50 protein-coding genes (1 of these 50 running past the window's edge) are annotated in these 57,671 nt (G+C 72.9%); 33 read left to right on the top strand and 17 right to left on the bottom strand.

Annotated features, from left to right (window positions below; genetic code table 11):
- Positions 1 to 143, bottom strand: partial view of a TetR/AcrR family transcriptional regulator gene (locus SM418_RS33065; protein ID WP_371945401.1) — the 5' portion only. The gene continues 466 nt to the left of window position 1, outside the view; only the first 143 of its 609 coding nucleotides appear in the window; its start codon is at positions 141 to 143; its stop codon lies beyond the left edge, outside the window.
- Positions 144 to 259: 116 nt separating this feature from the next.
- Here SM418_RS33065 and SM418_RS33060 point away from each other — a divergent pair, with 116 nt between their 5' ends.
- The 4 genes from SM418_RS33060 to atzF are packed head-to-tail and all read left to right on the top strand — an operon-like array spanning position 260 to position 7,314.
- Positions 260 to 1,096, top strand: coding sequence for an urea amidolyase associated protein UAAP1 (locus SM418_RS33060; RefSeq protein ID WP_371945402.1), 837 nt, complete (start codon positions 260 to 262; stop codon positions 1,094 to 1,096).
- On the top strand, positions 1,093 to 1,872 hold the full coding sequence (locus SM418_RS33055; protein WP_371945403.1) for an urea amidolyase associated protein UAAP2: 780 nt from the start codon (positions 1,093 to 1,095) through the stop codon (positions 1,870 to 1,872). Before SM418_RS33060 ends, SM418_RS33055 begins: the two co-directional genes overlap by 4 nt.
- Positions 1,865 to 5,488, top strand: coding sequence for an urea carboxylase (gene uca, locus SM418_RS33050; RefSeq protein WP_371945404.1), 3,624 nt, complete (start codon positions 1,865 to 1,867; stop codon positions 5,486 to 5,488). The genes SM418_RS33055 and uca overlap by 8 nt, the downstream gene beginning before the upstream one ends.
- Complete coding sequence (atzF, locus tag SM418_RS33045; protein WP_371945405.1) at positions 5,485 to 7,314, top strand: allophanate hydrolase; 1,830 nt, start codon at positions 5,485 to 5,487, stop codon at positions 7,312 to 7,314. Before uca ends, atzF begins: the two co-directional genes overlap by 4 nt.
- Before the next feature lie 7 nt (positions 7,315 to 7,321).
- On the opposite strand, the gene SM418_RS33040 is transcribed toward atzF, so the two are convergent.
- The 4 genes from SM418_RS33040 to SM418_RS33025 form a co-directional block, all read right to left on the bottom strand.
- A complete protein-coding gene (locus SM418_RS33040) occupies positions 7,322 to 8,302 on the bottom strand; it encodes a HAMP domain-containing sensor histidine kinase (protein ID WP_371945406.1) in 981 nt (326 codons plus the stop codon).
- 48 nt (positions 8,303 to 8,350) lie between these two features.
- Positions 8,351 to 9,790, bottom strand: coding sequence for a hypothetical protein (locus SM418_RS33035; RefSeq protein WP_371945407.1), 1,440 nt, complete (start codon positions 9,788 to 9,790; stop codon positions 8,351 to 8,353).
- A 168-nt stretch (positions 9,791 to 9,958) separates the two neighbouring features.
- Positions 9,959 to 11,185: a PI-PLC domain-containing protein gene (locus SM418_RS33030; RefSeq protein ID WP_371945408.1), complete on the bottom strand. Its 1,227-nt coding sequence runs from the start codon at positions 11,183 to 11,185 to the stop codon at positions 9,959 to 9,961.
- 199 nt (positions 11,186 to 11,384) lie between these two features.
- On the bottom strand, positions 11,385 to 13,151 hold the full coding sequence (locus SM418_RS33025) for an acetyl/propionyl/methylcrotonyl-CoA carboxylase subunit alpha (protein ID WP_371945409.1): 1,767 nt from the start codon (positions 13,149 to 13,151) through the stop codon (positions 11,385 to 11,387).
- Positions 13,152 to 13,353: 202 nt separating this feature from the next.
- Here SM418_RS33025 and SM418_RS33020 point away from each other — a divergent pair, with 202 nt between their 5' ends.
- The 7 genes from SM418_RS33020 (at position 13,354) to SM418_RS32990 (ending at position 17,067) form a co-directional block, all read left to right on the top strand.
- A complete protein-coding gene (locus tag SM418_RS33020; protein WP_371945410.1) occupies positions 13,354 to 14,394 on the top strand; it encodes an SPFH domain-containing protein in 1,041 nt (346 codons plus the stop codon).
- 15 nt (positions 14,395 to 14,409) lie between these two features.
- Positions 14,410 to 14,739 carry a hypothetical protein gene (locus SM418_RS33015; RefSeq protein ID WP_371945411.1) on the top strand — a complete coding sequence of 110 codons (330 nt, stop codon included), beginning with the start codon at positions 14,410 to 14,412 and terminating at the stop codon, positions 14,737 to 14,739.
- A 134-nt stretch (positions 14,740 to 14,873) separates the two neighbouring features.
- The gene (locus SM418_RS33010) at positions 14,874 to 15,416 is read left to right on the top strand and encodes a hypothetical protein (RefSeq protein ID WP_371945412.1); all 543 of its coding nucleotides are present in this window, start codon (positions 14,874 to 14,876) and stop codon (positions 15,414 to 15,416) included.
- Between the two features lie 234 nt (positions 15,417 to 15,650).
- Complete coding sequence (locus SM418_RS33005) at positions 15,651 to 15,920, top strand: WXG100 family type VII secretion target (RefSeq protein WP_067629811.1); 270 nt, start codon at positions 15,651 to 15,653, stop codon at positions 15,918 to 15,920.
- 101 nt (positions 15,921 to 16,021) lie between these two features.
- A complete protein-coding gene (locus SM418_RS33000; protein ID WP_371945413.1) occupies positions 16,022 to 16,255 on the top strand; it encodes a hypothetical protein in 234 nt (77 codons plus the stop codon).
- 1 nt (position 16,256) lies between these two features.
- On the top strand, positions 16,257 to 16,922 hold the full coding sequence (locus SM418_RS32995; RefSeq protein ID WP_371945414.1) for a Scr1 family TA system antitoxin-like transcriptional regulator: 666 nt from the start codon (positions 16,257 to 16,259) through the stop codon (positions 16,920 to 16,922).
- A complete protein-coding gene (locus SM418_RS32990) occupies positions 16,873 to 17,067 on the top strand; it encodes a DUF397 domain-containing protein (RefSeq protein ID WP_371966131.1) in 195 nt (64 codons plus the stop codon). The genes SM418_RS32995 and SM418_RS32990 overlap by 50 nt, the downstream gene beginning before the upstream one ends.
- 123 nt (positions 17,068 to 17,190) lie before the next feature.
- Here the strand turns inward: SM418_RS32990 and SM418_RS32985 are convergent, their stop codons facing one another.
- On the bottom strand, positions 17,191 to 21,654 hold the full coding sequence (locus SM418_RS32985; RefSeq protein WP_371945416.1) for a type VII secretion EssC family protein: 4,464 nt from the start codon (positions 21,652 to 21,654) through the stop codon (positions 17,191 to 17,193).
- A 37-nt stretch (positions 21,655 to 21,691) separates the two neighbouring features.
- Complete coding sequence (locus tag SM418_RS32980; protein ID WP_371945417.1) at positions 21,692 to 22,633, bottom strand: NAD-dependent epimerase/dehydratase family protein; 942 nt, start codon at positions 22,631 to 22,633, stop codon at positions 21,692 to 21,694.
- A 226-nt stretch (positions 22,634 to 22,859) separates the two neighbouring features.
- On the opposite strand from SM418_RS32980, the gene SM418_RS32975 reads away from it, so the two are divergent.
- From SM418_RS32975 to SM418_RS32925, 11 genes are all read left to right on the top strand, one after another.
- A complete protein-coding gene (locus tag SM418_RS32975; protein WP_371945418.1) occupies positions 22,860 to 23,552 on the top strand; it encodes a TetR/AcrR family transcriptional regulator in 693 nt (230 codons plus the stop codon).
- Between the two features lie 227 nt (positions 23,553 to 23,779).
- Entirely contained in the window at positions 23,780 to 24,637 is an 858-nt protein-coding gene (locus tag SM418_RS32970) for a hypothetical protein (protein ID WP_371945419.1), read from the top strand.
- A 2-nt stretch (positions 24,638 to 24,639) separates the two neighbouring features.
- Positions 24,640 to 25,524: a hypothetical protein gene (locus SM418_RS32965; RefSeq protein ID WP_371945420.1), complete on the top strand. Its 885-nt coding sequence runs from the start codon at positions 24,640 to 24,642 to the stop codon at positions 25,522 to 25,524.
- On the top strand, positions 25,525 to 26,826 hold the full coding sequence (locus SM418_RS32960) for a TadA family conjugal transfer-associated ATPase (protein WP_371945421.1): 1,302 nt from the start codon (positions 25,525 to 25,527) through the stop codon (positions 26,824 to 26,826).
- Positions 26,826 to 27,803, top strand: coding sequence for a type II secretion system F family protein (locus SM418_RS32955; RefSeq protein WP_371945445.1), 978 nt, complete (start codon positions 26,826 to 26,828; stop codon positions 27,801 to 27,803). Before SM418_RS32960 ends, SM418_RS32955 begins: the two co-directional genes overlap by 1 nt.
- Positions 27,800 to 28,717, top strand: coding sequence for a type II secretion system F family protein (locus tag SM418_RS32950; protein ID WP_371945422.1), 918 nt, complete (start codon positions 27,800 to 27,802; stop codon positions 28,715 to 28,717). The genes SM418_RS32955 and SM418_RS32950 overlap by 4 nt, the downstream gene beginning before the upstream one ends.
- Before the next feature lie 37 nt (positions 28,718 to 28,754).
- Positions 28,755 to 28,976, top strand: a complete 222-nt coding sequence (locus SM418_RS32945; protein WP_371945423.1) for a Flp family type IVb pilin — start codon at positions 28,755 to 28,757, stop codon at positions 28,974 to 28,976.
- A 6-nt stretch (positions 28,977 to 28,982) separates the two neighbouring features.
- A complete protein-coding gene (locus tag SM418_RS32940; protein WP_371945424.1) occupies positions 28,983 to 29,420 on the top strand; it encodes a TadE/TadG family type IV pilus assembly protein in 438 nt (145 codons plus the stop codon).
- Positions 29,417 to 29,878, top strand: a complete 462-nt coding sequence (locus SM418_RS32935) for a TadE family protein (RefSeq protein WP_371945425.1) — start codon at positions 29,417 to 29,419, stop codon at positions 29,876 to 29,878. The genes SM418_RS32940 and SM418_RS32935 overlap by 4 nt, the downstream gene beginning before the upstream one ends.
- On the top strand, positions 29,875 to 30,300 hold the full coding sequence (locus tag SM418_RS32930) for a TadE/TadG family type IV pilus assembly protein (RefSeq protein ID WP_371945426.1): 426 nt from the start codon (positions 29,875 to 29,877) through the stop codon (positions 30,298 to 30,300). The genes SM418_RS32935 and SM418_RS32930 overlap by 4 nt, the downstream gene beginning before the upstream one ends.
- A gap of 58 nt (positions 30,301 to 30,358) precedes the next feature.
- Positions 30,359 to 33,445 (top strand): BTAD domain-containing putative transcriptional regulator, encoded by a 3,087-nt coding sequence (locus SM418_RS32925; protein ID WP_371945427.1) that lies wholly within the window; start codon positions 30,359 to 30,361, stop codon positions 33,443 to 33,445.
- Here SM418_RS32925 and SM418_RS32920 read toward each other — a convergent pair.
- From SM418_RS32920 to SM418_RS32905, 4 genes are all read right to left on the bottom strand, one after another.
- On the bottom strand, positions 33,442 to 34,626 hold the full coding sequence (locus tag SM418_RS32920) for a YncE family protein (protein ID WP_371945428.1): 1,185 nt from the start codon (positions 34,624 to 34,626) through the stop codon (positions 33,442 to 33,444). The genes SM418_RS32925 and SM418_RS32920 overlap by 4 nt on opposite strands.
- 65 nt (positions 34,627 to 34,691) lie before the next feature.
- On the bottom strand, positions 34,692 to 35,747 hold the full coding sequence (locus SM418_RS32915) for an NYN domain-containing protein (RefSeq protein ID WP_371945429.1): 1,056 nt from the start codon (positions 35,745 to 35,747) through the stop codon (positions 34,692 to 34,694).
- Positions 35,748 to 35,840: 93 nt separating this feature from the next.
- A complete protein-coding gene (locus tag SM418_RS32910) occupies positions 35,841 to 36,083 on the bottom strand; it encodes an acyl-CoA carboxylase subunit epsilon (RefSeq protein WP_371945430.1) in 243 nt (80 codons plus the stop codon).
- A gap of 78 nt (positions 36,084 to 36,161) precedes the next feature.
- Positions 36,162 to 37,754 (bottom strand): acyl-CoA carboxylase subunit beta, encoded by a 1,593-nt coding sequence (locus SM418_RS32905; RefSeq protein WP_371945431.1) that lies wholly within the window; start codon positions 37,752 to 37,754, stop codon positions 36,162 to 36,164.
- Positions 37,755 to 37,887: 133 nt separating this feature from the next.
- On the opposite strand from SM418_RS32905, the gene SM418_RS32900 reads away from it, so the two are divergent.
- The gene (locus SM418_RS32900) at positions 37,888 to 40,482 is read left to right on the top strand and encodes a phosphoenolpyruvate carboxylase (RefSeq protein WP_371945446.1); all 2,595 of its coding nucleotides are present in this window, start codon (positions 37,888 to 37,890) and stop codon (positions 40,480 to 40,482) included.
- 3 nt (positions 40,483 to 40,485) lie between these two features.
- On the opposite strand, the gene SM418_RS32895 is transcribed toward SM418_RS32900, so the two are convergent.
- Complete coding sequence (locus tag SM418_RS32895) at positions 40,486 to 41,256, bottom strand: enoyl-CoA hydratase/isomerase family protein (protein ID WP_371945432.1); 771 nt, start codon at positions 41,254 to 41,256, stop codon at positions 40,486 to 40,488.
- A gap of 24 nt (positions 41,257 to 41,280) precedes the next feature.
- On the opposite strand from SM418_RS32895, the gene SM418_RS32890 reads away from it, so the two are divergent.
- Both SM418_RS32890 and SM418_RS32885 read left to right on the top strand, forming a co-directional pair.
- The gene (locus SM418_RS32890; protein ID WP_371945433.1) at positions 41,281 to 42,195 is read left to right on the top strand and encodes a biotin--[acetyl-CoA-carboxylase] ligase; all 915 of its coding nucleotides are present in this window, start codon (positions 41,281 to 41,283) and stop codon (positions 42,193 to 42,195) included.
- Between the two features lie 123 nt (positions 42,196 to 42,318).
- Complete coding sequence (locus tag SM418_RS32885) at positions 42,319 to 43,347, top strand: adenylate/guanylate cyclase domain-containing protein (RefSeq protein WP_371945434.1); 1,029 nt, start codon at positions 42,319 to 42,321, stop codon at positions 43,345 to 43,347.
- Here the strand turns inward: SM418_RS32885 and bfr are convergent.
- A complete protein-coding gene (gene bfr / locus SM418_RS32880; RefSeq protein ID WP_371945435.1) occupies positions 43,344 to 43,841 on the bottom strand; it encodes a bacterioferritin in 498 nt (165 codons plus the stop codon). The genes SM418_RS32885 and bfr overlap by 4 nt on opposite strands.
- A gap of 105 nt (positions 43,842 to 43,946) precedes the next feature.
- Positions 43,947 to 44,291: a (2Fe-2S)-binding protein gene (locus SM418_RS32875; RefSeq protein WP_371945436.1), complete on the bottom strand. Its 345-nt coding sequence runs from the start codon at positions 44,289 to 44,291 to the stop codon at positions 43,947 to 43,949.
- Positions 44,292 to 44,530: 239 nt separating this feature from the next.
- Between SM418_RS32875 and glgX the strand changes: the two genes are divergently transcribed.
- From glgX to SM418_RS32850, 5 genes are all read left to right on the top strand, one after another.
- A complete protein-coding gene (gene glgX, locus SM418_RS32870) occupies positions 44,531 to 46,717 on the top strand; it encodes a glycogen debranching protein GlgX (protein ID WP_371945437.1) in 2,187 nt (728 codons plus the stop codon).
- Positions 46,718 to 46,805: 88 nt separating this feature from the next.
- On the top strand, positions 46,806 to 49,097 hold the full coding sequence (treY, locus tag SM418_RS32865) for a malto-oligosyltrehalose synthase (protein WP_371945438.1): 2,292 nt from the start codon (positions 46,806 to 46,808) through the stop codon (positions 49,095 to 49,097).
- Positions 49,094 to 50,866 carry a malto-oligosyltrehalose trehalohydrolase gene (gene treZ, locus SM418_RS32860; RefSeq protein WP_371945439.1) on the top strand — a complete coding sequence of 591 codons (1,773 nt, stop codon included), beginning with the start codon at positions 49,094 to 49,096 and terminating at the stop codon, positions 50,864 to 50,866. The genes treY and treZ overlap by 4 nt, the downstream gene beginning before the upstream one ends.
- Before the next feature lie 140 nt (positions 50,867 to 51,006).
- A complete protein-coding gene (locus SM418_RS32855; protein WP_026402549.1) occupies positions 51,007 to 51,678 on the top strand; it encodes a response regulator transcription factor in 672 nt (223 codons plus the stop codon).
- A gap of 98 nt (positions 51,679 to 51,776) precedes the next feature.
- Positions 51,777 to 53,048 carry an ATP-binding protein gene (locus tag SM418_RS32850; protein WP_371945440.1) on the top strand — a complete coding sequence of 424 codons (1,272 nt, stop codon included), beginning with the start codon at positions 51,777 to 51,779 and terminating at the stop codon, positions 53,046 to 53,048.
- A 34-nt stretch (positions 53,049 to 53,082) separates the two neighbouring features.
- Here SM418_RS32850 and SM418_RS32845 read toward each other — a convergent pair whose 3' ends face one another.
- On the bottom strand, positions 53,083 to 53,658 hold the full coding sequence (locus tag SM418_RS32845; RefSeq protein WP_371945441.1) for a GtrA family protein: 576 nt from the start codon (positions 53,656 to 53,658) through the stop codon (positions 53,083 to 53,085).
- 221 nt (positions 53,659 to 53,879) lie between these two features.
- Between SM418_RS32845 and SM418_RS32840 the strand changes: the two genes are divergently transcribed.
- Positions 53,880 to 55,115 carry a 5-(carboxyamino)imidazole ribonucleotide synthase gene (locus SM418_RS32840; protein ID WP_371945442.1) on the top strand — a complete coding sequence of 412 codons (1,236 nt, stop codon included), beginning with the start codon at positions 53,880 to 53,882 and terminating at the stop codon, positions 55,113 to 55,115.
- 23 nt (positions 55,116 to 55,138) lie between these two features.
- Complete coding sequence (gene purE / locus SM418_RS32835) at positions 55,139 to 55,606, top strand: 5-(carboxyamino)imidazole ribonucleotide mutase (RefSeq protein ID WP_371945447.1); 468 nt, start codon at positions 55,139 to 55,141, stop codon at positions 55,604 to 55,606.
- A gap of 7 nt (positions 55,607 to 55,613) precedes the next feature.
- On the opposite strand, the gene SM418_RS32830 is transcribed toward purE, so the two are convergent.
- Both SM418_RS32830 and SM418_RS32825 read right to left on the bottom strand, forming a co-directional pair.
- On the bottom strand, positions 55,614 to 56,027 hold the full coding sequence (locus tag SM418_RS32830; RefSeq protein ID WP_371945443.1) for a CoA-binding protein: 414 nt from the start codon (positions 56,025 to 56,027) through the stop codon (positions 55,614 to 55,616).
- A gap of 62 nt (positions 56,028 to 56,089) precedes the next feature.
- Positions 56,090 to 57,424 (bottom strand): UDP-glucose dehydrogenase family protein, encoded by a 1,335-nt coding sequence (locus SM418_RS32825; protein WP_371945444.1) that lies wholly within the window; start codon positions 57,422 to 57,424, stop codon positions 56,090 to 56,092.
- Positions 57,425 to 57,529: 105 nt separating this feature from the next.
- Between SM418_RS32825 and SM418_RS32820 the strand changes: the two genes are divergently transcribed.
- On the top strand, positions 57,530 to 57,671 hold a 142-nt coding region (locus SM418_RS32820; protein WP_371945448.1), incomplete at its 3' end, for an acyl-CoA dehydrogenase family protein.

Genomic DNA, 57,671 nt, shown 5'->3' with positions numbered 1-57,671 from the left:
CCCGCGGCCTGGGCCAGCTTGTAGGTGCTCACCGAGCCGAACCCCACCGTGCAGAAGAGATCCGCCCCGGCGTTCAGGATGTCCTGTTCCGTACTGCCCGAGATGGAAGGGCCTTTGGTTCGGGGGCGTCCGCGTCCTGCCATGCGTGGAACGTAGCAGCCGCGCCAATTTACACGTCGTTCACGTGACCGAGATCCGGCGCGCGACGACGGTCGATTCAATTTCTGTTGTTCGACAGAAAAAGTTGCAGGAGGTAGCCGTGCCCGCAGCAACCGCCACGACCGCAGGGGCCAGGGACCATGCCCGCGCCCAGGAGGGGACCGTGGTCCACGCCGCGCCCACCGTCCCGGCCTCGTCCCAGACCAGCACTCCGGAAGGTGTCGCGCCGCAGGACGTCGTGTGGAGCGACCGCCTGCCCGGGGGCGGCTACGCCCACCGCGTGCTGGCCCCCGGCATGCGCGTGCGCCTCACGGACGTCACCGGCGACGCCTGCGCGCAGGTCGTGCTGTACCACGCGGACATGCCGTGGGAGCGGCTGAACACCGCGGACACCGCGAAGATCCAGTGGCAGGTGTACCCGCACGAGGGTTACCTGCTGCTCAGCGACCAGGCCCGGGTGCTCGCGACGATCGTCGAGGACACCTCGGGCCACCACGACACGATCTACGGCGCCTCCACCAAGGCCCGCAACGAGCGCCGCTACGGGGACGGCTCCGTGCACGGCCCCAGCCCCGCCGGCCGTGAACTCCTGGTCAACGGCGCCCTCAAGAACGGCCTGGGCCGCCGGGACGTCCCTCCGACGGTCTCCTTCTTCCAGGGCGTGCGCATCGACGACGGTGGCCGTCCTGTCTGGCAGGGTGCCGCAGGTTCGGGCGCGTACGTCACCCTCCGCACCGAGCTGCCCGTCGTCATGCTCGTGGCCAACGCCGCCCACCCTCTGGACCCGCGCGAGCGGTACACGTGCGGCGAGCTGGAGATCCTGGCCTGGCGCGACCGCGTCACCACCCCCGAAGACCCCGAGTGGGCCGCGACCCCCGAGGGACGCCGCGCCTTCGAGAACACCGCAGACCACCGTGCAGGACGGAGCCTTCGATGACCACCGCCGCGCCCGCCGTCGCCCAGGCCGTGTCCGGTACCGCTCCGGCCACCGACACCACGACGCTCACCGCTCCCGTCCTCGACAGGCCGGCCACCTACCTCGGCACCAAGACCCCGGGCGACCCGGCCGCCGCCGAGGCCTCCATCGCCACGGCCGTCGAGCGCTTCGGTGAGATCGCTCACCGCGAGACCGTGGGGCCTCGGGGCCCATGGTCCCGCGTCCTGAAGGCCGGGGAGGTCCTCACCATCGTGGACCTGGACGGCAACCAGGCCGTCGACTTCCTCGCCTATGACGCCCACGACCACTCGCGCGCGTACAGCGTGCAGGCCACTCTTCAAGAGCAGGACTCCGTCTTCCTGACCACCGGCTCCATCCTGCGCGACAACGAGGGCGAGGCCCTCCTGCACGTCGTCGCCGACGCCGTTGGCCGCCATGACACCCTCGGCGGCGCCTGCTCGCGGGAGTCCAACACGCTGCGCTACGGCCACCACACCTACGCGCAGCACGCCTGCGCGGACAACTTCGTCAACGAGCTGTCCAGGCACGGCATGGGCAAGCGCGACCAGGTCTCCAACATCAACTGGTTCATGAACGTCCCGGTCGACCCGGACGGTGCTCTCGGCATCGTCGACGGCATCTCCGCGCCCGGCCTGTCCCTGTCGCTGCGCGCCGAGAAGGACACCCTCGTGGTGGTGTCGAACTGCCCGCAGATCAACAACCCGTGCAACGGCTTCGACCCGTCCCGCGCGGAGATGGTGGTGCACCGTGGCTGACCTCCCTCCCGGAGGACTCGGTGTCTCCGCCGTCCTGGTCGCCAACCGCGGCGAGATCGCCTGCCGTGTCATCCGCTCCGCCAAGGCCCTCGGCCTGCGCACCGTCGCCGTCTTCTCCGAGGGCGACCGCGGCGCGGCCCACGTCCTGGCCGCGGACGAGGCCGTCCTGATCGGCCCCACGCCCCCGGGGCAGTCCTATCTGAACGCCGAGGCCGTTCTGCGCGCGGCCAAGGAGACCGGCGCCGACGCCGTCCACCCCGGATACGGCTTCCTGTCCGAGGACGCCGACTTCGCCGAGGCGGTCGAAGGGGCCGGGATGGCGTTCGTCGGGCCCACCCCCGAGCAGTTGCGCACGTTCGGTGACAAGCACACCGCGCGCGCCGCCGCGGTGGCCGCGGGCGTGCCCGTCTTCCCCAGCACCGGCCTGCTCGTGGACGCCGAGCACGCGGTGGCCGAGGTCGAGCGCATCGGGTATCCGGTGATGCTCAAGGCCACGAACGGCGGCGGCGGCATCGGCATGAGCGTGTGCCGGGACGCCGGCGAACTGCGCGAGGCCTACGCCCGCGTCACGTCCCTGGCCGAGCGATCCTTCGGCTCCGGCGGCGTGTTCGCCGAGCGGTACGTCTCCGGCGCCCGCCACGTCGAGGTCCAGGTCTTCGGCGACGGCGAGGGCAACGTCGTCACCCTCGGAGACCGCGACTGCTCCCTGCAGCGCCGCAACCAGAAGGTGGTCGAGGAGGCCCCCGCCCCGGCCCTCCCCGCCGAGGTGAGACGGAGGCTGCACGACTCGTCCCGGGCCCTGGCCGCCGGCCTCGGTTACCGGTCGGCGGGGACCGTCGAGTTCGTCTACGACCCCGAGCGGCAGGACGCCTCGTTCCTGGAGGTCAATGCCCGACTCCAGGTCGAGCACCCGGTGACCGAGCAGGTCACGGGCACCGACCTCGTCGCCTGGATGCTGCGCCTGGCCGGGGGCGACGCCGCCTTCCTGTCCCCGTACGCGGAGACGGGCGCCGTCCCCCTCCGCGGCCACGCCGTCGAGGCGCGTGTCTACGCCGAGGACCCGGCCGCTGGCTTCCGTCCGTCCGCGGGCCCTCTCACCCGCGTGGAGCTGCCCGAGGGCGACGGCGTCCGCGTCGACGCATGGGTCACCACCGGTACCGAGGTCACCACCGCCTACGACCCCCTGCTCGCCAAGGTCATCGTCACCGGCGCCGACCGCGCCGACGCGCTGGGCCGCCTCGGGGACGCGCTCACCGCGAGCCGCATCGACGGCATCGAGGTCAACCTGGGGATGCTGCGTGCCGCCGTGCGCCTGCCGGAGTTCGAGGCCGCCGAGCACACCACATCCACCCTGACCGGCCTGGGAGACCCGGAACCGCGCATCACCGTCGGGCGCGCGGGCCTGATGACCACCGTGCAGGACGCCGACGGACGCCTGGGCTACTGGCAGGTCGGCGTGCCGCCCTCAGGCGCCATGGACGACCGTTCCCTGCGCCTGGCCAACCTCGCGCTCGGCAACGGGGAGAACGCCGCGGGCCTGGAGTGCACCGCGGGCGGTCCCGAGCTCACCTTCACCCAGGACACCGCCGTGTGCGTGACCGGCGCCCCGGCCCCCGTGACGGTCGACGGGACGCCGGTGCCGATGTGGGAGCCGGTGCCCGTCCCCGCCGGGTCCACCCTGGACGTCGGCGCCCCCTCGTCCGGCCTCCGCACTTACATCGCCTTCGCGGGCGGCCTGGACGTCCCCGCCTACCTGGGCTCCGCGGCGACCTTCACCCTGGGCGGGTTCGGCGGCCACGGCGGTCGTGCCCTGCGTCCCGGAGACGTGCTGCGGACTCGCGGCAGCGCCGGGGGTGGGGACGGCACGGATCCGCGGCCCGTCGCCCCGTCCCGCCGTCCCGGGTTCGGCACGCACTGGGAGCTGACCGTCACCGAGGGCCCGCACGCGGCCCCGGGGTTCTTCACCCGCGAGGACATCGACCAGCTCTACGCCGCCGACTACGAGGTCCACTTCAACTCCGCGCGCACGGGCGTGCGCCTGGTGGGGCCCAAGCCCGCCTGGGCGCGTCCCGACGGGGGAGAGGCCGGCCTGCACCCCTCCAACATCCACGACACCCCCTACTCGGTGGGCGCCCTGGACTTCACCGGCGACACCCCCATCCTGCTCGGCCCGGACGGGCCCAGCCTCGGCGGGTTCGTCTGCCCGGTCACCCTCGTCTCCGCCGACCGGTGGAAGCTCGGCCAGCTCCGTCCCGGTGACACCGTGCGGTTCGTCCCCGTGCGGCTGGAGGCGGCGCCCGCGCCCCGCACCCTCGACCTCCCCTCGCCGGTCGCGGGCGGGGACGGCGACGACGGCGTGCTGCGCCGCCTGGGCGGCGGCGAGACGTCGGGACCCGCGGTGACCTACCGGCGCCAGGGCGACGACTCCGTCCTGGTGGAGTACGGCGACATGGTCCTCGATCTGCGCCTGCGCGCCCGCGTGCACGCCCTGCACACCGCCCTGGAGGAGCGCGGCGAGCGCGGCGTCCTGGACATCACGCCGGGGATCCGCTCGCTGCAGGTGCACGTGGACCCGTCCGTCCTGCCGGTGCGCGCGCTGCTCGGGCTGCTGGTGGAGATCGAGCGGTCCCTGCCGTCCGTCTCCGAGCTCGTCGTGCCCTCGCGCACCGTCCGCATGCCGCTGAGCTGGGACGATCCCGCCACCCGCGAGGCCATCGAGCGGTACATGGCCGGTGTGCGCGACGACGCGCCGTGGTGCCCCTGGAACATCGAGTTCATCCGCCGGATCAACGGCCTGCGGTCCGTCGACGACGTCTACGCGACCGTCTTCGACGCCTCCTACCTGGTGCTCGGCCTCGGTGACGTCTATCTGGGAGCGCCCGTCGCGACCCCGCTGGACCCCCGCCACCGCCTCGTCACGACCAAGTACAACCCGGCCCGTACCTGGACGGCGGAGAACTCCGTCGGCATCGGCGGCGCCTACCTGTGCGTGTACGGCATGGAAGGCCCCGGCGGCTACCAGTTCGTCGGCCGCACCCACCAGGTCTGGCGCAGGCACACCGAGGACGGCCAGGACCCCTGGATGCTGAGGTTCTTCGACCGGATCTCCTGGTATCCCGTCTCCGCCGAGGAACTCCTCGACATCCGTGCCGACGTCGCCGCCGGGCGCCGCGGGCTGGAGGCCGTCGAGGGGACGTTCTCGCTGGCCGAGCACGAGCGGTTCCTGGAGGAGAACGCCGCGCCCATCGCCGCGTTCCGCGCGGCGCAGGCCGCCGCGTTCGGCGCGGAGCGCGGCGCCTGGGAGGCGGCGGGCGAGTTCGAGCGCGCGGCCGCCGCCGAGGCCGCCGTGCCCGAGCCGGTGGACGTCCACGTCCCCGAGGGCGGCACCCGCGTGGACGCGCCGTTCGTCGCCAGCGTGTGGAAGGTCGACGTCGCCCCCGGTGACGTCGTCGAGGCCGGACAGACCCTCGTCACCCTGGAGGCGATGAAGATGGAGGCCCCCGTCACCGCCCCCTGCGCGGGCGTCGTCGAGACGGTCCTCGCGGGCGCCGGCGACCAGGTGGCTCCAGGCGAGGCGCTCGTCGTGCTGGCCCCGAGCGCGGAGGTGACGAAATGACGACCGAGACCGTGCCCGACGGGCAGCGTGTGCTCGCGGGGCAGCCCGTGACCGACGGGCAGCGGCACGCCGCGGACGCCGGGTCCCCGCGTCCCGAGGCATGGATCTGGCGGCGTCCGGAGGCCGAGGTCGTCGCCTCCGTCGAGGCGGCGGCCGGCCCGCTGGCCGGGCTGCGCCTGGCCGTCAAGAACAACGTCGACGTCGAAGGCATCCCGACGACGGCCGCCTGCCCCGGATTCTCCTCGGCTCCCGCCCGGGCGGACGCGCCCGCCGTGGCACGGCTGCGCGCCGCCGGGGCGACGCTGGTCGGGGCCGCCAACCTCGACCAGTTCGCCACCGGCCTCGTCGGGCAGCGCAGCCCCTACGGCCGCGTGCGCTCCGCTCACCGTGCCACCCACGTGTCCGGCGGGTCGTCCTCGGGGTCGGCCGTCGCCGTCGCCACCGGTGAGGCAGACATCGCGATCGGCACCGACACCGCCGGGTCCGGGCGCGTCCCGGCCGCGTTCAACGGGATCGTCGGCGTCAAGCCCACCCTCGGCGTCGTCTCCACCGACGGCGTCGTCCCGGCGTGCCGCTCCTACGACGCGCTGACGATCTTCGCTCGGGACCTCGGCACCGCGTCCCTGGCGATGTCGGTGATGGCGGGCGGGCCCGGGACGCGCGCCTGGCCCGCCGACGCGCCGCTGGCCGCTCCGGCGGCGGCCCGCGTGGCCGTGCCGGACGAGCTGCCCGCCATGGCCCCCGGCTGGGCCGAGGCGTTCACCGCCGCGGCCGACCGTCTCCGGGCCGACGGCTGTGTGGTCGAGGCGATCCCCTTCGCCTCCTTCCTGGCCGCCGCACGCCTGCTGTACGACGGCGGCCTCGTCGCCGAACGGCACGCCGCGGTCGGGGACTTCGTCGACGCCCACCTTGGCGACGGCGCCGCCCGTCTCGATCCCACGGTCGCGGGGATCGTCCACAAGGCCGGTTCCGTCACGGGCTCCGAGCTCTCCCGCGACCAGGCCCGCCTGGCTGACCTGCGTCGAGAGTGCATGACCCTCCTCGACGGATTCGACGCGCTCCTCGTGCCCACCGCGCCGTTCCACCCGTCGATGGACGAGGTCGCCGCCGACCCGGTCGGCGCCAACTCCCGCGTCGGCACCTACACCAACTTCTGCAACCTCTTCGATCTCTGCGCCGTCGCCGTCCCGTCCGGGACCGTCGACGAGGGCGAGGCCGGCATCGCGCAGTTCGGTGTCACCGTCGTCGCCCGGGCCTTCCATGACGCCGTCGCCCTCGACCTCGCCTCGCGGGTCATGGTGACGGCGGAGACCCCCGCCGAGACGTTCCCGGGCGCCGACCTCGGCAGGGGCGCGGACGCTCCGCCGGTGCCGTGGCCCGCGGCGATCGCGGACGCAGGGCTCCAGACCGTGGACCTGTTCGTCGTCGGCGCACATCTGCGCGGGCAGCCGCTGGAAGGCGAACTGCGGGCCCTGGGCGCCCGCTGGGCGGGGGAGGCCACGACCTCCGCGGCGTACCGTCTCGCGGCGCTGGACACGACGCCCCCCAAGCCGGGGATGACCCGCGTGGGGGCGGGCGGGGCACCGATCGCCGGGGAGGTCTGGCAGCTCACCGCCGGCGCGCTCGGCCGGTTCCTCGCGGCGCTGCCGGCCCCGATGACGCTCGGCCGGGTCGAACTCTCCGACGGACAGTGGGTGGTCGGCTTCGGCGCCACCGCCGACGCGACCGCATCGGGCCGGGACATCACCGCCCACGGCGGCTGGAAAGCCTGGCTCGCCGACCAGCGCTCAGGCCCGCCGCCGGCGCAGAAGGGACACGGGCGCTAACACGCGTCTAACCCGCTGAGGGGCGGGTGACCTCGGGCGGGATCTCCAGCTTCACCTCGGTGCCGCCGCCGTCCGCCGGCCCTATCGTGAGCCGCGCGCCGATGAGCATCGCGCGCTCCCGCATGCCGTGGATGCCGGAACCGTCCTTGGTGGGCGGTCCGCATCCGTCGTCGACGACGCGCAGGACGACGCTCCCGTCCTCGTCCTGCGCGAGCGACAGTTTCGCGTTGCGCGCGCCCGAATGCCGCCACACGTTGGTGAGGCCCTCCTGCGCGATCCGGTAGATCACCAGTTCGGTGTCCGGGCCGAGGCCCTCCAGGCCCGTCTGGAGGCGGCGGGTCACGCGCGGCCCGCCCGTCCCGGAGAAGTCCCCGGCGAGTGCGGTGAGCGCGCTGGTCAGGCCCAGATCGTCCAGGACGCCGGGACGCAGCCGCCGGGCGACGCGGCGCACCTCGTCCAGGCTGGACCGGACGACCTCCTGGACGCCCCGCAGCTCCTGCGCCACCTCCTCCGGCGCCCGGTCCACCACCGACTTGAGCTCCAGCAACACCACGGTGAGGGACTGCCCGATCTCGTCGTGCAGCTCTTGCGCGATGCGGCGGCGCTCGGCCTCCTGCGCGTCCAGCACCACGGCGGTGCCGATGCTGTGGTCGGCCTCCAGCCGGTCCAGCATCGCGTTGAACTGGTCGGCGAGATGGAACAGGTCGCCGTTGCCGGTGGGGGAGAGCCGGTCGCGGGAACGCAACGAGTCCAGCCGCGCCATCAGCGAGGTGAGCCGCTCCAGCGGCGCCAGGCTGGCGCGCAGCAGCAGCGCGTTCGCCGCCATCATCACGACCAGCCCCACCGCCAGGACGAGGAGTTCCCGCAGCAGGATCGGCGAGGAGACGGTGACGGGTGCCACGGCCAGCAGGACGGTGCCGATCGCGAAGATCAGCCCGTTGATGCCGAGGATGCGCCAGTACAGTGCCGACGCGGGTGTCCTGCTCATACCACCACGTCACCCTATGTGCAGCATCTTGTCCATTCGGGACGTCCGTCAGAAGCCGCCGAAGTCGCCGCCCCCGCCCCCGCCGCCGAAGTCGCCGCCGCCGAAGTCCCAGCCGCCGCCGTCTCCGCCACCGTCGCCGAACCCGCCGCCCATGCCGCCGTCGCCGATGCCGCCCCAGCCGAGGCCGGGCCCGATCATCGAGCCGAGCAGGGTGCCGACCATCAGGCCGCCGAGCAGGTCGAACCCGCCGTAGCCGTAGTAGTAGCCGCCCGCGTACGGCGCGTACGCGGGGCCCGCGTTCCAGTACGGCTGCCGGGCGCCCCGGTACGGGACCATGCGGATGTCCGGGTCCGTCCCGTGCAGGACGGCCTCGGCGTCGGCCGCGCACGCCGGGACGGAACGGGCGCTGCCGCCCGGCGGCGCCCACATGACGTCCTGGACGGACGGCCCGTGCTGCGGGTTGAAGAAGCAGGGCGGGCGCCGCTCGGGCACCTGTTCGCCGCCGAGCCGGGCGCGGGTGGCGGTCATGTAGTAGCGGCCGTCCTCCAGCGCGGTGGTCACGGCCTGCATGTCCTGCGGCCTGGCCGCGCGTGCCGTCGCCGCCTTGGCCTGATCGTAGGAGTTCATCGCACGCTCGTAGTCGGCGCGGATGACGGGATCGAGGTTCCTGTCCATGACGTCGAGGTCGAGGCGGGCGATGTCCTCGCCGAGGAGGGTGACGTCCTCCTGCACGCCTTCCTTGAGGTCCTCCATCTCCCGGGCCTCGCGGACCTGGCGCCGCTTGCGGGCGGTGAGGAACAGGGCCACGCCCCCCGCCGCGAGCAGCAGGAGCACACCGATCACGACGTAGCCGACGACCGCGCTGGACCGCGCGTTGGCGTCGACCTTCTTCTCGGCGCGGTTCCCGAAGTCGATCAGCCGCTGCTTCAGCGGGACGCCGTTGGTGCGGGTGACGATCTGGTTGATCTCGCTGCTGCTGAGCTTCTTGGAGATCGCGGCCATGCGGCTGCCGTCCGCGGTGACGGCGACGAACGTCTCGCCCTTCCCGACGCGGTCCGCGACGGCCGGCAGCAACTGCTTGACCTGGGTTCCCGTGACGGCGTTGCTGACGACCACGGCCCGGATGTCGGCGTCGGCGTCACCGGCGAAGGACTGCTTGATCTGGCTCTGGTCGGCCGGGGACAGCACGTTCCCGGCCTCGCTCGTCACGTAGAGCCGGGAGTCGACGAGCCCGTTGGCGATCTGCCCCACGGTGTCCGCCGCGGCGGCGGGACGCACCTGCGGTGCGGCGATGTGCCGTGCGACGGCCGGTGGGTTCTCAAGGCCCGGTGAATGCTCGAGCCGGGTTTGGGCCGGGACCTGGGTCGGCTGGGCCGGGGCGGCGTGCGCGGGGGCGCTGAAGGCGAACATCGGCACGGCGACGGCGCCGACGATCGCCGAGACGGTGCCCAGGCGTGCCGCGCGGGCGGCCCGCTTCTCGGTGCTCATATCTATTGTCTGCCCACGTGGACGGCCTGATGCCTCGTTCGTGAGACGGATTCGTGGTCGTCCTGGATGGGGGGCGGCACCCATCGGCCGCCCTGCCCGCCGCCCCGACCGGCGGCGGGCGGGACGGCGGGCAACGCGGCGCGCTGCTCATGCCGGGGGAGGGCAGGGTCAGCGGTTGCGCGGCGACGGGGCGGGGCTCGGCGACGGCGGGCCGTTCGTCGGCGGCCGGTAGGTGGGCGGCGGGGCGCTGCCGGACTCTTCCCCCGCCCCGGGCGGGCTCCACGGGGGCTTCGGCGTCTTCGGCGGAGGACCGCAGTTCGTCAGCCAGTCGGCGCCCGTCCCGAGATGGTTCGTGACGATGTAGTCGGCGCCGTTCCTCAGCTGAGCCCGCCACCAGGCTTGGCGGTTCGCGTTAGCGCAGCGGTCCTCGCCGGGCGTGCAGCGGCGGAAATGGCCGTGGCCCATGTAGCCCAGGCGCTGCTCGCCGTCCGGGCCGCCCCACATGCGGACCTTGAAGCCCGCGTCGTGCGCCCGCTGGAGCAGCTCCGCGTACTTGGCCTCCTCCTCCTTCGAGAGGGCCCAGTTGTCGCGCGACACGCATTTCTTGAAGTCGCCGTTCAGGACGCTCACCCGCTGGGCGTACTGCCGCTCCTCGGGCGTCGCGGGGTAGAGGAGCTCGTGCGGGATCGTGCAGCCGTCATCGAAGCTCTGGTAGAAGCTGACGTTCGGCGGTGCGTTGATGACGTGGGCGGGGTCGGTCGCGCTCACCGGCAGCACGACCTCGACGTCCGGCGGCAGGCCCTCGATCTCCTTGAGCACCTGGTCGTAGGCGCGCTGCCCGCCGCCCTTGATCTCGACGAACAGCTGGAACTTCTGGCCGCGCCCCGGATAGACCGCCCCGCCGTTCTTCTTCGCCTCGTCGATGAGCCGCTGGACGTACATCTTCCGGAACGGCCCCGAATCGCTGGACCCGTCCTTTCTGTGCGAGACCACGAGCTTGCCGTTCTCGTCGAACGCGACGTCGGCCTCCACGCTCGTCGCGCCGTTGCTGAGAGCGCTCTTCACGGGATGCTTGTTCTCGTAGTCGTTGTGCGCGTTCAGCCGGTCGACCCACGGCGCGTTCGGATCGGGAGAACACACGGGCTTCGGAATCGGCGGTTTGACCGGCCCCCCGGGCTGGTCGGCGCGAAGGTTCTGCACGGTGTACGGGGGCCTCGCGTGCGCGGCGGATCGCTGCCCGCAGTCGTCCCCGCCGAAGATCTGGCAGAGCGCGGCCTTGCACGCCTGGACGGGCCTGTCCCCGATGAGACCGAAAAGGGCGGCGAAGACCACGGAGGCCAGCGCGATGGAGGCCGCGTACTCCAGCGCGCCGGCTCCCTTGTCGGAGGGCTGCATGCGCACATCGTGTCCGCCCGGGGGAGCACGTCCCAGGGTCCGCGGCCCCAAGCGGGGGACCCGCGCGGCCCGGCGGTTCCGGCGCCGCGCAGGGGACACGGGCCCGGGCCCAGGGCCCTGGGGCCCACGGGTCCGCGCCTGGCACGGCGCCCTCGTTCCTACACCGGCCGAGGGCGCCGTGCCGGTCGCGTGGCCCCGGTCAACTGTCCTTGATCTCGCAGATGACGGCTCCCGCGGAGACGGTCTGCCCGACCTCGGCGGACAGGCCGGTGATCGCCCCGGCCTTGTGCGCGGTGAGCGGCTGCTCCATCTTCATGGCCTCCAGGACCACGATGGTGTCGCCCGCCGCCACGGTCGCGCCGTCCTCGACGACGATCTTGACGATGGTGCCCTGCATCGGGCTGACCAGCGAGTCGCCGGACGCCTGCGCGCCGCCGCCCTTCTTGCCGCCGCGCCGCCTGGCCGGCTGCGCCTTCCCGGCGGGGGCCGCGGAGGCGCCGAGGCCGGCCGGCAGGACGACCTCGACGCGCCGGCCGCCGACCTCGACGGTGACGCGCTCCCGCTCGGCGTCCGCCGCCTCGTCCCCGGCCGGGGCGTGCTCGAACGGCGGGATCCGGTTGTCGAACCCGGTCTCGATCCACCGGGTGTGGACGCTGAACGGCGTCTCGTCGTCCGCCGGGACGAACGCCGGGTCGTCCAGCACCGCCTGGTGGAACGGCAGGACCGTCGGCATGCCGTCGATGACGAACTCGGCCAGCGCGCGGCGGGACCGCTCGACGGCCTGCCGGCGCGTCGCCCCCGTCACGATCAGCTTGGCGATCAGCGAGTCGAACGCCTGCGGGACGGTCTGCCCGGCGCCGTAGCCGCTGTCCAGCCGGACGCCCGGACCGGTCGGCGGCTCCCACGCGGTCAGCGTGCCGACGGCCGGCAGGAACCCGCGGCCCGCGTCCTCGGCGTTCAGCCGGAACTCGATCGAGTGGCCGCGCAGTTCCGGGTCGCCGTAGCCGAGCTCCTCGCCGTCGGCGATCCGGAACATCTCGCGGACGAGGTCGACACCGGCGACCTCCTCGGTGACCGGGTGCTCGACCTGGAGCCGGGTGTTGACCTCCAGGAACGAGATCGTCCCGTCCTGGCCGACGAGGAACTCGCACGTTCCCGCGCCGACGTACCCGGCCTCCTTCAGGATGGCCTTGGACGAGGTGTACAGCAGTTCGAGCTGCTCGTCCGACAGGTAGGGGGCGGGGGCCTCCTCGACGAGCTTCTGGTGCCGGCGCTGCAGCGAGCAGTCGCGGGTGGACACCACGACCACGTTGCCGTGCTTGTCGGCCAGGCACTGCGTCTCCACGTGCCGCGGCTTGTCCAGGTACCGCTCGACGAAGCACTCGCCGCGCCCGAACGCGCCCACGGCCTCGCGGACGGCGGACTCGTACAGCTCGGCGACCTCGTCCAGTTGCCGGGCGACCTTCAGGCCGCGCCCGCCGCCGCCGAACGCGGCCTTGATCGCGATCGGCAGGCCGTGCTCCTCGGCGAACGCGACGACCTCGTCCGCGCCGGACACCGGATCCTTGGTGCCCGCCACGAGCGGCGCGCCGACCTTCTGCGCGATGTGCCGCGCCTGCACCTTGTCGCCCAGCGCGGTGATCGCGGCGGGCGGCGGGCCGATCCAGGTCAGCCCGGCGTTCTCCACCGCGGCGGCGAAGTCGGCGTTCTCGGCCAGGAACCCGTACCCGGGGTGGACGGCGTCCGCGCCCGCGTCCGCGGCGATCTTCAGCAGCTTCTCGATGTTCAGGTAGCTCTCGGCCGCCGTCTGCCCGCCCAGGGCGAACGCCTCGTCGGCGACCCGAACGTGCAGCGCCTCCAGATCCGGCTCGGCGTACACAGCCACACTGGCCAGACCGGCATCCCGGCAGGCACGGGCTATACGGACCGCGATCTCACCGCGGTTGGCGATCAGGACCTTGCGCACGTGGGTCTCCTCCTTCAACCTCGCAGGCAGTCTAGATAACGGCCGATCCAGGATTTCGTAAGCCCCTCCTTATAGGGGTCTCCAGTCCCAGATAGTGGGAGATCGCGCGATAACGGTCTGGTGACCGGCGGAGCCCGGACCGGCCCTCCTCCGTCTCATCCAGCGACCCGCGAGCCGAGTGGTGCGGGCGAGAGGAGTGGTCGTGGCCAACAAGGAGTCGTCCACCGAGAGGAAGCGGTCAGCGGGCGAGGGCCGGCTCTCGGGGCTGGGCAAGCCCCGCCGGCGCACCGCCGTCATCGCCGCCGTGCTGCTGGTCGTCGTCGGCTGGCCGGTGCTCAGCGCCCTGTTCGGCGGGTACGAGCGGACGAGCGGCGGCGAGATCGCCGTCGTCCGCAACGGCGGGTTCTTCGACAACAACCGGATCCGGCAGGTCATCGACCCCGGCTCCGGCCGGGTCTGGATCGGACTCTACTCGCAGGTCCACAAGTACCCCGCCCAGCAGCGCTTCTACACGATCACCTCGGACGCGCGGAAGGGCGACGAGACCGGCGTGGACGTCGTCACCGTGCCGAGCTCCGACGGCGTCAACATGGGCATCGAGGGGACGCTGTACTTCACGCTCAACCAGGACCACCAGGTCATCCGCGAGTTCGACGACAAGTACGGGACGCGCAAGTTCCGCTCCGCCGGCGGCGAGATGCACAACGTCTACGACGGCGACGAGGGCTGGTCGGCCTTCCTGGACCAGATCGTCCGGCCGGTGATCGACAACGACCTGCGCAGCCAGATCAACAGCTTCCGCTGCGCCGAGCTCGTCTCCTCCTGCGCCCTCGTGCAGAACACCGCGCAGCCCGCGAACGTCCAGGCCGCGGGGCAGAAGGCGCAGAGCAACAACGCCAACATCGCCAAGGTGCAGAACGCGATCAACACGAGCCTCGCCGCCGACCTGGAGCAGACGCTCGGCGGGAAGTTCGTCACCAACATCCACTTCAACCTCGTCCGGATCACCCTGCCGTCCAAGGTGCAGGACGCGGTGGACCGCGCGCAGGCCGCGTTCGCGCAGGTCAGCGAGGCGCAGGCGAAGGTCGCCACGGCCAGGGCGGAGGCCGCGGCCAACAAGGCCCGGCAGAACGGCTACAACAAGTGCCCGACCTGCGCGAGGATCGAGGAACTGAAGGCCCTCCCGCAGGGCATCACCGTCTACGCGCCCGGCAACCCGAACGGCTCGCTGCTGCGGGACTGACCGACGGAGGCCGACATGCGGTTCCTGATCGTTCTGGTGGCGCTGGCGGTGGCCGCCGCGGTGGTCGTCCTGCTGGTGTACGCCTTCGCCGACCGCTCGCCGTCGGGTAGGGCGGCGCTGGAGCGCGGCGCCTGCTGGGAGGCGCACACCGAGTCGTCCGGCGGCGTCACCACGGTCGCCGTCCGGCAGGTCACCCGGAGCGACACCGGAGACCTGATCGCCGAGATCGGACGGCAGACGGTCGCGTCCATCCCGGACGGCGACCCGGAATGGGAGAAGCGCTATCACGAGGCGATGGCGCAGGCCCGCTCCCGCGTCGCCGCACTGCGCAGCCAAGCGGACTGACCCGTCATTGTCCGCGAAGGCCCGCGCCCCTCACGCCGGGCGCAGGCCTTCGCGGGAAAGCGGGCGGTTCCGAGCGCCCCTGCCGGTGTACTCTCGGCTCGAATCCCGTCGCACGTGATCATCTGGAGACGCCGATGGTTCGCCCGTGGCCCCGGGCCGGCCTGGCGGTCGTGCTGGCAGCCTGCCTGCTGGCGCCCTCGTCCACCGTCCGGCGGGAGGACCCCGTCGTGGAGGACTACGTCACCGAGCAGCTCACCGTCGCCGCGAGGACCTTCCTGGCACGCCGCTCCCAGGCTCTCGTGCCGAAGCACGATCGGGACAGGCGCGCCATGCCGGCCGAGGTCCTCGGCGTGCGGATCTCCCCGACGCTGCTGCGCTCGCAGGAGCGGGCCGTCCGCGAACTGGAGACCCGGAACCGCGCGCCCGTCGCGGGCGGCCCCGCCTACACCGGCGCCCGCACCCGCCTCGACCCGAGCCGCGCCGTCCGCGAGGGGGACCGCATCACGCTGGAGGCGGTCGAGCACACCGAGGTCCGGTACGGCGGCGGCAAGGTCACGCAGTCGATCCGGCGCCGGTTCGTGTTCCGGACGCGCGGCGAGCAGATCACCCTGATCGCCGAGCGCGTCCTCGACCCGGACGCGCATCCGGTCAACGACCCGGTCACTCCCGACCGCTGACGGCGCTTTCCCGACGAAAATCCTCTGAAATGCCCTTGACGGGGAGTAAGTATGCTCGTCACAACCTCGTGGTGGCCACATCCGGACATCCCGAGATGGCGGCATTATGGCCGTTTCGGCGGACGATCCACGAGGTACGGCTGGATTGACGTGAACCGTGGGGCGTAAGCTGACGCCATTATTTCCCGCACCACGGCAAAACGTTCGGCGATCAGCGACGAAAGGGCCGGAGCGATGGGCGACAAGCGCGGAGCCAACCTGGGCGAGCTCGAGGAACTCTCCCGGATCTTCAGCAAGCACTCCCGTAACCTCGACGCCCTGATCAAGGACCTCAACGGCCGCACCGTGAGCAGCAGCGCCGCCTGGTGGGGCCCGGGCGCCGACCGCTTCCGCTCCGCGTGGGCCGAGGCGAAGACCGCCTTCGACAAGATGGCGCTCGCGCTGGAACAGGGCAGCCAGGACATCCGCAAGTCCCAGCAGAACATCGAGGCCGCGACCCGCTGACCCCCCGAGCCGCGGGTCCCGGCCCATCCCCCCGAGGCCGGGACCCGCACCAGCCTCCATCCCCGGCGTCCCCGCAGCCGGCCCACGCCTGAGGGATCCCCGTGAGCAAGCCATCACCGCTGCAACTGCAATTCCTCCTCGGACGCATCCAGATGCTGTCCGACCAGTACTGGCACCTGTTCACCGCGTCCCGCCGGGCCATGGACGACCACGCCTGGGTCGGCGGCGGCGCCTCCCGCGCCTTCGCGCGCAAGCTCGACCAGAGCGACGCCGCCCTGCACGCCGAACTGCGCAAGGCCCTGCAGCTCGTCCGGGACGAACTGAACCGGGGCTGACATGGGCTGGCTCGATCCGGACACCTGCGGCGTGAAGCTCGCCGAGTTCGAGCACATGACCCAGCAGATGACGCAGGCGGCCCCGAAGCTCGCCGAACTCGCCGACACGCTGTGGCAGGCCCTCAACGCGGCCAAGGTGAGCACCGCGCCCGCGATGGAGATCAAACGCATCGCCGCCTGGGCCGACCAGGCCGCGTCCGACCTGCGCCGCCGCAACCAGCTCGCGCACGACCTCGACCGGCAGAAGCTCGCCTTCGTCGTCAGCGCCAGGATCGTTTGGGTGTTGATGGACGAAGACGCTGTGACGTCCGAGATCGGTGGCCGCAGGGTGATGTGTGCCCAGCTCGCGCACCTGCTTGAACTCGGAGGATTGCCCCATGTGTCGGTGCGGCTGATCCTCAAGTCGGCAGGCGCCCACCTTGGGCTCGACGGGCCGTTCCGGCTCATCACCGTGAAGAACCGTCAGATCGCCTACGCCGGGGCTCGACGGGGCGGGCGACTCATCGAGGACGCAGCGGAGGTACAGGAACTCGCCGTAGATTACGAACGAATCGGGTTCAAGGCCCTATCTGAGGACGCTTCCCGAGCCCGTATCGCCGAGTTGCTGGAGGTGTCGAGTGAAGACCGATTGGCGCAAGAGCTCACGGAGCGGGGCGATCAACGATGAGGCTTGTGTCGAGGTGGCTGGGCTGATCGGCGGTGTGGCCATTCGGGATTCAAAGGATCCTGGTGGTGGGCGGCTGAGGGTGAGCGGTGACCAGTTCGGGTGTCTGCTTGACCGGATCAAGGCGGGAGCGCTCGACCGGCCCTGATGGGTGGCGCCGATCTTGGAGCGCGCGGTGTGCTTCAAGATCGGCCGGCTGGTGGCGGGGTCTGAGCGCTGAACTCGGCTGTGTGGGAGGTCTCACCGGGCCGTCCCGCTGCGGAGTGGGTGGTCAGTCGGTGGTGGGGGGTGGGAGGGCCACCTGGATCTGGGTGGTGATGCCGGTGGCCACGAAGAGGCCGCGGCCGGTGGGGCCGCCCAGAGGGGCGTTGCGGGGGAGGCGGAGGCCGAAGAGGTCGCCGTCGTCGGGGGAGTCGACGGACAGCAGGACGCCGGAGCGGGAGCGGCGGGTGTCGGAGAGGAAGCCGCGGTAGCCGCGGCCCAGGTCGGCGGTGGTGCCGCCGATGACGACGGCGTGCTCGCCGTCGCGGGCGGTGCGGAGGACGTCGCGGAGGGCGTCGTCCAGGTCGGTCTCGTCGAGGAGTTCGGCGTCGTCCACGATGACGGCGTAGCGGTGCTCGTCGCCGATCGCGTCGCCCAGGTCGTCCGGATCGGAGTCGGCGGTCAGGAGGCCGAGGACGCCGGGGTGGCCGGAGAGCAGGCGGAGGGGCGAACGGCGCGGGGTGACCAGGACCACCGGGACGAGGCCGCCGCCGACGGCCGGGTCCAGGAGCGAGTGGACGATCGTGCGAAGGGTCGTGGAGCGGCCTGAGCGGGGCGGGCCGGCGACGGCGAAGCCGGGGCCGTCGTTGAGGAGGTCGATGCCGACGGGGGCGAGGGTGTCGCCGCCCACGCCGACCAGCGCCCAGAGGGAGGACGGGGCGGTGAACTCGGGGTCGAGCGACATGGCCTCGCGGTAGGTGACGCGGACGGGCAGTTCGTCCACGTGGAGGGGGCGCTGGCGGCGGGGGAGGCGGCCGTAGCGGGAGACGCAGGTGCGGGCGATCTCCTGGAGGACGGCTACCTGGGACGTGCCGGACGGGTCGTCCCCCAGAAGGCCGATCTGTGATTCGCGTGGGGGCGTGCCCGGCGCGCCCGGTTCGAGGGCGCGGCCGGGCGGCATCGCGGCGGGGACCTGCTTGTCCTGGAGGCCGCCGTAGCCGTAGTCGTTCGGGTCGGCCATCCGCAGGAGGAGGCGGCGGTCGAAGACGGTGGAGACCTGCCCGCCGAGGCCGGAGCGGTCGCCGGTGAAGACGGCGCGGAGGCCGACGGCGGCGCCCTCGCGCAGGAGGCGGATGGCCTGGTCGACGAGGCGGCCGTAGTCGTAGTGCTCGAACGCGCCGAGGAAGCCCTCCCAGCGGTCCAGGAGCAGCACCATCCAGGGGAGGCGGTCGGTGGCGGCGACGGCGGCGCGCTGCTCGGCGAGGGACGCGAAACCGGCCTCGGCGAGGAGTTGCTGGCGGCGGGCGACCTCGGCGGTCAGCGCCGTGAGGAGCCGTTCGCAGCGGTCGAGCTGGTCGCGGCTGACGACGGCGCCGCAGTGCGGCAGGGAGATCAGCGGGAGCAGCGCGTTGGCGCCGCAGTCGATCGCGTACAGGTGCGCGTCGTAGGGGGAGCAGGACGCGGCGAGGGAGCCGGCGATGGTGCGCAGCGCGGTGGAGCGGCCCGACTGGGCGGAGCCGGCGAGGTAGAGGTGGCCGCCGGAGGCGAGGTCGAGGGTCAGTTCCTGGCGGGACTGGACGGCCGGAAGGTCGGTGATGCCGAACGGGATCGGCGGGACGTCCACGACGGAGCCGCCGGCGGCGGTGCGGGGCGTCAGCCTGACCTGCTCGGGCAGCGGCTGCAGCCACGGGGACGGCTGCCGGGCGGTGCCGGCGCGGCGGGCGGCCTCGTCGATCGCCTGGACGAGGACGCCGAGGTCGGTGGCCAGGGTGGTGTCGTCGGCTGCTTCGCGGGGCGAGGGCAGCGGGTGGCCGAGGCCCTGCCAGGGGAGCGGGAGGACGGTCGGGCCGGTGGGGCCGGCGCCGGCGCCGGGGCGGCGGCCCCCGATCCGCGCGGACTGGACGGGGTGCGGCGACGACACGCCGGACCGGATGTAGCAGCGTCCGGGCGTGGACTTGGAGATCTGCGCCGCGTCGGGCGAGTCGAGGACGTCCGCCGACTCGTCCGGGTCGGTGACGCGCAGCGCGATGCGCAGGTTGGTGTTGGCGCGGATGTCGGCGGTCACGACCCCGGCGGGACGCTGCGTGGCGAGGATCAGGTGCACGCCGAGGGACCGGCCGCGGCGTCCGATGTCGACGAGACCGGTGACGAAGTCGGGCAGTTCGGTCACCATGGCGGCGAACTCGTCGATGACGAGGACGAGGCGGGGCATGGTCGGCAGCCCCGGGGTGGCGGGACGCAGGTCGTTGTAGTCGTCGATGTCCTTGGCGCCCGCTTCGAGGAGGATCTCCTCGCGGCGGCGGAGTTCGGCGGCGAGTGATTCGAGGGCGCGTTCGGTGGCGTGGCCGTCCAGGTCGGTGACCATGCCGACGGTGTGCGGGAGGCGGGCGCAGTCCTTGAAGGCGGCGCCGCCCTTGTAGTCGATGAGGACGAACGTCATCTCGTCCGGCCGGTTCGCCACGGCGAGGGACGCGATGAGCGTCTGCAGCAGTTCCGACTTGCCCGCACCGGTCGTTCCGGCGATGAGGCCGTGCGGGCCATCGGTCCGGAGGTCGATCTCGTACGGCTGCCCGGAGCCGAAGCCGATGGGGACTCGGGTGGTGCGTCCACCGGTCCGGCTCCACGACTGGAGGATGTGCTCGGCCGTGGGGTCGGGCATGCCGAGGACGTCGAGGAGCCGCACATCGGTCGGAATCGAGTCTTCGGCGTCCTCGCGGGACACGTCCCGGACGGGGGCCAGCGCGCGCGCCACCCGGTCTGCCCAGGTCGGTGAAACCTGGTCGGCGGCTACCGAACCGACCACTTCGAGCCCTTGCCCCTGGAGCCGAATCAGCGAAGGCCATTGCGGCTCCCACGCGGCGACGGCCTGGCATTCCTCTGGGAGGAGACGTTCCTCGTCGTCCACGCAGATGGCGTAGAGGCCGTGTTCGGCGCCTCGTGACAGGAGCATCGGCATGCCGGGTATGCGACGCAACGCGCGCGCGCCGTCCAGCACGATCAGGATGTTGTACGGGGCGGAGGGTGCCCCTTCCTTCCCGAAGAACGACGATTCCGCCTGCGCGGCACGCCGCCGTTCCGTCAACCGGATCGCCAGTTCGGTGACGCGCTGCGCCGCCGACTCGGGATCGGTTCCGACGAGGGCCACGCACTCCTCGCCTTCACGCGGTGCGCAGTGCGGCAGCCAGCGCACCCAGTTCCACTCCGCCCCGGCCCGCTGGTCGGCGGACAGGACGACGATGGCCAGGTCGCGGGGGCTGTGCAGGACGGCGGCCTGCGCGACCATCCACCGCGCGAGCCCCCGCGAGGCGTGCCGGGGGCCGGTCAGCCCGATGACGCCGAGATCGGCGAGCGGCAGCGCCACCGGGACCTGCCGGGCGGCCGGAATCGGAACGTCGCCCGCCTCGCCGCTCAGCTCGATGCGGGCGGGCAGGTCGGCGAGGCCGAGCCGCAGGTGCAGGACGTCGGCGTCGTCGCGGCGCCGCTCCCACAGGCGCCGCCGCGGCCCCGTCGCGGTCAGCAGCACCTCGGCGGGGTCGGGGTGCAGGGCTCGCCGCTCGGCCTCGTCCTCGCGCCGCAGCCGCTCCATCTCGCCGTCGAACTCGCCCGACTTGCGGTGGTACTCCTTCAGCGCCTTCTTGTACGACTTGCGGCCGTGCATCCGGTCGCCGATCCACTCGCCGAGCGTCATGACGGGCCAGGCCAGCGCGAACAGCGCCCACCACCACTGGCCGAGCGCGAACGCCATGACGAGCCCGAACGCCGAGAACAGCAGCGCGCCGAACAGCCTGAGCCGCTCGCGCGGATTGCGTTCGGGGCGAGCCGGGACCTCCAGCCGCCGGGCGCCGCGTGCCGGGCGCAGCCGGGGCGGCCGGTTGAACGCCAGCCCGCCTTCGGGGAGCGGCTCCAGGTGGGTGTCGGGCGCGGCGCTCGGCGCGAGGGTCAGCACGCTGCCGCCGACCGACAGCATCCCGCCCATCGGCCAGATCGTCTTCGCGCCCAGCGGCGTGCCCTCCAGCGCGGCCGAGCTCTGCATCGTCATCGCGGACGGCTCGACCTCGACGGTGTCGCGCCCGACCGTGACCCGCAGGGACCGGGCCGGGACGGACGGGTCGTCGAGCAGCACGTCCACGTCCAGCCCGGACCCGATCGTGCTGGTGCCGAGCCCGAGCCGGTGCACCGACCCGGCGGCCGGGCCGCCGGCGACCCGCACCTCGACGAGGCCGGTCGGCTCGGCGAGGACGGTGGCGGCGGCGCCGCGCTGCTCGACCGCCACGACGGCGCCGTCGCGCAGTTCCTTGACGGCGAGGGCCTGCGGGTCGAGCATCCGGCCGTCCATCCAGAGGGCCCGGCGAAGGGTGCGGCCGTCCTTGGCGAGCAGGGCGGCCTTGGAGAACCGGGGCGACAGGGCCTGCGGGGGGCCGTCGAGGGTGGCGGCGAGCGACTGCGCGACCCCGTCCACGGTGGCCTCGGAATCGATATTTATCACGACATCGCGTGGCCCTCCGCCGGTCAGCGCCGTGAACGAGATCCGCATCCGAGCCTCCGCCGTCCGCTGGTCGATCGGAGTCAGCTTAATTACCGATCCCCGCCGGATTCCGGTAGGCGGCGATGATCGTTTCGAGAGCGTCGTCCAGCGGCGTCGGAGCCATCGCGAACGTCGTCTGGAACGCGGTGGAGTCCAGGACGTACGGCCTGTCGAACTGGTAGCGGGTCTCCCGCAACTCCTTGAGCATCGGCGAGAAGAGCCCCAGCGCGTTGAACGCGGCCCGCGGCACCTCGTAGACGCGTGGCTTCGGCGCGCCGGCGATCGCGCACAGCCGCTCGGCGACGTCCAGCGTGGACACCGCCGGCCCCGTCGGGACGTGCCAGGGCCGTCCCCACGCCCGCTCGTCCGTGCCGGCGATGGCGAGGGCCTCGGCGACGTCCGGCAGGTACGTCCAGGCGTGCGGGACGGACGGGTCGCTGAAGTAGGGCACCCGCCTGCCCGCGAGCAGAGGCTTCACGAACCGCGTCTCGCCGATGTACGCCTGGTCGGTGCTGCGCGGCCCGTAGTAGTCGGACGCCCGCAGCTCGGTGGTGCGGATGCGTCCCGCCTCGTGCGCCGCCAGCGCGTCCTCCCACATCTTCGCCCGCACCCGCCCCTTGGTGCCGGTCGCGGCGAGCGGCTGGTCCTCGGTCATCGGCCCGTCCACCGGGCCGTACCCGTAAAGGCAGCCCAGTGTCACCAGGACGGCGCCGGTGTCCTCGGCGGCCCCGAGGAAGGACGACGCCATCGGCGGCCAGTCCCGCACCCACCGGTGGTACTGCGGGTTGACGCAGTTGTAGAGCGTGTCGGCGCCCTTGGCGATCTCCGTCAGCCGGGCCTGGTCGGCGACGTCCGCGGCGACCCGCTCGACCCCCTCGGGCCCTGACCCGGATCGCGTCACGACGACGACGTCATGCCCGCGCCCGGCAAGCCGTTCGGCCAGATGCACTCCGACCTGCCCGGCCCCAACGATCACGTGCTTTCCCATGGTCCGTCTCCTTCTCGCCCGTTGTCAGGCGCGCGCTTCGATGCCGTCTTGTGGGCGGCCATCCGGACCACCTTGACCAGTGCTCCGTTATGAGAGCAATGCTCTCTCCAGAGAGCGGCGATTGTCAAGAGCGGTGCTCTCGGTTCGGTGCGTCGCTCTGCTAGCCTCGGGCCATGAGCGAAGCGAACCGGGGCCTGCGGGGGGTCGCCCTCCCGAGGAGGCCCGCATGAGCGCGGGGCGGACGGCGCGGGAACGGGTCCGGGCGGAGCTGATCCGGGAGATCACCGAGATCGCGAGACGGCAGCTGGCCACCGAGGGCGCGGCGGGGCTCTCGCTGCGCGCGGTCGCCCGCGAGATGGGCATGGTGTCGTCGGCGATCTACCGGTACTTCCCGAGTCGCGACGACCTGCTGACCGCGCTGATCATCGACGGCTACAACGCCGTCGGGGAGGCCGTCGAGCGGGCCGACGCGAAGGCCGGGGCCGGCGACTTCGCCGGACGGTGGCTCGCCGTGTGCAGGGCGGTCCGGGAGTGGGCGCTGGAGCATCCGCACGAGTACGCCCTGCTGTACGGGTCGCCCGTCCCCGGCTACAAGGCGCCGGACGACACCGTCCCCGCCGCCATGCGCGACACCGTCGTCCTCGCGCGGATCATCACCGGGGCGCACGCCGCCGGCGCGCTGGAGCCGGCCGGGCCGTGCCCGCCCGCGCTCGCCGGGGACGCGGCCAGGGTGCGCGCCGCCGTGTTCATGGACGTCCCGGACGAGGTGATCGTCCGTGCTCTCACCGCATGGGCCGGTTTGTATGGAACGGTCAGTTTCGAATTGTTCGGGCAATTCAACAACGTGATCGAGGAGCGGGCCGCCTATTTCGACCACGCGATGACCCTGCTCGGCCGCCTCGTCGGCCTGACGCCGTGACGCCGCGGGGCCTCCGGAGGTGTCCAGCATGTGGTCAGTGACGGGTGTGACTGGTGGTAAGTAGCCAAGTGATCCACGAATTCGCAGGTCATCACGGTACGCACGGATACGGAAGCGCTTCACATCACCGAATCCATTGACGGGACCTTGCCGCCCCCGCAAGCATGGATCGCTCGGTATGCGCGGACCTCGCAGGACGAGGTCCGCGGTCGGGCGGGAAGGAGCGCGTGGGCAGCGCGATGAAGGCCAACCAGTCGACCATCTCCGGTGGTGGTGCGGGCTCGTCCGGCGGGGCGGCGGGGCTCGGCCGGTCGGGGCTCGGCACCTCCGGGGGGCAGCGGCTTCCCACGTCCCCGCGCGAGCGCAAGCCCGCGCTCGCGGCGCTCGCGGTGCTGCTGATCCTGGGCGGCGCCCTCGCCAGCGCCTACCTCGTGATGGCGAGCGGCGAGCGGGTGTCGGCGATCCGCGTCGCGCAGCCGGTCGCGGCCGGGCAGCGGATCCCGGCGAGCGCCCTCGAAGAGGTCCAGATCGGCGACACCGGCATCCAGTACCTCGCCTGGACGGAGCGGGCGAAGGTGACCCGGCACATCGCGGCCGTCCCGCTGGTGAAGGGCGCGCTGCTGACCAACTCCATGATCAGCTCGCAGACCGCCGCGGAGAACGGGCGCGTCATCGTCGGGCTCGCGCTCAAGCCCGGCCAGATGCCCTCCGGCGACGTCGTCCAGGGCAGCCGCGTCACCCTGTACGCGGTCGGCGGCGGGCAGAACGGCGGCCCGCGCGCCGGGACCGTCCTCGCCCAGGACGCCGTCGTCATCGGGATCGGCGGCGGGAACGACGGCGGCGGCCCGACCCGGCTGCGCTCCGACCAGACCAGCGTGGACGTCGCCGTCCTCCCGGCGGACGCGGCGCAGGTGACGCAGGCGGCCTCCGCCGGGGCGGTCGCGATCGCGCTGATACCGCCCGGCACGAAGGTGGCCGCGCAGCCCAGGCAGCAGAACCCCGGCGGCGAGGTGGAGCCCGTCCCGGGCGGCGGCACACCGACGCCGGGCGGGCCGCAGGGCACGCAGGGCACGGGCGGTAACTGACGGTGGCACTCATCGCGCTCGCGGCCGACAAGGGGGCGCCGGGCGTCACGACTGCGGCGGTCGCGCTCGGCGCCGTGTGGCCCCGTCCCGTGCTGGTCGCCGAGTGCGACCAGGCGGGCGGCGACCTCGTGTACCGGCTGCCCGCGGCCCCGGCCGGCGGCAGCGGCGGGAGCGGCGGGGACGGCGACGGCGGCATGCTCAACCCGTCCCGCGGCCTGCTCAGCCTCGCCGCGACGGCCCGCCGCGGCCTGCGCCCCGACCAGATCGCCGAGCACTGCCAGCGGCTCGTCGGCGGGCTCGACGTGCTCGTCGGGATCACCAACGCCGAGCAGGCGCAGGCGATGACGTGGCTGTGGGGGCCGCTCGGCCGCGCGTTCGCCGGCCTCGCCCCGGTCGACGTGCTCGCCGACTGCGGACGGCTCGGCGCCGGCACCCCGCTGACCGAGCTGATGCGGGAGGCCGACATGGTCGTCCTGCTCACCCGCGCCACCCTCGAACAGGTCGCCCACCTGCGCGAACGCGTCAGCGCGCTGACCGAGGAGCTGCGCGGCGGCCCGCCGATCGGGGTCCTCGTGCTCGCCGACCCGCGCGACTTCCGGGGCTCGGTCGCCGAGGTCGACCGGATCATCGCGCGGGGCCGCGGGCAGGCCCCCGACCCGGCGCAGGGCCCGCCGCCGCCCGGCGTGAGCGTCCTCGGCGGCCTGGCGCTCGACCCGAAGGGCGCCGACCTGCTGTCCGGGCAGTGGGGCGGGCGGCTGGACCGGTCCCTGCTCATCCGGTCGGCGCGCGAGGTCGCCGCCGACCTCACCGCACGGCTCGCGTCGATGCCGCCGGGCGACGCGCCCGCGCAGGTCCCGGTCGGCGTGCGGCCCGAGGGGAGGCGCTAGATGGACCACGGGCTCGTCAAACGCCTCCGCCAGGAGGTCGGCGACCGGCTGGCGCAGCAGCGCCGGATGGACGCCGCGGCCGGCCTGCCGTCGATGTCCGGGGAGGACGAGCGGCAGTTCGCCCGCGCGCTCATCGGCCAGGTGCTGGAGGAGTTCGCGCGCGGCGAGATCACCTCCGGGCGGCGCCCGCCGAACGCCGAGGAGGAGGAGGCGCTCGCCGCCGGCGTGCACGCGGCGCTGTTCGGCGTCGGCCGGCTCCAGCCGCTGCTCGAAGACCCCGAGATCGAGAACATCGACATCAACGGCTGCGACCGCGTGTTCATCGGCTACGCCGACGGGCGCGAGGTGATGGGCGAGCCGGTCGCCGAGAGCGACGAGGAACTCGTCGAGCTGATCCAGATCCTCGCCGCCTACAGCGGCCTGTCGTCGCGGCCGTTCGACACCGCGAACCCGCAGCTCGACCTGCGCCTCCCGGACGGCTCGCGGCTGTCGGCCGTGATGGACGTGACCGTCCGTCCCTCGCTGTCGATCCGGCGTGCCCGCCTCGGCAAGGTGTTCCTCGCCGACCTGGTCGGCAACGGCACGTTCACGCAGGAGATCGGGCAGTTCCTCCGCGCCGCCGTGCTCGCCCGCAAGAACATCATGATCGCGGGCGCGACGAACGCGGGGAAGACCACGCTGCTGCGCGCGGTGGCCAACGAGATCCCGCCGCACGAGCGGCTCATCACGGTCGAGCGGGCCCTCGAACTCGGCCTGGACGCCTTCCCCGAACTGCACCCGAACTGCGTCGCGTTCGAGCAGCGCCTCCCGAACTCCGAGGGGCAGGGCGCGATCTCGATGGCGGAGCTGGTCCGCCGGTCGCTGCGCATGAACCCGTCCCGCGTGATCGTCGGCGAGGTGCTCGGCGACGAGATCGTCACGATGCTGAACGCGATGACGCAGGGCAACGACGGGTCGCTGTCGACGATCCACGCGAACTCGTCGGTCGAGGTCTTCAACCGCGTCGCGACGTACGCGATCCAGTCGCAGGAGCGGCTGCCGGTCGAGGCGACGCACATGCTGATCGCGGGCGCGATCGACTTCGTCGTGTTCATCGAGAAGCGCAACGACTACGCCTCCGGCGGGCGGCTGCGCCGCTACGTGGCGAGCGTCCGGGAGGTCACCGGCGTGGACGGGCGGGTCCTGTCCTCGGAGGTGTTCGCGCTCGGGACCGGCGGGTTCGCCGTCCCGTCCGCGCCGATCGCGTGCGCCGCCGAGCTGGCCGAGTACGGCTACGACCCGTCGGCGGGAGGCGCCTGGTGATGTACACGCCGGACGTCCTCCTCTCCATCGTCGCGGGAGCCGTGATCGGCGGCGGGCTCCTGCTGCTGGTCGTCGCGCTGCGCGGGCTGCCGGCCGGCGCCAGGCCCGCGCGCGGGCGCAGCCGCGAGGACCTGGTCCGCACCCTCACGACCCGCACCGCCGTGGCCGTCATCGCCGGCTTCGTCGTCCTGGTCGTGACGCGGTGGCCGATCGCCGCCGCCGGGACGGGCGCGCTCGTCCTCGCCTGGAACGGGCTCGCGGGCGGCGCCGCCGAGGAACGCAAGGGCATGGCGCGCCTGGAGGGCCTCGCCGGCTGGACGGAGTCGCTGCGCGACACGATCGCCGGCGCCGTCGGCCTCGAACAGGCCATCCCCGCCTCGCAGCGCGCCGCCGCGCCCGCCCTGCAGCAGCCGCTGCGGGGCCTCGTCGACCGGCTGCACACCCGTGTCCCGATGCCGGAGGCGCTGCGCCGGTTCGCCGACGACCTGGACGACCCGTCCGCCGACCTGGTGATCGCCGCGCTGATCCTGAACGCCAAGCTGCGCGGCCCCGGCCTGCGCGACATGCTGAGCGCGCTCGCGACCTCCGCCCGCGCCGAGCTGGACATGCGGCGCCGCGTCGAGGCCGACCGCCGCGCGACCCGGCGCAGCGTCCGCATCGTCGTCGCCGTCTCCGTCGGGACGGCCCTCGCCCTCGCCGTGTTCAACCACTCCTACGTCGAGCCGTACGACGACTTCCTCGGGCAGCTCGTCCTGTGCATCGTCGTCGCCCTGTACGGGGCCGCGTTCCTGTGGCTGCGCCGGCTGTCGCGGTACGAGCTGCCGGGACGGTTCCTCAGCGAGCCGCGCCGGACGGCCGAGCCGGGCGTGCCCGGCGAGGTGCCGAGCACGGTCGCCGGGTGGCAGGGCGGCCAGGCGCAGGAGCCGCCGCTGCGCGGACGCCACACCATGGACGCCGGAGGAGGCGGCGCGTCGTGAACGCAGCGATGATCGCGGGCGCCGTTGTCGGCCTCGGCCTGTACGCGCTCGTCCGGGCGCTGTTCCCGGCCCGCCCCGGCCTCGCCGCCCGGATGGCCGCGCTCGACGCCGCCCGCCGCCGCGACCTGGAGGAGCAGCAGCTCGGCCGGATGTCCCCGACCCTCGAACGGGTCGGCGGCATGCGCGCGCGGGTCGGCCGCGAGCTGGCCCGGTTCTGCGAGTCGCGCGGCTGGCGGCTGCGGTCGGTCCGCGCCGACCTCGCGATCACCGAGCGGTCGCTGGAGGCGTTCCTCGCCTCGAAGTTCCTGCTGCCCGCCGCGGCGCTGCTGTTCATCCCGCTGATCGTCGGCTACTTCACGCTGCTCGGGCTCGGCTCGTCCGTCGCCGTCCCCGCGTGGATCTGCGTGCTGTTCGCCGTGCTGTTCTTCTTCTTCCCCGACATGCAGCTGCGCCAGGAGGCGCAGGCCCGCCGGCAGGACTTCCGGCACGTCGTCGGCGCGTTCCTCGACCTCGTCTCGATGAACCTCGCGGGCGGGCGCGGCGTCCCCGAGGCGCTGATGACCGCGTCGAAGGTCGGCGAGGGCTGGGCCATGCACCGCATCCGGGACGCGCTGTCCAACGCCCGCATCACCGGGCAGACGCCCTGGCAGTCGCTCGGACGGCTCGGCGAGGAGCTCGACATCGCCGAGCTGCGCGACCTCGCCGGGGCGCTCGCGCTCGTGTCGGACGACGGCGCGCAGGTCCGCAAGTCGCTCGCCGCCCGCGCCGCGTCCATGCGCAGCCGGGAGCTGTCGGAGCTGGAGGGAAAGGCCGGCGAGCGCTCCCAGTCGATGCTCGTCGCGCAGCTGTTCCTCTGCGCCGGATTCCTGATCTTCCTCGCCTATCCGGCCCTGATGCGGGTGCTCGCGTCATGACTTCAGGGCTCGCCCCCGACCCCGTGGAGGTGTCCGAATGAATCCGCTCAACCCGTTCGACCATCCGTCCGTCCTCTACTGGCGCGCCATGCTCGGCGCCCGGATGGCGCGGCTGCGCGCGGAGGAGGAGCGTAGCCGCGGCGCGTCCGCGATCGAGTGGGCGATCATCACCGCGATCCTCGCGCTGATCGCGATCACGATCGGCGCGGTGATCCAGAAGAAGATCCAGGACAAGGCCAACAGCATCAACACGGGCTGACCCCCGATGCGGTTCCGGGAACGCGTCCGGTCCGACGCGGGCGCCTCGTCGATGGAGTGGGCGCTGCTCACCCCGATCCTCATCCTGGTGATGCTCGTCGTCGTGCAGTTCGCCATGGTCTTCCACGCCCGGCACGTCGCGCTCGCCGCGGCGCAGTCGGGCGCCCGCGTCGCGCGGACGTCGCCGGTCGGCGGCGGCTGGGAGGGCGCCGCGACCGCGAAGGCGGCCGGGTCCGTCCGGGAGATCGGCCCGGACCTGCTGAGCGGCCTCCAGGTGCGAGCGGGTGAGGAGAACGACGAACGGTGGGTGGAGGTCAGCGGCGAGGCCGTCCAGGTCGTCCCGTTCATGACGTTCCGCGTGTCGCAGCGTTCCCAGGGGCCGATCGAGTGCTTCCGCCCGGACGTCGGCGCGGGCACCGCCTGCCAGCAGGGGGCGGGGCCGTGAAAGACCGTGGCGCCCCGCGCGAGCGGGGCTCGATGTCGCTGGAGATGGTGCTGGTCACGCCCATCTTCATCGCGTTCCTGCTCTTCCTCGCGGGCGCCGGCCGCATGGTGGACGCCAAGAGCCAGATCGACGGCGCCGCGCGCGACGCCGCCCGCGCCGCGTCCATCGCCCGGAGCGCCGGGTCCGCGCAGAACCTCGCCGCCGACACCGCCGCCGCCGGGATGCGCGGCACCGAGTGGTGCTCGGGCGGCCCCAGCGTCCAGACCGACACGTCCGCGTGGGGGCCGGGCGGGAGCGTCGGCGTGACGGTCACCTGCGACGTCGACCTCGGTGACCTCGCGTTCATCGGGCTGCCCGGCAGCAAACGCCTCCAGGGCCACGCGATCGCGCCCGTCGACACCTTCACCAACCGGGGCACGGACCCGGGCGGCGCCGACGACCCGGGGGCCGCGCCATGACCGCCGAACGCGGTGACCGCGGCACGATCGCGATGTACACGGTGCTGTTCACGCCGATCGTCCTGCTGCTGGCCGGGCTTCTGGTGGACGGCGGTCTCGCCATCCACGCCCGGCAGCGCGCCGCCGACATGGCCGAGCAGGCGGCGCGAGCCGGCGCGAACCAGATCGACACGGCGGTCCTGCGGGAGACCGGCGAGCCCGTCCTCGACCCGGGCCGGGCCCGCGCGGCGGCGTGCGACCTGCTCGCCGCCTACCCCGACCGGGTCACCGCGTCCCAGTGCGATGCCGACGAGCAGGAGGTCGCGGTGACGGTGCGGATCAGTGTGCGGCCCCAGTTCCTCGGGATCATCCCGGGTTTCGGCGAGTTCCAGCTGACCTCCAGCGCGACCGCCCGCCCGGTCACCGGAGGAAATGGGCCGTGATCGAGCGCGAGAACAGATCTACGATGAGGGCGACCTCCGGGGAAACGGCAGGGACGCGATGGTGACGCGGCAGGGTCGGCGGACGCCCGTCCGGGTGAAGGCGCGCCGCAGCGCGGGCGACGTGCTGGCGGGGATCGGCGCGGTGGTCGCGCTGGCCGCGCTGATGGCCGGTGTCCCGTCCGCGCTGCTCATGGTGTTCGGGTCGCCGCTGCCGGACCACGTGCCGGCCGTGTCCGACCTGACGCAGAAGGTGGGGCCGGGGTCGCTGATCACGATCCTGGCGGCGCTGGTGTGGCTGGCCTGGCTGCAACTCGCGGCGTGCGTCGTCGTCGAGGTGTACGCGGGGGTGCGCGGGGTCGGCGTACCGGCGCGGGTCCCGCTCGCGGGCGGGACGCAGTCGCTCGTGCACCGGCTCGTCGTGGCCGCGCTGCTGCTGTTCACCGCCACCACCACGATCATGCCCGCGTTCTCCGGCGGCGGGCTGTCGCAGCGTCCGCCGGTGCAGGTGCAGATGGAGCCGCAGGCGGCGGGTTTCCAGCAGGTCCCGGCCGCGCCGGAGCATCCGGCCGCCGCCGAGCGGATCGCCGAGGACCTCAGCGCCAACCCCGCGCAGAAGGCCGCCACCACGAAGATCTACCGTGTGCAGCCGCCGGAGGGACGCCACCACGAGAGCCTCTGGGAGATCGCCGAGAAGTGCCTCGGCGAGGGTCGCCGCTACAAGGAGATCTACTCCCTCAACAAGAACCACATCCAGCCGGACGGGACGCGCCTGACGATCGCCAGCCTGATCCGTCCGGGCTGGATTCTGGAGATGCCGGCGGACGCCAAGGGCGCCAAGGTCATCCCCGCCAAGGACCTGCACGACTACTTCCGGTACGGGCACGCCGTCCCGGACAAGCCGGCACCGGCGCCCGACCCGAAGCCGCAGCAGCCGACCCAGCCTCCCGCCTCGCAGCCTCCCGCGTCCCAGCCCCCGGCCTCGCAGCCTCCCGCCTCGCAGCCCCCGGCGTCGCAGGCGCCGCCCGCCTCACCGGAGCCGTCCGCGCCGCAGACCCCGGCCCCCGAGCACAGCCAGCCCCCCGAGCACAGCCCCGCACCGGAACAGAGCCCCGCACCGGAACAGAGCAAGGCCCCCGAGCAGGGCGCGCCGCAGGAGGCGGAGCCCACGCACCCGCCGGCGCACGGTGACGGGCCGTCCAGCGAGATGGGCGGCGACGCCGGCAGCGGCGGCGCGCAGGTCCCCGGCAAGGGGCCCGCGCAGCACGAGGACACCGGTGCGACGTTCGACCTCGGCTGGCCGCAGGGCCTCGCCGCGGCGTCGCTGATCGCCGCCGGGCTGCTCGGCGTGCTCGGCAGGCGACGCCGCACCCAGCTGTGGAACCGCGCGTTCGGGCACATGGTCGTCCGGCCGGAGGGGGAGGCCGCCGAGGCGGAGCGGGCGCTGCGGATCGGCGCCGACGACGACGCGGCGAAACTCCTCGACCTCGGCCTGCGGCACATGTCGAAGTCCATGGCGGCGGGCGGCCGGGCCCTCCCCACCGTCTACGGCGTGCACCTCGGGCACGGCAGCCTCGACCTCTGGATCGCGCCCGCCGACCGGAACCCGCCCGCCCCCTGGCAGGCGTTCGACGACGGCCAGGTCTGGCGGCTGCGCGGCGACGCGCTGCCCATGCTGGAGGCGTCCGACCTCGGCGACGTCCTCGCCCCCTACCCGGGCCTGGTGTCGATCGGCACGAACGCCAACGGCCGCATCCTCGTCGACCTCGAGGCCGCGCACGGGCTGATCGCGCTGCGCGGCCCCGACGACGTGCGCCGCGCCGCGCTGTCCGCGGTCGCGCTGGAGCTCGCCACCAACCGCTGGTCCGACCACATGCGGATCACGCTCGTCGGTTTCGACGCGGGGCTCGGCGAGGGCCTCACCGAGATCGCCCCGGACCGGGTGCGGTCCGTCCCGACGCTCCAGGACGCGCTGCCGGAGCTGGAGGGGCGCAGCGAGGAGGTGCGGCAGGCGCTCGCCGCGTCCGGCGTCGACTCGGTGCTCACCGGACGCTGCCGCGGCGTGTTCGGCGAGGCGTGGATGCCGCACTACCTGATCATGGCGGACGCCCCGGACGAGCGGGAGGCCGACCGGCTCGTCGCGCTCGCCCGCACCGGCACCCGGATGGCCGCCGGCTACATCGTCCCCGGCGACGTGCAGGGCGCCACCTGGACGTGGGACGTCGACGCCGCCGGACGCCTCCAGGCCGGCGTGCTCGGCTTCGACGTCGACGCGCAACTCGTCCACGACGACGACTACCGGGGCGTGTTCGAGCTGTTCCGCACGGCCGGGCGGCTCGACTCCGTGGAGCTTCCCGGCCTGGACGGCGCGGAGCCGCCCGCCGCGCAGCGGGCCTCGGTCGACGTCCGGCTGCTCGGACCGATCGAGATCGAGGCGCCCGGGCCGATGGACGAGAGCCGCCGCGACCTGTGCACCGAGCTGCTGGTGTTCCTCGCCGCGCACCCGGAGGGCGTCCACCCGACGGTGCTGTCCGGCGCGATCTGGCCGCGCGGCGTCAGCGCTGGCGTCCGCGACGCGTGCGTGGCGCGCGTGTCGGACTGGCTCGGCCGGGACGCGCGGGGCCGCCCCAACCTGTACTACGACGACCGCGGCCGGATCAGGCTCGGCTCGGAGGTGCGGGTCGACATCGCCACGTTCCGCTGGATGGTGTGGCGCTCGGCGGCCGAGCCCGCGTCCGAGACCGCCTACATGGCCTACGCGCTGGACCTCGTCCGCGGCCCGCTGCTCGCCGACCGGCCCCGCGGCCGGTACGCGTGGCTGGCGAACCACGACCTGGAGTACGAGACGCCCGCGCGGATCATCGACGTCGCGCACCGGCTCGTCGTGCTGCGGCTGGACGAGGGCGACGCGCGCGGCGCGGTCGGCGCGGCCCGCGCCGGGCTGCGGCTCGCGCCGGGCGACGAGGGCCTGTGGCGCGACCTGCTCCGCGCGACCCACGCGACCGGCGACGTCGCGCAGGTGCAGGTGGTCGTGGACGAGCTGCGCGCCCGCAACGCCCGCGACCCGTTCCTCGACCGGCTCCAGCCCGAGACGGAGGCCCTGGTCGAGGAGCTGGTCCCCGACTGGCACAGCGTGGGGACGCGCTAGCGGTACAGGCCGGTGCCGCCGAGGGAGTAGCGGCCCGGCTGCGGGTGGACGCACAGCCCGGACGGACGGCCGCCGACCCAGATCCTCCGGACGACGCGTCCCGTCCGGGTGGAGACGGCGTAGACGAGCCCGGCGGGGTCGGCGAGCCACAGCGCCGTCCCGTCCGACGACACTCCGCCGGGGACGGGGGAGCCGCCGCCGGGCAGCGGCCAGCGGGACGCGACCCGCCGCGTCCGGAAGTCGACGGCGGCGACGCTGCCGCCGCCCACGACGAACAGCAGCCGCGCGTTCCGGCTGATCGCGAGACCGCGGGCGCCCGGCGCGGCCGGCACGAACCCGGGCGGGGCGGACCGCCGCGCGTCGACCAGCCACACGCCGCCCCTGGCCGCGTCCGCGACGTAGAACACGGCGCCGTCGGGCGAGAGCCGCAGATCGCCGGGCCGGGCCCCGTCCGGGAGCGGGATCGCCCGTGCGGCACGGCGGCCGGTGAGGTCGACGCGGGCCAGCGTCCCGGCGCCCGTGCACGTCGCGATCATGGACGTGCCCGCGGACGAGAAGTCGGCGTGGCCCGCCGAGCACGGCATGGGCACCGACGCCCGCAGCGCCATCGTGCGCGGGTCGCGGACGTCGACGCGCCGGTGTGCCAGGACGAGCGCGTCCCGCCCGTCCGGCGTGAAGTAGAGGCCGGTGAGACCGGCGACGCTGACCGGACGTCCGGGCTCCCCGCCGCGCGGCCTGACCGGGACGAGCAGGTCGTGCTCGCGGTCGACCGCCCAGAGCCGCCGCAGATCCCACGACGGCACGACCCGCGACGCCGCCGCCCCGGTGCTGAACCGCAGCGCGACCCGGACCGCGCCGGGGTCGACGACGTCGATGAGCCGGCCGTTCGCGACATAGATCCGCGGCGGCAGCTTGCGCGCGTGCGGTGCGATCATGCCGGGCCCGGTCCCTGCGTAGACGGGTCCGCCCGCCGGCGGCCCTGGGGCGGACGGCGGGCGCTTCGCGTCCGGCCGCGCGCGCAGGTAGGGCGCCGGCCCGCCCAGCCCCACCACCGGGTCGTCCGGGGACGGCTTCCCGGGCCGGTGGAACGGGACGGGCGATGTGCACCCGGCCAGCACGCCGGGCGCCATGGTGAGGGCCGCGGCGAACGGCAGCGCGGCGGCCCGTGGTCGTGCCCGCATCACGGCGGGCACGTTACCGAGTGGTGACGCCAGGTGTCCGGGCAATCACGAAACGTGTCGCCCGGCTAGTCGGACTTGCCGATGCCGATGCCGAACTCGCGGTAGGTGCGCTCCCAGAAGCCGTCCCGCAGCCAGGTGCGGGCCTCCTGGTAGGGGCGCAGGGAGGAGCCCAGCGCCTTTTCGGCCTCGATCAGCAGCTCCTTGTCGATGACGGGCGGCAGGATCGGGCCGGGCAGCAGGTCGCGGATGTTGTCCCGCCCCCGCTCGAAGATCCACTTCTGGGCGACGTGCTCGCCGATCTCCAGCATGTGGTCGCGGTCGGGGCCGAGCTTGCCGTCGGCCGGGGCGGTGGCGGAGTTCATCGACGCGGCCACCGTGGCGGGCGTCGCGGCGCCCGCCACCGGGACGGCGGCGCGGACGGCGGCGGGCACCGGCTTGACCGACGGCGGCTTGCCCGCGAACACCTGGGACGGGGACGGGACGGGGTTGGCCCGCTGCGCGGCGGCCGCGGCGTCCCGGACGGCGGCCGCGGAGCCCGGCGCGGGCACCGGCAGCACCTTGGCCTTGGTGAAGTAGGGGCGCAGGAAGTCGGCGGCCAGCACCTCGACCGTGTCGGACTCCCACACCAGCCATTCGGCCTGGTTGGAGCCGTGCGTCGGCTCGACGCCCCACAGGTGCACGCGGACGCCGTAGCGCTGCGCGGCCTCCACGGCGGGCAGCATGTCCTCGTCGCCGGCCAGCAGCACCGCGTCGGTGATGGCGCGGTGCCGGGCGAGGGCCTCCAGGTCGGCGCGGAGCTGCGCGTCCACGCCCTTCTGCTGGCCCTGCGCGTTCAGGTTGCCGAGGCGCAGCTTCACCAGCGGCAGGTTCGCGATGACGCGCTGGTCGACCGTCGGCTGCCGCTTCGGCGCGGCGTCGAACCAGTACACCCGCAGCAGTTCGCCGCGGCGCTGCTCGTCGGCGTGGTCGGTCAGCGCCTTGATCAGCTTCTCGGCGGCGACCCGGTACTCGCGCCGGGAACCGCAGCCGAGCAGCAGGGCCCCGGAGGCCGCGTAGAGATATCCCGCGTCGACGAAGATCGCGTATCGCGCGGGCTGGGGAACGTACTCCGAGGTGGCCATGGCCTTCCACCTTATTCGTGCGGAGCCCCGTGCTGGGCGCGAACCACGGTTACATGTCGCTTCGGGCGCGCGATCGAGCGGTCCGCGCCCTGGTCAGCGGGGCAGGCCGGCGGCCCGCCAGGCCCCCGGCCCGCGCGGCCGCAGCTCGCCCGCGAACGTGTCGCGGACGAGCCGGGAGCGGTCCGCCCAGCGGGACGGGCGGGCCGGGCCGTCGCCGTCCCGGGCCGCGGCGGCGGCCCGGGCGCGGGCGGTCAGCACGGCGACGAGCGCCGCGATCTCCTCCGGGCCCGGGTCGCCGCGGACGATCTGCAGGAACGGCTTCTGGTCAGCGGTCACGAAACCCGACCTCCTGGGCGTGTCCGGGGCAAGGCCAGCTCCGGAGGGACGGACCCCCTGAGCATCGCCCGGAAGCGATCACAGCGGGATGTTCCCATGCTTCTTCGGCGGCAGCGTCTTGCGCTTCTCGCGCAGCGCCCGCAGCGCCCGCACCACCTGCCCGCGCGTCTCCGACGGCTTGATCACGTTGTCGATGTAGCCGCGCTCGGCCGCGATGTAGGGGTTGGCGAGCGTGTCCTCGTACTCGGTGATCAGCTCGGCGCGGCGGGCGTCCGGGTCGTCCGCGGCGGCGAGGTCGCGCCGGTACAGGATGTTGACCGCGCCCTGCGCGCCCATGACCGCGATCTGCGCGGTCGGCCACGCCAGGTTGATGTCGGCGCCGAGGTGCTTGGACCCCATGACGTCGTAGGCGCCGCCGTAGGCCTTCCGGGTGATGATCGTGACGAGCGGGACGGTCGCCTCGGCGTAGGCGAACAGCAGCTTCGCGCCGCGCCGGATGATGCCGTTCCACTCCTGGTCGGTGCCGGGCAGGAAGCCGGGGACGTCCACGAACGTCAGCACCGGGACGTTGAACGCGTCGCAGGTGCGGACGAACCGGGCGGCCTTCTCGGACGCGTCGATGTCCAGCGTCCCGGCGAACTGCATCGGCTGGTTGGCGACGATGCCGACCGAGTGGCCCTCGACCCGGCCGAACCCGATGACGATGTTGGGCGCGAACTGCGCCTGGACCTCCAGGAACTCGCCGTCGTCCAGCACGTGCTCGATCACGGTGTGCATGTCGTAGGGCTGGTTCGGCGAGTCCGGGATGAGGGTGTCGAGCTCCTCGTCCAGCTCCGTCACGTCCACCGGCACCTCGAACGCCGGCGCGTCGGCGAGGTTGTTGGACGGCAGGTAGGACAGCAGCGCCTTGACGTACTCGATCGCGTCGTCCTCGTCCGACCCCTGGTAGTGGGCGACGCCGGACTTGGAGTTGTGCGAGTGCGCCCCGCCCAGCTCCTCCATCGTCACCTCCTCACCGGTGACCGTCTTGATCACGTCGGGCCCGGTGATGAACATGTGCGAGGTCTGGTCGACCATGACGATGAAGTCGGTGATCGCCGGCGAGTACACCGCGCCGCCCGCGCACGGCCCCATGACCAGCGAGATCTGCGGGATGACGCCGGAGGCGTGCACGTTGCGCTTGAAGATCTCCGCGTACAGGCCGAGGGCGACCACGCCCTCCTGGATCCGCGCGCCGCCGGAGTCGTTGATGCCGATCACCGGGCAGCCGGTCTTGACCGCGTGGTCCATGACCTTGACGATCTTCTCGCCGAACACCTCGCCGAGGGACCCGCCGGAGACGGTGAAGTCCTGGCTGAAGATCGCGACCGGGCGGCCGTCCACGGTGCCGTACCCGGTGACGACGCCGTCGCCGTAGGGCCGGTTCTTCTCCATCCCGAAGTTGGTGGAGCGGTGCCGGGCCATCTCGTCGAACTCGACGAACGAGCCGGGGTCGAGCAGCGCGTCGATCCGCTCCCGGGCCGTCATCTTGCCCTTGGCGTGCTGCTTCTCGACGGCGCGCGCCGAACCGGCGTTCACCGCCTCGTACCGGCGTCGCTCCAGGTCCGCGATCTTTCCCGCCGTGGTGTGGACGTCGTAGTCCACGGGGGGTTCAGGGGCTTCCATCGCCATGCCGGTCAGGGTAACCGGCCGCTGATCCGGCGAGTGCGGCCGGGTGCCGGTGACCGGGACGAACCCCGTCCCGGCCTGCCTCGTTAGGCTGGGCAGGGTGGCTACGAAGACGCGTGACACCTTCCGGCAGGACATGCCCGAACCGCTCCGCCGCGACGTCCGGCTGCTGGGCGCCATGCTCGGCGACGGCCTCGTGGAGTACGGCGGCCAGGGGCTCCTGGACGACGTCGAACGGCTCCGCCACGCGGTGATCGCCGCCCGCCGCGGCGAGACCGGCATCGACGAGGTCGCCGCGCTCGTCGACGGCTGGACGCTGGAGCGCGCCGGGCAGGTCGCTCGCGCCTTCACCGTCTACTTCCACCTGACGAACCTCGCCGAGGAGCACCACCGCATCCGCACGCTGCGGGAACGCGACACCGGCGACACCGTCCCCGGCTCCGTGGCCGCCGCGATCGAGGAGGTCCGCGCGTCCGGCGGCGGCCGCCTGGACGGCGTGGTCGACGGCCTGGAGTTCCGGCCCGTCTTCACCGCGCACCCGACCGAGGCGCGCCGCCGCGCCGTCGTCACCGCGATCCAGCGGATCAGCGACCTGCTGGCGCACCTGAACGACGCGCCCGGCGCGTCCGAGCGGGAGGAGACCGAGCGCCGCCTCCGCGAGGAGGTCGACCTCCTCTGGCGGACGGCCCTGCGCCGGCACACCCAGGTCGACCCGCTGGACGAGGTCCGCACCGCGATGGCCGCGTTCGACGAGACGATCTTCCGGGTCGTCCCGCACATCTACCGCTCCCTGGACCGCGCCCTGGAAGGCGGCGGGGACGGTGCCGGCACCGGCACCCGTCCGCCGAGGGCCCGCCCCTACCTGCGGTTCGGCAGCTGGATCGGCGGCGACCGCGACGGCAACCCGCACGTCACCGCGCAGGTCACCCGGGACGCCGTGATGATCCAGGCGGAGCACGTGCTGCGCGCCCTGGAGAACGCGTGCGCCCGGGTCGGCCGCGAGCTGACCGTCCACGAGACCACCACGCCCGCCTCGGAGGGCCTGCTGAACGTCCTGGCCGCCGCGCGCACCGCGCACCCCCGGCTGATCGGCGAGATCGGCAAGCGCTCGCCCGGCGAGCCGCACCGCCAGGTCCTGCTGCACGCGGCCGCACGCATCGCCGCGACCCGCGAGCGCGACGCCGACCTGGCCTACGCCTCGCCGGACGAACTGCTCGCCGACCTGCGCGCCGTCCAGGACTCCCTGGCCGGCGCCGGCGCCGTCCGGCAGGCGTACGGCCGCGTCCAGCAGCTCATCTGGCAGGTCGAGACGTTCGGGTTCCACCTCGCCGAGCTGGAGATCCGCCAGCACTCCGAACTGCACGAGCGCGCTCTCGCCGAACTCGGCGGCGACCGCTCCGCCATGACCGAGGAGATCCTCGAGACGCTGCGCGTCGTGGCCTGGATCCAGGGGCGCTTCGGGGTCCGCGCCTGCCACCGCTACATCGTCTCGTTCACCCGCTCCGCGGAGGACATCGCCAACGTGCACGCCCTCGCCGAGTCCCTCGGCGACGGCGCGCCCGTCCTGGACGTCATCCCGCTGTTCGAGACCGGCGAGGACCTGGAGCGCGCCCCGTCCGTCCTGGACGGGATGCTGGAGATCCCCGCCGTCCAGCGCCGCCTGGCCGACACCGGCCGCCGCCTGGAGGTCATGCTCGGCTACAGCGACTCCGCCAAGCAGCTCGGCCCGACCAGCGCGACCCTCCGCCTGTACGACACGCAGGAGGCCCTCGCCGCGTGGGCGGCCCGGCACGACATCACGCTGACGCTGTTCCACGGCCGCGGCGGCTCCCTCGGCCGCGGCGGCGGCCCCGCCAACCGCGCGATCCTCGCCCAGGCCCCCGGTTCGGTCGCGGGCCGCTTCAAGGTCACCGAGCAGGGCGAGGTGATCTTCGCCCGCTACGGCCACCGCGAGATCGCCCGCCGGCACGTCGACCAGGTCACCAGCGCGGTGCTGCTCGCCTCCACCGACGCCGTCCAGGCCCGGGCCCGCGAGGCCGCCGCCCGCTTCCGCCCGCTCGCCGACAAGATCAGCGACGCCGCGCGGGCCGCCTTCCGCGACCTCGTCGAGACCGAGGACTTCGCGGCCTGGTTCGCCCGGGTCAGCCCCCTCGAAGAGATCTCCGAACTCCGCATCGGCTCCCGCCCGGCGCGCCGCAAGGCCGCCCGCGGCCTGGAGGACCTGCGCGCCATCCCCTGGGTGTTCGCCTGGACGCAGACCCGCGTCAACCTCCCCGGCTGGTACGGCCTCGGCAGCGGCCTCGCCGCCGTCTCGGGCGACGGACGCGACCTCACCGAACTCCGCGAGGCCTACGAGGCGTGGCCGCTGTTCAACACGCTCCTCGACAACGCCGAGATGAGCCTGGCCAAGTCCGACCGGGCGATCGCCGAGCGCTACCTGGCCCTGGGCGAGCGCCCCGAACTCTCCGGGACCGTCCTGACCGAGTACGACCGCACCCGCCGCCTCGTCCTGGCGGTGACGGGCCACGAACGCCTCCTGGAGAACCGCCGCGTCCTCTCCCGGGCCGTCGAACTCCGCAACCCCTACGTGGACGCACTCTCCCACCTGCAACTACGAGCCCTGAAGGCCCTCAGAGCAGGCGTGGAGGACGAAGAGGAACGAGCCCACCTGGAAGACCTGCTCCTGCTCTCCGTCAACGGTGTGGCGGCCGGCCTCCAGAACACCGGCTGACCCCTAGGGCCAGTTGGGGCGGCGCTTCTCGGCGAAGGCGGCGATGCCCTCGCGGCGGTCGGCGGAGGACGCCGCGGTGCGCCAGGCGTTCTCCTCCAGGTCGAGCCCGGCGTCCAGGGCGACGCCGGCGCCCTGGCGGAGGGCGCGCTTGGCGGCGCGGACGGCGACGGGGGAGTTCTGCGCGATCACGCCGGCGAGGGCGAGGGCCTCCTCGCGGTCCGTCCCCGCGGGCACCTTCCGGTCGGCGAGGCCCAGTTCGAGGGCCTCCGCGACGTCCAGGCGGCGGCCGGTGAAGACCAGGTCGGCGGCCTTGCCGGGGCCGAGGCGGCGCAGCGCGAGCTGGGTTCCGCCGCCGCCCGGGACGAGGCCGACGCTCACCTCGGGGAGGCCGAACACGGCCGTCTCGTCCGCGACGATCAGGTCGGCGGACAGCGCGAACTCGCAGCCGCCGCCGAGCGCGTAGCCGTGCACGGCCGCGACGACCGGCTGCGGCAGGTTCAGCACGCCGCCGAACGCGGCGCGGAAGACCGGACGCTGCGCGAGGATCTCCGCGTCCGTCATCGCGTTGCGCTCCTTGAGGTCCGCGCCGACGCAGAAGGCCTTCTCGCCGGCCGCGCTCAGCACCACCGCGCGGACGGCCGCGTCCGCCGCGACCTCGGCGCACACGGCCGCGAGCCGCCGGGCCATCGCCGTCGACAGGGCGTTGAGCGCCTCGGGCCGGTCCAGCACGATCTCCGCGACATGCCCGTCGCGCCGCAGCGTCACACCATTCATAGAGCGCACCCTAACGACCGCGGCATGACTTCCCGGACGCCCGGCCCCAAGATCAGGGCGGCTTTGGGGTTGGATGGAGCGGTGGACTCAGCTTATGGGGATCTCGGACGGCCGCCGTTGCACGAGGGGGCGCTGCAGCGGGCGCTCGTCCGGGAGGGCGGGCTGTGGCGGGAGGTCCGGGTCGTGGACGAGACCGGCTCCACCAACGCCGACCTCGCGGCGCGGGCGCTGGAGGGGGCGCCGGAGGGGACGGTGCTGGTCACCGAGCTGCAGACGGCGGGCCGGGGCAGGCAGGGCCGGACGTGGACGGCGCCGCCGCGGTCCGGGCTGGCGTTCTCGGTGCTGCTGCGGCCCGCGGTGCCGGCGCCGCGGCTCGGGTGGGCTCCGCTGCTGACGGGCGTCTGCGTCGCCACCGCGGTCCGGAGGATGACCGCCTGGTCGCAGGCGGGCGAGCGGTTCCTCGGGAACGCCGCCGACGTGGCCGTGGACGCCCGGCTCAAATGGCCGAACGACGTGCTCGTCGGGGACCGGAAACTCGCCGGGATCCTCGCCGAGAAGGTCGAGGACGCCCTGGTGATCGGGGTCGGGCTGAACGTGGGGCTGCGGGAGGAGGAACTCCCGGTGCCGACCGCGACGTCCCTGGCGATCGAGGGCGCGCCGCTGAGCGACCGGGCGCCGCTGCTCCGCGCGATCCTGCGCGAGTTCGAGACCTGGTACCGGGAGTGGACCGCGCTGGACGGTGATCCGGAGACCAGCGGGCTCCGTACCGCCTACCGGGACCTCTGCGCGACGCTCGGACGCGAGGTCAGGGTGGAGTTGCCCGGCGCCGAGCGGCTGACCGGGACGGCACGGGACGTGGACGGGACGGGGCGCCTGGTGGTCACGGGGCGGGACGGGGACCGGGCGATCAGCGCCGGCGATGTGGTGCACGTTCGGTGAACCGGGAACGACGATCCGCGGTCCGCGCGTTGCACCGATTGCTGATCTGCGACGATATGTCCGGACAGGGAGTCACGACGCCACCGCCGCGGCCCATGGCGGCGGCGGACTGAGGGGCGGGAAATGGCGGCCGGATTGCCCGATCCGAAGGAGATCGAGGAGCTCCTCCTCGGCGGCGAGCTGCGGTACAACCGCGTCGAGGCCGTCCGGCTGTCCGGGGTCTCCCGGGACTTCGCCGGCCGGATCTGGCGGGCGTTCGGCTACCCGTCCATGCCGGACGACACGATCGCCTACACCGAGGGCGACGTCGCGGCGCTGGAGCGGCTCCGCCGGCTCGTCGACGACGGGATCCTGGACGAGGACGGCGTGATCCGCCTCGTCCGGGCCTTCGGGCAGACGATGACGCGGCTCGCGGAGTGGCAGGTCAACCTGCTCCGCAGCATGATCACCCAGGACCCGCACGACATGCCGTCCGCCGAGGCGGTCGACACCGTCGTGGACATCGCCGAGAAGCACATCGGCGAGTTCGAGCCGCTGGTCGTGCACGCGTGGCGGCGCCAGCTCGCCGCGGCGGGGACGCGGGCGCTGGCCGCGGCGGCGACCGGGGAGAACGGCGACCCGGCGACGCGGCCGCCGGCCACCGTCGGGTTCGCCGACATGGTGTCGTTCACGCAGGTCAGCCGGGAGCTGGAGGAGATCGAGCTGGCCCGGGTGGTGGAGTGGTTCGAGGAGACCGCCGCAGACATCATCGCCTCCTGCGGCGGCCGGCTGGTGAAGACGCTCGGCGACGAGGTGCTGTTCAGCGCGGAGACGCCGCAGGTCGGCGCGGAGATCGCGCTGAAGGTCGCGGCGGCGATCCAGGACGAGACCGAGGTCCCGGACGTGCGGGTCGGCGTCGCGTACGGGCCCGTCCTGCCGCTGATGGGCGACGTGTTCGGGACGACCGTGAACCTCGCCGCCCGGCTCACCTCGCTGGCCCGGCCCGGCTCCGTCGTGATCGACAGCGAGCTGGCCGCGCAGCTGGAGAAGGACCCCGCCTACGAGGTGACCCGGATCGTGCGGCGCCCGGTCCGCGGCCTCGGCATCGTCCAGCCGTACGTGCTGCGCCGCAAGCCGGGCTCCCCGCCGGCGCCCGGAGCGGAGCGGCCCTAGTAGACGCTGGGGCCGTCCTCGCCGGGAGAGTCGGTGAGGCGCTGCAGGTAGTTGGGCTCGCCGAGCGCCTCGACGAGGCTCAGCTCGGTCTCCAGGTAGTCGATGTGCTCTTCCTCGTCGGCGAGGATGTACTCGAAGAGGCGGGCAGAGGTGATGTCACCGCGCGAGCGCATGAGCTCGATGCCCGGACGGAGCCTGGCCACGGCCTCCATCTCGATCTCGAGGTCGGCCCTGAGCTGCTCGAAGATCGTCTGCCCGATCCGCAGCGTGCCGATCTTCTGGTAGTTCGGCAGCCCTTCCAGGAACAGGATCCGGTTGGTGAGCCGCTCCGCGTGCTTCATCTCGTCGAACGATTCGTCGCGGGTGTGCTTGGCGATGCGGGTGAAGCCCCAGTTCTCCTGCATCTTGGAGTGCAGGAAGTACTGGTTGATCGCCGTGAGTTCCGCGGTGAGCTGCTCGTTCAGCAGCGCGATGATGTCTCTGTCGCCTTCCATGGCCCCATGCTCGCATGTTGACCAAGGTGGTGACAGCACTGACCCCCGCACGGCGCGTGTCCGCCCCTGCGTCTCAGGGCGGGGCCGTGCGGGGCGGCCGGAAGCTCAGGCGGCGGTCTGTGGCGCGGCTCCCTCGGCGATGGTCACGGCGGCGATCGGTCCTTGGGGACCCACCGGCTCGGACGGCCCCACCGGTTCGGACGGCCCGGGCTCGGCGGCCGGGGACGGCTCCGGGACGGCGGTCAGCGCGAGCGGGCCGCCGGTCAGGGCGTCCGCCAGCTCGCCGGCGGTCCGGTACTGGCTGACCATGGTGTGGATGCGCTTGGTGCACATGCCGCAGCCGGGCTTGAAGCCGCATGCGGCCTTGACGGCCCTGGCGGTCGTGCAACCGCTTGCCATGCAGCCGTGAACGTCATCCTCGGTGATGGCGTTGCAGATGCAGACGTACATGCCGGTAGGAGACCTTCCGTGCGGCAGAAGCTGGCTCGGCGCACCCGACCTCGGACACTTAGGGCGCCCTTATTGAGGTTAGGCTCCCCTAACGTAGCTCACTTATGTCCGTTCTGGCCAGTGGCCTCCCAATCGGTGTGATCCATGCCCCACGGGGAAGGGCTCTGCGGAAGCGGCCGCCGGCCCCGCGCGGCATTCGACGCAGGGCCTGTCGCGGTCTGGACGGGAGGGCGGGACAAGTGGCACAGGTTTGGCCGGGCGACGCTTACCCCCTCGGGGCCCGGTTCGACGGCGCGGGAACGAACTTCGCCGTCTTCTCCGAGGTCGCGGAGCGGGTGGAGCTGTGCCTGTTCGACGGGCCGGCGGGCGACGGCGAAGAGACAAGGCTCCTGCTCCCGGAGGTGGACGCCTTCGTCTGGCACGGCTACCTGCCGGGGGTCATGCCCGGCCGGCGGTACGGCTACCGGGTGCACGGCCCGTACGAGCCCCGCGACGGGCTTCGCTGCAACCCGGCGAAGCTGCTCCTCGACCCGTACGCGCAGGCCGTCGAGGGCGCCGTCGACTGGGACGAGTCGTGCTTCGGGTACGAATTCGGCGACCCGTGGTCGCGCAACGACGCCGATTCGGCGCCCCACACGATGCGTTCGGTGGTCGTCAGCCCGTACTTCGACTGGGGGGACGACCGTCCGCCGCGGATCCCCTACCACGAGACGGTGATCTACGAAGCGCACGTCAAGGGCCTCACCGCCCGGCATCCGGACGTCCCGCCCGCGCTGCGCGGCACCTACGCCGGCCTCGCCCACCCGGTGATAACCGATCACCTGCGCTCGATCGGGGTGACGGCCGTGGAGTTGATGCCGGTCCACCAGTTCGTCCACGACGACGCGCTGACGAGCCGCGGCCTGCGCAACTACTGGGGCTACAACACGATCGGGTTCTTCGCGCCGCACAACGAGTACGCCTCGTCCGGGCAGCGGGGCGAGCAGGTGCTGGAGTTCAAGGCGATGGTGAAGGCGCTGCACGAGGCGGGCATGGAGGTGATCCTGGACGTCGTCTACAACCACACCGCCGAGGGCAACCACCTCGGGCCGACGCTGTCGCTCCGGGGCATCGACAACGCCTCGTACTACCGGCTCGCCGACGACGACCCCCGCTACTACACCGACACCACGGGCACCGGCAACAGCCTGCTGATGCGCAGCCCGCACGTGCTCCAGATGATCATGGATTCGCTGCGGTACTGGGTCACCGAGATGCACGTGGACGGGTTCCGCTTCGACCTCGCGGCGACGCTGGCCCGCGAGCTGCACGCGGTGGACCGGCTGTCGGCGTTCTTCGACCTCGTCCAGCAGGACCCGGTGGTCTCGCAGGTGAAGCTGATCGCCGAGCCGTGGGACGTCGGGGAGGGCGGCTACCAGGTCGGCAACTTCCCGCCGCTGTGGACGGAGTGGAACGGCAAGTACCGCGACACCGTCCGCGACTACTGGCGCGGGCAGCCGGGCTCGATGCCCGACTTCGCCTCCCGGCTGACGGGCTCGTCCGACCTGTACGCCGACGACGGCCGCCGCCCGAACGCCTCGATCAACTTCGTGACCTGCCACGACGGGTTCACGCTCAACGACCTCGTCTCCTACGACGGCAAGCACAACGAGGCGAACGGGGAGAACAACCGGGACGGAAGCGACGACAACCGGTCGTGGAACTGCGGGCACGAGGGCCCGACGGACGACCTGGACATCCTCGCCCTCCGCGAACGGCAGAAACGCAACTTCCTGACCACGCTGTTCCTCTCGCAGGGTGTCCCGATGCTGCTGCACGGCGACGAGATAGGCCGGACCCAGGGCGGCAACAACAACGCCTACTGCCAGGACGCCGAGCTCTCGTGGGTCGACTGGACGGGCCTGCGCGACGACACGTTCTTCGACGAGCGCGGACCGCTGCTCGACTTCGTCCGGCGCCTGGCCGCGCTGCGCACCGAGCACCCCGCCTTCCGGCGGCGGCGGTTCTTCCTCGGCGACCAGCGGACGAAACGCGCCCGCAAGGCCGCGCGGCGCATGGGCGAGGCCGAAGCGGAGGCCGAGGAGCTGCCCGACCTGGTCTGGTTCACGCCCGGCGGGCAGGAGATGGCCGACCGGGACTGGTCGGCCGGCTTCAACAAGTCGCTGAACGTGTTCCTGAACGGCGACGCGATCTGCGAGCCCGACCGGCGCGGGCGGCAGGTCCGGGACGACTCGTTCCTGCTGCTGTTCAACGCGCACGACGGCGACCTGCAGTTCACCCTGCCGCCCGCCGTCTACGGGCAGATGTGGATCAAGATGCTCGACACCGCCGACCCGCTGCTCGCCGAGGAGGAGTCGCCCGTCGTGAAGGCCCGCGAGAACGTCCCGGTCGGCGCCCGCTCGATCCAGGTCCTGCGCCGGGTCTGAGGAAGCGGCCACGCGACGCATGAACGACGCCATGTACGCCGAACCCGCCCCAGACGAACCGCTCCCCGCCGCCCCCTCAGAGGAGACCGTGTCCGAGGATCACAGCACCGAAAAGGACAGGGCCGAGCGGACCACGGCCGAAGAGATCGTTCCCGCCGGCGACGCCCTCGCGGCGCCGCCGTCGGGCACCTACCGCCTCCAGCTCCGCGGGACGTCCGAGGGCCGCTTCGGGTTCGCCGACGCCGCCGCGCTCGCGCCCTACCTGGCGTCCCTCGGCGTGTCCCACGTCTACCTGTCGCCGGTCCTGCGGGCCGCGCCCGGATCCACGCACGGCTACGACGTCGTCGACCACTCCCGGCTCTCGGAGGAGCTCGGCGGGCCGGAGGCGTTCGGCGCGATGGCGACCCGGTTCCGCGCGCACGGCCTGCGGGTGCTGGTCGACGTCGTGCCGAACCACATGGCGATCCCGGAACCGCGCGAGCTGAACCTTCCGCTCGCGGACGTCCTCGAGGCCGGGCGGGGCTCGACGTTCGCGAAGTGGTTCGACATCGACTGGGACGCGGGCGGCGGCCGGGTCGTCCTGCCCGGCGAGGGCGAGCCCAATTACCGGCGGTTCTTCGACATATCCGGGCTGATCGGGCTCCGGCAGGAGGACCCGGAGGTCTTCAAGCGCACGCACGGCCTGCTGCTCGGCCTGGTCGAGCAGGGCCTCGTGGACGGCCTGCGCATCGATCATCCGGACGGGCTCGCCGACCCGCGCGGGTATCTGCGCCGGCTGGCGGAGGCCGCGCCGGACCGCTGGCTCCTCGTCGAGAAGATCACCGAGGGCGAGGAGCGGCTGCCGCCGGACTGGCCTTGCGCGGGCACCACCGGCTACGACTCGCTCGGCATGATCGGCGGGCTGTTCGTAGATCCGGCCGGGGAGAAACCGCTCACCGATTACTACGTGTCGCTGACGGGCAATCCGGCCGAGTTCGAGGATGTCGAGCGTGAGGCCCGCCTGCACGCGGCCACGCACGGCCTCAAGCCCGAGATGGACCGGCTCTTGCGCGTCCTCCACCGGGTCGTGGGCGAACGTCGTCCCGGCCTGGAGAGGGCTCTCGTCGAGTTGCTCGTCGCCATGCCCGTCTATCGCGCCTATGTCGTGCCAGGTGAGGACGCGCCACAGCAGGCCGTGGACGTCATCAGCGACGCGGCGGACCGTGCGAGTGCCCATCTGCCGGAAGAAGCGCACGCTGACCTGGAGACCGTCGTAGACCTTGCCCTGGGACGTGGTGAGCGCACCGACGCCGAGTTCATCGTGCGGTTCCAGCAGACGTCGGCGCCGCTCGCGGCCAAGGGCGTGGAGGACACGGCGTTCTACCGGTGGAACCGTATGGCCGCGCTGAACGAGGTGGGCGGCGCACCGGGGCGGTTCTCCGTCAGCCCGGAGGACTTTCACGCGCACTGCATACGGCTCGCCCGCGATTGGCCCCTGACGATGACGACGCTGTCCACGCACGACACCAAACGTGAGGAGGACGTACGGGCCTGGCTGTCCGTGCTGGCCGAACTGCCGGGCGAGTGGGCGGAAGCAGTGGATCGGTGGCGGACGTGGGGTTCCACCCCATCGCCCTTGGAGCCAGATCTCGAATACCTGCTCTGGCAGACGCTCGTCGGCGCCTGGCCGATCACCCGTCCCCGCCTGGAGGAGTTCCTCACCAAGGCGATGCGCGAGGCCAAGACCCGCACCTCTTGGGTTGAGCAAGACGCTGACTACGAAGAAGCCGTTCTCGCGTATGCGCGGGACGTCCTGGCCGACGCCGACCTCATCACCGACATGACGTCGTTCGTCGCCAAGCTGGCCCCCTATGCGCGCGTCAACACGCTTGGGCAGAAGCTCGTCCAGCTGGCGATGCCCGGCGTCCCGGACGTCTACCAGGGCTGCGAGCTGACCGGTCTGGCGCTGGTCGACCCCGACAACCGGCGTCCGGTCGACTACGGGCGGCGCCGCGAGCACCTCGCACGGCTTGACACGGGGCGGCAGCCGAAGGAGGTCGACGACGAGAAGCTGCTGGTCACGTCGCGGACGCTGCGGTTGCGCCGGGCGCATCCGCAGTGGTTCGGGCCCGGCTCCCGGCACGAGCCGGTCGCGGCACGCGGCCCCGCCGCCGATCATCTGGTCGGGTTCGCCCGGGGAGACGCGGTCGCGCTCGCGACCCGGCTGCCCGTGGGGCTGGAACGCCGGGGCGGCTGGGGCGGCACGAGGGTGGACGTCCGCCATCAGGGCTGGCGGGACGCCCTGACCGGCTGCACGCACATGGGCCCGATCCTGGACGCGGGCCGCGTCTTCGAGCATCTGCCCGTCGCGCTGCTCGTCCCCAGGGAGATCGATAGGTGAGCACCCGTTTCGCGGTGTGGGCGCCGGCCGCCGAACGCGTCGATGTCGTGGCCGCCGGCACGAAGTACCCCATGGAAGCGCAGCCTTCCGGCTGGTGGGAGGCCCGTGTCTCTGACGCTGGCCACGGGACGGACTACGGCTTCGTCTTGGACGGCGCTGAGGAAGTGCTGCCCGACCCCCGGTCGCCCTGGCAGCCGAATGGGGTGCATGGCCAGAGCCGTGTCTACGACCACGACCGGTTCGCCTGGACGGATCAGCTCTGGCACGGGCGCCCGCTCGCTGGAAGCGTCCTATACGAGATGCATGTCGGCACGTTCACGCAGGAAGGGACGTTCGACGCCGCGGTCGAACGCCTCGACCATCTGGTGGCGCTCGGGATAGACGCTGTGGAGTTGCTGCCGGTCGCGTCCTTTCCCGGCCGGCATGGGTGGGGGTACGACGGCGTCCACCTTTGGGCGCCGCATGAGCCGTACGGCGGTCCAGACGGGTTGAAGCGATTCGTGGACGCCGCCCACGCGCGCGGCCTGGCCGTCATCCTGGACGTCGTCTACAACCACATCGGGCCGGACGGGAATTGCCTCAAGAACTTCGGCCCGTACTTCACCAGCGCCCATGCCACACCCTGGGGCGACGCCGTGAACTTCGACCAGGAGGGCTCGGACGAGGTCCGCGCGTTCGTCGTGCAGAACGTGCTGATGTGGTTGCGCCACTACCACTTCGACGGGCTGCGGCTCGACGCCGTCCACGCCATCACCGACCACAGCGCCGTGCACCTCCTCGAAGAAATGAGACGTGCGGTGGCCGCCGAATCCGCTCACCTGGGGCGCGACCTCTTTCTCATCGCCGAATCGGACCTGAACGATCCGCGTCTGGTGACGTCCACGGAGGCAGGGGGTTACGGCCTGGACGCGCAGTGGAGCGACGACTTCCACCACGCTCTGCATGCGGCCCTTACCGGTGAGAGACAGGGCTACTACTGCGACTTCGGTTCACTGGAAACGCTGAAGAAGGCGCTTACCCGAGTCTTCGTCCACGACGGGACCATGTCCACTTACCGTGGGCGGCGCCACGGGCGTCCGGTGAACGTCCGGGAAACGTCCGCACACCGTTTTCTCGGCTTTCTCCAGAACCACGACCAAGTCGGCAACCGGGCCTCGGGCGAGCGTATCGGCGCTCTCTTGCCGTCCCCAGGGCTGCTCAAAGTCGGGGCGGCGCTGCTCCTTCTCTCGCCGTTCACGCCGATGCTCTTCATGGGCGAGGAGTGGGGCGCGTCCACCCCGTGGTGCTACTTCACCGACCACCAGGATCCCGAGCTCGCGCGGGCCGTCAGCGACGGGCGCCGGCGGGAGTTCGCGCGGCACGGCTGGGCGGGCCCGGTTCCCGATCCACAGGCTGTGGAAACCTTCCGCCGCTCCGTCCTCGACTGGGCGGAGCCGGACGATCCGCACCACGCCGACCTGCTCGAATGGCACCGCGCCCTGATCTCGCTGCGGCGGTCCACGCCCGAGCTGAACGACCCCCGGCTGACCGCGACGCGGGTCGAGGTGGACGAGAAGACGGGGCGCTGGCTGACGATGCGGCGCGGCGGCGTCTGCGTGGCGGCGAACCTCGGCGGCGTCCCCGCCGTCCTTCCGGCCGCGCCTCCCGGCGGACGTCCCCGGCTGCTGCTGGCGTCGGATCCGGCAATTCATCTTGAGACAGACGACCTCGGCGATTCCGAAACGGCCGCGCTGGAGCTGCCGGCGGCCTCGGTCGCGGTTTTTCGCTGACCCGCGGACACGCGTAATGCGACATGGACCCGGGTACTGCCGTATATGTCGTGTTCGAGGATGTACTACGAGTTGCAAACCGCAGGTCAAGAGCGCGGAGGCAGCCCGGTAATGGTCAAGAATGGTCATACGATCGGTTCATGACCTCAGTACTGCTCGCCGAGGACGACACGTCCATCTCCGAGCCTCTCGCCCGCGCGCTGCGTCGCGAGGGGTACACCGTCGAAGTAAGCCCGGACGGCCCGCAGGCGCTGGAGCGGGCGCTCGGCGGCGGTGTGGACCTGATCGTCCTTGATCTCGGCCTTCCCGAGCTGGACGGCCTTGAGGTGGCCCGCAGGGTGCGGGCCGAGGGGCACGGCGTGCCCATCCTGATCCTGACCGCCCGGGCCGACGAGGTCGACACCGTCGTCGGGCTGGACGCGGGTGCCGACGACTACGTGACCAAGCCGTTCCGGCTGGCCGAGCTGCTCGCGCGGGTGCGGGCGCTGCTGCGCCGGGGCAGCACCGAGACCCCGATCGTCCAGGGGGTGCGGATCGACGCCGAGTCGCGCCGCGCCTGGATGGGCGAGCAGGAGCTCCAGCTGACCACCAAGGAGTTCGACCTGCTGCGCGTGCTCGTCCGCGACGCCGGCAAGGTCGTGACCCGCGAACAGATCATGCGCGAGGTGTGGGACACCAACTGGTGGGGTTCCACGAAGACCCTCGACATGCACATTTCCTGGCTGCGCCGCAAGCTCGGCGACGACGCCGGCAGTCCCCGCTACATCACCACGGTGCGGGGCGTCGGCTTCCGGTTCGAGCGCGGCGACTAGCACCGGCCGCCGCGGCCGTGCGGGACGACCGGGGGCCTTCCCGAGAGGCCCCCGGCGAGTGTCGCGCGGTCTGCGGCCACACCCTCGAAGGAGCCCTGATGAGGCGCCGACTCCTCCTGTCGACGCTCGCGGTGGCGGTGGTCGCGATACTCCTGCTCGGCATACCCCTCGCCTACGCCGCCCACAAGCTCGTCTACGAGGAGGCCGGCCGGTCGCTCGACCGGGAGGCGTCCTCCATCGCCGGCAGCGTCGGCTACAGCCTGGAGAAGCCGCAACCCGTCACCGGCGCGGTCATCGCCCGCGAATACCCGGGCCGGCGCGTCTCCGTCACCCTGCCGGACGGCCGCGCCATCACCGCGGGGCCGCCGCCCCACGGCCACGCCCTCAGCGCCACCGCGACGCACGGCGCGGTCAGGGTGCGGGTGTCGCGCCCGGTGTCGCAGGTCCGCGACGCCGCGCTGCGGCTGATCATGCTGATCGCCGCCCTCGCGCTGCTCGGCGTCGCCGTCACCGTCGGCCTGGCGATGGTTCAGGCCCGCAGGTTCATGCTGCCGCTCCAGGAACTGGCCGAGACCGCCGACCGGCTCGGCAGCGGCAACGCCCGGCCGCGGCCCCGCCGCTACGGCATCCCGGAGATCGACCAGGTCGCCGAGGTGCTGGACCGCAGCGCCGTCCGCATCACCGACCTGGTGGTCGCCGGCCGCCAGTTCGCGACCGACGCCAGCCACCAGCTCCGCACACCGCTGACCGCGCTGTCGATGAGGCTGGAGGAGATGATCGAGGCCGCCGACTACCCCGACGTCGTCCGCGAGGAGGGCGCCGCGGCCGTCGCGCAGGCCGAGCGGCTCGTCGCGGTCGTCGAGCAGCTCCTCGCCCGCGCCCGGCACGACCCGACCGGCGGCGCCGTCCCGTCCCCGATCGACGAGGTCATCACCCAGCAGGTCAAGGAGTGGCGGCCGAGCTTCCGCAAGGTCGGCCGGGACGTCCGCATCATCGGCGAGCAGGGCCTCGTCGGACTGACCAATCCCGAGGGCCTCTCCCAGATCGTCGCGACCCTGCTGGAGAACTCGCTGGCGCACGGCGCCGGCACCGTCACCATCCACACCAAACCGGGCGCCGGTTCGGTCGTGGTCGAGATCGGCGACGAGGGCGCCGGGATCCCGCCCGAGCTGGAGCCCCGCATCTTCGACCGCAGCGTCAGCGGAGCCCACGGCACCGGCCTCGGCCTCTACCTCGCCCGCTCCCTGGCCGTCGTCGACGGCGGACGCCTGGAACTCCTCCAGTCGCGGCCCGCCGTCTTCGGCGTCTTCCTCCGCGAGGCCGCCGAGGCGCGCCTTGCCACCGAACGAGTCGTGATGGGACCCGCCTGACCCGGCGACGGCCCCCGGCGCCGGAGGGGGCGGTTCAGAGCTCGGCGTAGTCCTCGGCGGTGCGGGCGTCCAGGGGACGGGCCGCCCGGGGAGCGCGGGCGTGGCGGCCGCCGGCGCGGTGGGCGCCCGGACCGGCGGGGGCCTCGGGCAGGCCGGACGCGGGGTCAACGCTCGGGGCGCTCGCCGGCAGGAAGACCCACTTCTTGTACGACCAGAAGCGGAACAGCGTCGCCACGCCGGTGCCGATGATCAGCGCGATGTTGTAGAAGACGGCGCCGTCCAGCCCGAGGACGTAGTGCGAGAAGCCGATGAACAGCTCGGTGATCACCAGCCCGACGCCGTTCAGCGCGAAGAACAGCACGTACTCGCGGCCGAGGCCGGTGCGGTCGCGGTGCCGGAACGTCCAGTAGCGGTTCGCCAGGTACGAGAACGTCGTCGCGATGATCGTGGCGACCGCGTTGGAGGTGAGGGGCCCCACCCCCATCCCGGTGTGCAGGCCGTTTCCGATCACGATCGTGATGACGAACGCGATCGCGCCCACACTGCCGAACTTGGCCAGTTCTCGCACGAGGTGCGCGAACCGCCGATGGAGAATGGCGACCAGGCTCACGAAGGGGAACCGTCCTTCCGGACTGCGTCTGTACGCCACGGCCGACGGCGCGGCGGCTGATGTGGAGGCATCACGAGAATAGACGCCCGTGGCCGCGGGAGCGTCGCAACATGAACGTTTCCCGCTCTCCGACCGTTCCTGCCCATCGCCGAGATCCCCACACTCCTTCGATGTCCGAGACGCGAGGTTCGTTCGCGCCGGGCGGCCGATAGCCTTCTGACGTGACAGTTCAGCGTCCTTCGAGGGGGGAGGGCCCCCCACGCCCCGCGGACCGGCCCCGCCGGGCGGACACGCCGGTCGTCGGGATGGCGGGCGGCGGCCAGCTGGCCCGGATGACCCAGCAGGCCGCGATCGCGCTCGGCGTGTCGCTGCGCGTCCTCGCCGGGGCGCCGGACGAGTCGGCGGCCAAGGTCGTGTCGGACGTGCGGCTGGGAGACGACCGCTCCCGCGACGATCTGCTGGCCTTCGCCAAGGGCTGCGACGTGGTGACGTTCGACCACGAGCACGTCCCGGGCCCGCACATCCGGGAGCTGGAGGCGTCGGGCGTCCCCTGCCGTCCGGGCGCGGCGGCCCTGGCCCACGCCCAGGACAAGCTGGTCATGCGGGAGCGGCTCAGCGCCCTCGGCGTCCCGTGCCCCGCGTTCGCGCACGTGCCGGCGTCCGCGCCGGCGGCGTTCCTGGAGGCGTTCGGCCGCGAGCACGGCTGGCCGCTGGTGCTGAAGGCCACCCGAGGCGGCTACGACGGCAAGGGCGTCTGGATCGTGGACGGGCCGTCCGACCGGGCGGAGCGGCTGCAGGCGGAGGGCGTCGACCTGATCGTCGAGGAGCACGTCCCGTTCCGGCGGGAGCTGGCCGCGCTCGTCGCGCGCTCCCCGTACGGGCAGGGCGCCGCGTACCCGGTCGTGGAGACCGTCCAGGAGGACGGGATCTGCACCGAGGTCATCGCGCCCGCACCGGGCCTCCCGGAGGACGTCGCCGCCGAGGCGCAGAGCCTCGCGCTCCGGATCGCCGACGAGCTCGGCGTCGTCGGGCTCCTGGCGGTCGAGCTCTTCGAGACCGACGGCGGGATCCTCGTGAACGAGCTGGCCATGCGCCCGCACAACTCCGGGCACTGGACGATCGAGGGCTCCCGCACCTCGCAGTTCGAGCAGCACCTCCGGGCCGTCCTCGACCTGCCGCTCGGCTCCACCGAGCCCACCGCCCCGTACACGGTCATGGCCAACGTGCTCGGCGGCGACGACCCGGACGTCTACTCCCGCTACATCCACGTGATGGCCCACGACCCGGCCGTCAAGGTGCACATGTACGGCAAGGAGTCGCGTCCGGGACGCAAGATCGGCCACGTGACCGCGCTCGGGGCCGACCTCGCCGACGTCCGCGAACGGGCCCGGCACGCCGCCGACTACCTGCGGTGGGGGCCGTCGATGGAGGACAGGGCGATGGGGGAGAAGAAGTGAGCGATCCGGTCGTCGGCGTCGTGATGGGCAGCGACTCGGACTGGCCCGTCATGGAGGGCGCCGCGCAGGCGCTCGCCGAGTTCGGCGTCCCGTACGAGGCCGACGTCGTGTCCGCGCACCGCATGCCGCACGACATGATCGCCTACGGGGAGGGCGCGGCGGCCCGCGGCCTCCGCGTGATCATCGCGGGGGCGGGCGGCGCGGCGCACCTGCCCGGCATGCTCGCGTCGGTGACGCCGCTGCCGGTGATCGGCGTCCCGGTCCCGCTGAAGTACCTGGACGGCATGGACTCGCTGCTCTCGATCGTCCAGATGCCCGCCGGCGTCCCGGTCGCCACGGTGGCGGTCGGCGCGGCCCGCAACGCCGGGCTGCTGGCGGTGCGCGTCCTGGCCGCCTCCGATGAGGAGCTGCAGGCCAGGATGACGGCCTTCCAGCAGGACCTCTACGGCCAGGCCAAGGCGAAGGGCGCGCGACTCCGCGACAGGCTCTGAGCCTCGCTCAGCCGCGCCGGGCCCACTCGACGGCGGGGCAGCGGTCCATGACGACGTCGAGCCCGGCGTCCCGCGCGCGCCGCGCCGCCGCCTCGTCGATCACCCGCAGCGGCAGCCACACGGCCTTCGCGCCGGCCGCGATCGCCTCGTCCACCACCTGCCCGGCCTGCTCGGCGCGCCGGTACACGCCCACCACGTCCACCTTGCCGGGAATGTCGGCGAGCGACGCGTACCCCTGCTCGCCGAGCACCGTCTCCGCCGCCGGATGGACGGGGACGATCCGCTTCCCGCGCCGCTGCAGCAGCCGCGCCTGGTTGTGGACCTCGCGGTCGGGATTGTCACCGAGCCCGACGAACGCCCACGTCCCGGACTCGTTCAGCAGCCGCCGGATCACGTCCTGGTCGGCGAATTCATCGGTCATGTCCACTTCATCGGTCATGTCCACGACAACGGCTTCTGCGATCTCCTGCTTCCCGGCCGGGCTCAGGGACGTCCGAGCGCCCGGTAGTTCCAGCCGGCCGCGCGCCACCGCTCGGGGTCGAGGGCGTTGCGTCCGTCCACGATGTTGCGTTCCGCGACGACCTCGGCGAGCGCGTACGGGTCCATGCCCCGGAACTCCGCCCACTCGGTCAGCAGCAGGACGACGTGCGCGTCCTGGGCGGCCGACAGCGTCGACTCGCCGTACTCCAGGGCCGGCTGGGCGCGCCGGGCGTTCGGCATGGCCTGCGGGTCGTACACGGTCACCTTGGCGCCCTGCCCCCTGATGGACGCGGCCACGTCCAGCGCGGGGGAGTCGCGGACGTCGTCGGAGTTGGGCTTGAACGCGGCGCCGAGGACGCCGACCGTCCGTCCGGCGAACGAGCCGCCGAGCAGCTGCCGGGCGAGGTCCACCATCCGGATCCGCCGCCGGATGTTGATCTCGTCGACCTCGCGGAGGAAGGTCAGCGCCTGGTCGGCGCCGAGTTCGCCGGCCCGGGCCATGAACGCCCGGATGTCCTTCGGCAGGCAGCCGCCGCCGAAGCCGAGCCCCGGGCCGAGGAACTTGCCGCCGATCCGGTCGTCGTAGGACAGCGCTTCGGAGAGCTTCGTCACATCGGCGTGCGCCGCCTCGCAGACCTCCGCCATCGCGTTGATGAAGGAGATCTTGGTGGCCAGGAAGGCGTTGGCCGACACCTTCACGAGCTCCGCGGTCGGATAGTCGGCGGTGATGAACGGAGTCCCCTCCGAGATCATCGTCCGGTAGACCTCGCGGAGCACCTTCTCGGCGTGCTCGGCGGCGCCCTGCTCGGCGGGCAGCCCGGCGACGATCCGGTCCGGGTGCAGGGTGTCCTGGACGGCGAACCCCTCGCGCAGGAACTCCGGATTCCAGGCCAGCACGGCATCGCCGCCGACCGGCGCGATCTTCGCCAGGGTCTCGGCCAGCCGCGCGGCCGTCCCGACCGGCACCGTGGACTTGCCCACGACCAGGCAGGGCCGGCGCAGCAGCGGCGCCAGCGTCACGGTCGCGTCGTCGACATAGCTCAGGTCGGCGGCGTACTCCCCGGACTTCTGCGGGGTGCCGACGCACAGGAAGTGGACGTCCCCGAACTCGGCGGCCTCCTCGTAGGACGTCGTGAACCGCAGCCGTCCGGTCTCCAGCCCCCGGCGCAGCACAGGCTCCAGCCCCGGCTCGTAGAAGGGCAGGTCGCCGGCCGACAGCCGGGCGATCCGCTCCGTGTCCACGTCGAGCCCGAGGACCTCGAATCCCAGGTCGGCCATGCACGCCGCGTGGGTGGCGCCCAGGTAACCGGTTCCGATGACCGTCAGCCGGTGGGTCAAGACTTGCTCCCTTCGCTCCGCCGACGCCGCCTTGATGGACAACTGCCCACTACGGGCGCGTATCTGCAACGTCCGCTGGTCCTACTGACGGGTAGCATCTGCGGCATGAGTTCTGATTTTCCCACGTACGCGCCGTCGGAGGAGCATGAGCTGCTGCGGCGTACGGTGCGTGAGCTGGCCGATGCCAAGATCGCTCCTTTCGCGGCGGTGGTGGACGAGGAGTCCCGGTTCCCGCAGGAGGCGTTGG

It is taken from the genome of Actinomadura chokoriensis (genome assembly GCF_041463665.1).
In the GTDB taxonomy this organism is placed as follows: domain Bacteria; phylum Actinomycetota; class Actinomycetes; order Streptosporangiales; family Streptosporangiaceae; genus Spirillospora; species Spirillospora chokoriensis_A.
This window is presented reverse-complemented; position numbering and strand designations above follow the sequence as displayed.

Excerpts from the sequence above, each read along its gene's own strand:
- SM418_RS33055 (WP_371945403.1), top strand. The coding sequence starts at position 1,093 with ATGACCACCGCCGCGCCCGCCGTCGCCCAGGCCGTGTCCGGTACCGCT.
- atzF (WP_371945405.1), top strand. The coding sequence starts at position 5,485 with ATGACGACCGAGACCGTGCCCGACGGGCAGCGTGTGCTCGCGGGGCAG.
- SM418_RS33040 (WP_371945406.1), bottom strand. The coding sequence starts at position 8,302 with ATGAGCAGGACACCCGCGTCGGCACTGTACTGGCGCATCCTCGGCATC.
- SM418_RS33035 (WP_371945407.1), bottom strand. The coding sequence starts at position 9,790 with ATGAGCACCGAGAAGCGGGCCGCCCGCGCGGCACGCCTGGGCACCGTC.
- SM418_RS33030 (WP_371945408.1), bottom strand. The coding sequence starts at position 11,185 with ATGCAGCCCTCCGACAAGGGAGCCGGCGCGCTGGAGTACGCGGCCTCC.
- SM418_RS33015 (WP_371945411.1), top strand. The coding sequence starts at position 14,410 with ATGCGGTTCCTGATCGTTCTGGTGGCGCTGGCGGTGGCCGCCGCGGTG.
- SM418_RS33010 (WP_371945412.1), top strand. The coding sequence starts at position 14,874 with ATGGTTCGCCCGTGGCCCCGGGCCGGCCTGGCGGTCGTGCTGGCAGCC.
- SM418_RS33005 (WP_067629811.1), top strand. The coding sequence starts at position 15,651 with ATGGGCGACAAGCGCGGAGCCAACCTGGGCGAGCTCGAGGAACTCTCC.
- SM418_RS32995 (WP_371945414.1), top strand. The coding sequence starts at position 16,257 with ATGGGCTGGCTCGATCCGGACACCTGCGGCGTGAAGCTCGCCGAGTTC.
- SM418_RS32985 (WP_371945416.1), bottom strand. The coding sequence starts at position 21,654 with ATGCGGATCTCGTTCACGGCGCTGACCGGCGGAGGGCCACGCGATGTC.
- SM418_RS32980 (WP_371945417.1), bottom strand. The coding sequence starts at position 22,633 with ATGGGAAAGCACGTGATCGTTGGGGCCGGGCAGGTCGGAGTGCATCTG.
- SM418_RS32975 (WP_371945418.1), top strand. The coding sequence starts at position 22,860 with ATGAGCGCGGGGCGGACGGCGCGGGAACGGGTCCGGGCGGAGCTGATC.
- SM418_RS32960 (WP_371945421.1), top strand. The coding sequence starts at position 25,525 with ATGGACCACGGGCTCGTCAAACGCCTCCGCCAGGAGGTCGGCGACCGG.
- SM418_RS32955 (WP_371945445.1), top strand. The coding sequence starts at position 26,826 with ATGTACACGCCGGACGTCCTCCTCTCCATCGTCGCGGGAGCCGTGATC.
- SM418_RS32945 (WP_371945423.1), top strand. The coding sequence starts at position 28,755 with ATGAATCCGCTCAACCCGTTCGACCATCCGTCCGTCCTCTACTGGCGC.
- SM418_RS32940 (WP_371945424.1), top strand. The coding sequence starts at position 28,983 with ATGCGGTTCCGGGAACGCGTCCGGTCCGACGCGGGCGCCTCGTCGATG.
- SM418_RS32930 (WP_371945426.1), top strand. The coding sequence starts at position 29,875 with ATGACCGCCGAACGCGGTGACCGCGGCACGATCGCGATGTACACGGTG.
- SM418_RS32925 (WP_371945427.1), top strand. The coding sequence starts at position 30,359 with ATGGTGACGCGGCAGGGTCGGCGGACGCCCGTCCGGGTGAAGGCGCGC.
- SM418_RS32920 (WP_371945428.1), bottom strand. The coding sequence starts at position 34,626 with ATGCGGGCACGACCACGGGCCGCCGCGCTGCCGTTCGCCGCGGCCCTC.
- SM418_RS32915 (WP_371945429.1), bottom strand. The coding sequence starts at position 35,747 with ATGGCCACCTCGGAGTACGTTCCCCAGCCCGCGCGATACGCGATCTTC.
- SM418_RS32905 (WP_371945431.1), bottom strand. The coding sequence starts at position 37,754 with ATGGCGATGGAAGCCCCTGAACCCCCCGTGGACTACGACGTCCACACC.
- SM418_RS32900 (WP_371945446.1), top strand. The coding sequence starts at position 37,888 with ATGCCCGAACCGCTCCGCCGCGACGTCCGGCTGCTGGGCGCCATGCTC.
- SM418_RS32895 (WP_371945432.1), bottom strand. The coding sequence starts at position 41,256 with ATGAATGGTGTGACGCTGCGGCGCGACGGGCATGTCGCGGAGATCGTG.
- SM418_RS32890 (WP_371945433.1), top strand. The coding sequence starts at position 41,281 with ATGACTTCCCGGACGCCCGGCCCCAAGATCAGGGCGGCTTTGGGGTTG.
- SM418_RS32885 (WP_371945434.1), top strand. The coding sequence starts at position 42,319 with ATGGCGGCCGGATTGCCCGATCCGAAGGAGATCGAGGAGCTCCTCCTC.
- bfr (WP_371945435.1), bottom strand. The coding sequence starts at position 43,841 with ATGGAAGGCGACAGAGACATCATCGCGCTGCTGAACGAGCAGCTCACC.
- SM418_RS32875 (WP_371945436.1), bottom strand. The coding sequence starts at position 44,291 with ATGTACGTCTGCATCTGCAACGCCATCACCGAGGATGACGTTCACGGC.
- SM418_RS32855 (WP_026402549.1), top strand. The coding sequence starts at position 51,007 with ATGACCTCAGTACTGCTCGCCGAGGACGACACGTCCATCTCCGAGCCT.
- SM418_RS32850 (WP_371945440.1), top strand. The coding sequence starts at position 51,777 with ATGAGGCGCCGACTCCTCCTGTCGACGCTCGCGGTGGCGGTGGTCGCG.
- purE (WP_371945447.1), top strand. The coding sequence starts at position 55,139 with ATGGGCAGCGACTCGGACTGGCCCGTCATGGAGGGCGCCGCGCAGGCG.
- SM418_RS32830 (WP_371945443.1), bottom strand. The coding sequence starts at position 56,027 with ATGACCGATGAATTCGCCGACCAGGACGTGATCCGGCGGCTGCTGAAC.